55 protein-coding genes (2 of these 55 only partly in view) are annotated in these 56,736 nt (G+C 52.1%); 36 read left to right on the top strand and 19 right to left on the bottom strand.

Annotation, left to right across the window (positions count from 1 at the left end):
• The 4 genes from dprA to aroE all read left to right on the top strand — a co-directional run.
• Positions 1–1,001, top strand: partial view of a DNA-processing protein DprA gene (gene dprA, locus V6U78_RS06795; protein ID WP_405338743.1) — the 3' portion only. It extends 184 nt beyond the left edge of the window; the window shows 1,001 of its 1,185 coding nt (coding positions 185–1,185); its start codon lies beyond the left edge, outside the window; its stop codon occupies positions 999–1,001.
• A gap of 78 nt (positions 1,002–1,079) precedes the next feature.
• Positions 1,080–1,679 carry an L-threonylcarbamoyladenylate synthase gene (locus V6U78_RS06790; RefSeq protein ID WP_405338741.1) on the top strand — a complete coding sequence of 200 codons (600 nt, stop codon included), beginning with the start codon at positions 1,080–1,082 and terminating at the stop codon, positions 1,677–1,679.
• A 62-nt stretch (positions 1,680–1,741) separates the two neighbouring features.
• Positions 1,742–2,653 (top strand): oxygen-dependent coproporphyrinogen oxidase, encoded by a 912-nt coding sequence (gene hemF / locus V6U78_RS06785; protein WP_405338739.1) that lies wholly within the window; start codon positions 1,742–1,744, stop codon positions 2,651–2,653.
• Positions 2,654–2,665: 12 nt separating this feature from the next.
• Complete coding sequence (aroE, locus tag V6U78_RS06780) at positions 2,666–3,493, top strand: shikimate dehydrogenase (RefSeq protein WP_405338737.1); 828 nt, start codon at positions 2,666–2,668, stop codon at positions 3,491–3,493.
• Between the two features lie 40 nt (positions 3,494–3,533).
• Here the strand turns inward: aroE and V6U78_RS06775 are convergent, their stop codons facing one another.
• Genes V6U78_RS06775 through V6U78_RS06765 form a run of 3 tightly spaced genes read right to left on the bottom strand, consistent with a single transcriptional unit; the run spans position 3,534 to position 5,797 of the window.
• On the bottom strand, positions 3,534–3,923 hold the full coding sequence (locus tag V6U78_RS06775; protein ID WP_405338735.1) for a CBS domain-containing protein: 390 nt from the start codon (positions 3,921–3,923) through the stop codon (positions 3,534–3,536).
• A gap of 33 nt (positions 3,924–3,956) precedes the next feature.
• The gene (locus V6U78_RS06770) at positions 3,957–4,307 is read right to left on the bottom strand and encodes a transcriptional regulator (RefSeq protein WP_405338733.1); all 351 of its coding nucleotides are present in this window, start codon (positions 4,305–4,307) and stop codon (positions 3,957–3,959) included.
• Entirely contained in the window at positions 4,304–5,797 is a 1,494-nt protein-coding gene (locus tag V6U78_RS06765; protein ID WP_405338731.1) for a DUF1538 domain-containing protein, read from the bottom strand. The genes V6U78_RS06770 and V6U78_RS06765 overlap by 4 nt, the downstream gene beginning before the upstream one ends.
• A gap of 121 nt (positions 5,798–5,918) precedes the next feature.
• On the opposite strand from V6U78_RS06765, the gene bamE reads away from it, so the two are divergent.
• Complete coding sequence (gene bamE / locus V6U78_RS06760; protein WP_405338729.1) at positions 5,919–6,251, top strand: outer membrane protein assembly factor BamE domain-containing protein; 333 nt, start codon at positions 5,919–5,921, stop codon at positions 6,249–6,251.
• 17 nt (positions 6,252–6,268) lie between these two features.
• Entirely contained in the window at positions 6,269–6,514 is a 246-nt protein-coding gene (locus V6U78_RS06755) for a DUF1653 domain-containing protein (protein WP_405338726.1), read from the top strand.
• Positions 6,515–6,522: 8 nt separating this feature from the next.
• Here V6U78_RS06755 and V6U78_RS06750 read toward each other — a convergent pair whose 3' ends face one another.
• Entirely contained in the window at positions 6,523–6,900 is a 378-nt protein-coding gene (locus V6U78_RS06750) for a YqcC family protein (protein WP_405338724.1), read from the bottom strand.
• 139 nt (positions 6,901–7,039) lie between these two features.
• Between V6U78_RS06750 and kdpF the strand changes: the two genes are divergently transcribed.
• The 6 genes from kdpF (at position 7,040) to V6U78_RS06720 (ending at position 14,950) form a co-directional block, all read left to right on the top strand.
• The gene (gene kdpF, locus V6U78_RS06745; protein WP_405338722.1) at positions 7,040–7,135 is read left to right on the top strand and encodes a K(+)-transporting ATPase subunit F; all 96 of its coding nucleotides are present in this window, start codon (positions 7,040–7,042) and stop codon (positions 7,133–7,135) included.
• Between the two features lie 79 nt (positions 7,136–7,214).
• On the top strand, positions 7,215–8,918 hold the full coding sequence (gene kdpA / locus V6U78_RS06740) for a potassium-transporting ATPase subunit KdpA (protein WP_405338720.1): 1,704 nt from the start codon (positions 7,215–7,217) through the stop codon (positions 8,916–8,918).
• Positions 8,919–8,929: 11 nt separating this feature from the next.
• Positions 8,930–10,954 (top strand): potassium-transporting ATPase subunit KdpB, encoded by a 2,025-nt coding sequence (gene kdpB / locus V6U78_RS06735; RefSeq protein WP_405338718.1) that lies wholly within the window; start codon positions 8,930–8,932, stop codon positions 10,952–10,954.
• Between the two features lie 10 nt (positions 10,955–10,964).
• Positions 10,965–11,561, top strand: coding sequence for a potassium-transporting ATPase subunit KdpC (gene kdpC / locus V6U78_RS06730; protein WP_405338716.1), 597 nt, complete (start codon positions 10,965–10,967; stop codon positions 11,559–11,561).
• Position 11,562: 1 nt separating this feature from the next.
• Entirely contained in the window at positions 11,563–14,226 is a 2,664-nt protein-coding gene (locus tag V6U78_RS06725) for an ATP-binding protein (protein ID WP_405338714.1), read from the top strand.
• A 31-nt stretch (positions 14,227–14,257) separates the two neighbouring features.
• Complete coding sequence (locus V6U78_RS06720) at positions 14,258–14,950, top strand: response regulator (RefSeq protein ID WP_405338712.1); 693 nt, start codon at positions 14,258–14,260, stop codon at positions 14,948–14,950.
• 9 nt (positions 14,951–14,959) lie between these two features.
• Here V6U78_RS06720 and V6U78_RS06715 read toward each other — a convergent pair whose 3' ends face one another.
• Genes V6U78_RS06715 through V6U78_RS06700 form a run of 4 tightly spaced genes read right to left on the bottom strand, consistent with a single transcriptional unit; the run spans position 14,960 to position 17,328 of the window.
• A complete protein-coding gene (locus tag V6U78_RS06715; protein WP_405338710.1) occupies positions 14,960–15,358 on the bottom strand; it encodes a CBS domain-containing protein in 399 nt (132 codons plus the stop codon).
• A gap of 12 nt (positions 15,359–15,370) precedes the next feature.
• Positions 15,371–15,721, bottom strand: coding sequence for a P-II family nitrogen regulator (locus tag V6U78_RS06710; protein ID WP_405338708.1), 351 nt, complete (start codon positions 15,719–15,721; stop codon positions 15,371–15,373).
• Between the two features lie 37 nt (positions 15,722–15,758).
• Positions 15,759–16,535: a DUF1538 family protein gene (locus V6U78_RS06705; RefSeq protein WP_405338706.1), complete on the bottom strand. Its 777-nt coding sequence runs from the start codon at positions 16,533–16,535 to the stop codon at positions 15,759–15,761.
• Positions 16,536–16,584: 49 nt separating this feature from the next.
• Positions 16,585–17,328, bottom strand: coding sequence for a DUF1538 family protein (locus V6U78_RS06700; RefSeq protein WP_405338704.1), 744 nt, complete (start codon positions 17,326–17,328; stop codon positions 16,585–16,587).
• A gap of 207 nt (positions 17,329–17,535) precedes the next feature.
• On the opposite strand from V6U78_RS06700, the gene flgB reads away from it, so the two are divergent.
• From flgB to flgL, 11 genes are all read left to right on the top strand, one after another.
• Positions 17,536–18,003: a flagellar basal body rod protein FlgB gene (gene flgB, locus V6U78_RS06695; RefSeq protein ID WP_405338702.1), complete on the top strand. Its 468-nt coding sequence runs from the start codon at positions 17,536–17,538 to the stop codon at positions 18,001–18,003.
• Between the two features lie 22 nt (positions 18,004–18,025).
• On the top strand, positions 18,026–18,499 hold the full coding sequence (gene flgC, locus V6U78_RS06690; protein WP_405338700.1) for a flagellar basal body rod protein FlgC: 474 nt from the start codon (positions 18,026–18,028) through the stop codon (positions 18,497–18,499).
• Positions 18,500–18,567: 68 nt separating this feature from the next.
• Positions 18,568–19,257, top strand: a complete 690-nt coding sequence (locus V6U78_RS06685; protein ID WP_405338698.1) for a flagellar hook assembly protein FlgD — start codon at positions 18,568–18,570, stop codon at positions 19,255–19,257.
• Positions 19,258–19,281: 24 nt separating this feature from the next.
• Positions 19,282–20,925 carry a flagellar hook protein FlgE gene (locus tag V6U78_RS06680; RefSeq protein WP_405338696.1) on the top strand — a complete coding sequence of 548 codons (1,644 nt, stop codon included), beginning with the start codon at positions 19,282–19,284 and terminating at the stop codon, positions 20,923–20,925.
• Between the two features lie 130 nt (positions 20,926–21,055).
• Entirely contained in the window at positions 21,056–21,802 is a 747-nt protein-coding gene (locus tag V6U78_RS06675) for a flagellar basal body rod protein FlgF (RefSeq protein ID WP_405338694.1), read from the top strand.
• Positions 21,803–21,866: 64 nt separating this feature from the next.
• Positions 21,867–22,655, top strand: coding sequence for a flagellar basal-body rod protein FlgG (gene flgG / locus V6U78_RS06670; RefSeq protein WP_405338692.1), 789 nt, complete (start codon positions 21,867–21,869; stop codon positions 22,653–22,655).
• 58 nt (positions 22,656–22,713) lie between these two features.
• Positions 22,714–23,382, top strand: a complete 669-nt coding sequence (flgH, locus tag V6U78_RS06665; RefSeq protein ID WP_405338690.1) for a flagellar basal body L-ring protein FlgH — start codon at positions 22,714–22,716, stop codon at positions 23,380–23,382.
• A gap of 17 nt (positions 23,383–23,399) precedes the next feature.
• Positions 23,400–24,521: a flagellar basal body P-ring protein FlgI gene (locus V6U78_RS06660; RefSeq protein ID WP_405338688.1), complete on the top strand. Its 1,122-nt coding sequence runs from the start codon at positions 23,400–23,402 to the stop codon at positions 24,519–24,521.
• A 10-nt stretch (positions 24,522–24,531) separates the two neighbouring features.
• Entirely contained in the window at positions 24,532–25,695 is a 1,164-nt protein-coding gene (flgJ, locus tag V6U78_RS06655) for a flagellar assembly peptidoglycan hydrolase FlgJ (protein WP_405338686.1), read from the top strand.
• 86 nt (positions 25,696–25,781) lie between these two features.
• Positions 25,782–27,824: a flagellar hook-associated protein FlgK gene (gene flgK / locus V6U78_RS06650; RefSeq protein ID WP_405338684.1), complete on the top strand. Its 2,043-nt coding sequence runs from the start codon at positions 25,782–25,784 to the stop codon at positions 27,822–27,824.
• 5 nt (positions 27,825–27,829) lie between these two features.
• Positions 27,830–28,771, top strand: a complete 942-nt coding sequence (flgL, locus tag V6U78_RS06645; protein ID WP_405338682.1) for a flagellar hook-associated protein FlgL — start codon at positions 27,830–27,832, stop codon at positions 28,769–28,771.
• A 125-nt stretch (positions 28,772–28,896) separates the two neighbouring features.
• On the opposite strand, the gene V6U78_RS06640 is transcribed toward flgL, so the two are convergent.
• On the bottom strand, positions 28,897–29,166 hold the full coding sequence (locus V6U78_RS06640) for a hypothetical protein (RefSeq protein ID WP_405338680.1): 270 nt from the start codon (positions 29,164–29,166) through the stop codon (positions 28,897–28,899).
• A 105-nt stretch (positions 29,167–29,271) separates the two neighbouring features.
• Between V6U78_RS06640 and purE the strand changes: the two genes are divergently transcribed.
• From purE to V6U78_RS06620, 4 genes are all read left to right on the top strand, one after another.
• Positions 29,272–29,778, top strand: coding sequence for a 5-(carboxyamino)imidazole ribonucleotide mutase (purE, locus tag V6U78_RS06635; protein ID WP_405338678.1), 507 nt, complete (start codon positions 29,272–29,274; stop codon positions 29,776–29,778).
• A gap of 117 nt (positions 29,779–29,895) precedes the next feature.
• Complete coding sequence (locus V6U78_RS06630) at positions 29,896–31,041, top strand: 5-(carboxyamino)imidazole ribonucleotide synthase (RefSeq protein WP_405338676.1); 1,146 nt, start codon at positions 29,896–29,898, stop codon at positions 31,039–31,041.
• 173 nt (positions 31,042–31,214) lie between these two features.
• On the top strand, positions 31,215–31,691 hold the full coding sequence (locus tag V6U78_RS06625) for a Dps family protein (protein ID WP_405338780.1): 477 nt from the start codon (positions 31,215–31,217) through the stop codon (positions 31,689–31,691).
• Positions 31,691–32,212, top strand: coding sequence for a DUF501 domain-containing protein (locus V6U78_RS06620; RefSeq protein WP_405338674.1), 522 nt, complete (start codon positions 31,691–31,693; stop codon positions 32,210–32,212). The genes V6U78_RS06625 and V6U78_RS06620 overlap by 1 nt, the downstream gene beginning before the upstream one ends.
• A gap of 96 nt (positions 32,213–32,308) precedes the next feature.
• On the opposite strand, the gene V6U78_RS06615 is transcribed toward V6U78_RS06620, so the two are convergent.
• The gene (locus V6U78_RS06615) at positions 32,309–32,686 is read right to left on the bottom strand and encodes a hypothetical protein (RefSeq protein ID WP_405338672.1); all 378 of its coding nucleotides are present in this window, start codon (positions 32,684–32,686) and stop codon (positions 32,309–32,311) included.
• A gap of 366 nt (positions 32,687–33,052) precedes the next feature.
• Here V6U78_RS06615 and V6U78_RS06610 point away from each other — a divergent pair, with 366 nt between their 5' ends.
• On the top strand, positions 33,053–33,178 hold the full coding sequence (locus V6U78_RS06610; protein ID WP_405338670.1) for a hypothetical protein: 126 nt from the start codon (positions 33,053–33,055) through the stop codon (positions 33,176–33,178).
• 105 nt (positions 33,179–33,283) lie between these two features.
• Here the strand turns inward: V6U78_RS06610 and V6U78_RS06605 are convergent, their stop codons facing one another.
• Positions 33,284–34,234, bottom strand: a complete 951-nt coding sequence (locus V6U78_RS06605) for a LysR family transcriptional regulator (RefSeq protein ID WP_405338668.1) — start codon at positions 34,232–34,234, stop codon at positions 33,284–33,286.
• A gap of 244 nt (positions 34,235–34,478) precedes the next feature.
• Between V6U78_RS06605 and metE the strand changes: the two genes are divergently transcribed.
• Entirely contained in the window at positions 34,479–36,806 is a 2,328-nt protein-coding gene (gene metE / locus V6U78_RS06600) for a 5-methyltetrahydropteroyltriglutamate--homocysteine S-methyltransferase (protein WP_405338666.1), read from the top strand.
• 50 nt (positions 36,807–36,856) lie between these two features.
• On the opposite strand, the gene V6U78_RS06595 is transcribed toward metE, so the two are convergent.
• The 6 genes from V6U78_RS06595 to V6U78_RS06570 all read right to left on the bottom strand — a co-directional run bounded on the left by V6U78_RS06595 (position 36,857) and on the right by V6U78_RS06570 (position 46,614).
• Positions 36,857–39,253 (bottom strand): putative bifunctional diguanylate cyclase/phosphodiesterase, encoded by a 2,397-nt coding sequence (locus tag V6U78_RS06595; RefSeq protein ID WP_405338664.1) that lies wholly within the window; start codon positions 39,251–39,253, stop codon positions 36,857–36,859.
• A gap of 7 nt (positions 39,254–39,260) precedes the next feature.
• Positions 39,261–40,124 (bottom strand): sulfurtransferase, encoded by an 864-nt coding sequence (locus V6U78_RS06590; protein ID WP_405338662.1) that lies wholly within the window; start codon positions 40,122–40,124, stop codon positions 39,261–39,263.
• 149 nt (positions 40,125–40,273) lie between these two features.
• Positions 40,274–42,187 carry a methyl-accepting chemotaxis protein gene (locus V6U78_RS06585; RefSeq protein ID WP_405338660.1) on the bottom strand — a complete coding sequence of 638 codons (1,914 nt, stop codon included), beginning with the start codon at positions 42,185–42,187 and terminating at the stop codon, positions 40,274–40,276.
• Between the two features lie 211 nt (positions 42,188–42,398).
• On the bottom strand, positions 42,399–43,757 hold the full coding sequence (locus tag V6U78_RS06580) for a sigma-54-dependent transcriptional regulator (RefSeq protein WP_405338658.1): 1,359 nt from the start codon (positions 43,755–43,757) through the stop codon (positions 42,399–42,401).
• A 98-nt stretch (positions 43,758–43,855) separates the two neighbouring features.
• A complete protein-coding gene (locus V6U78_RS06575) occupies positions 43,856–45,847 on the bottom strand; it encodes an ATP-binding protein (RefSeq protein ID WP_405338656.1) in 1,992 nt (663 codons plus the stop codon).
• Positions 45,844–46,614, bottom strand: coding sequence for an FCD domain-containing protein (locus V6U78_RS06570; protein WP_405338654.1), 771 nt, complete (start codon positions 46,612–46,614; stop codon positions 45,844–45,846). Before V6U78_RS06570 ends, V6U78_RS06575 begins: the two co-directional genes overlap by 4 nt.
• A gap of 138 nt (positions 46,615–46,752) precedes the next feature.
• Between V6U78_RS06570 and ybaK the strand changes: the two genes are divergently transcribed.
• The 3 genes from ybaK (at position 46,753) to V6U78_RS06555 (ending at position 49,180) form a co-directional block, all read left to right on the top strand.
• Positions 46,753–47,226: a Cys-tRNA(Pro) deacylase gene (ybaK, locus tag V6U78_RS06565; RefSeq protein ID WP_405338652.1), complete on the top strand. Its 474-nt coding sequence runs from the start codon at positions 46,753–46,755 to the stop codon at positions 47,224–47,226.
• Positions 47,227–47,574: 348 nt separating this feature from the next.
• Entirely contained in the window at positions 47,575–48,246 is a 672-nt protein-coding gene (locus tag V6U78_RS06560) for a hypothetical protein (protein WP_405338650.1), read from the top strand.
• Positions 48,247–48,304: 58 nt separating this feature from the next.
• On the top strand, positions 48,305–49,180 hold the full coding sequence (locus tag V6U78_RS06555; RefSeq protein WP_405338648.1) for a hypothetical protein: 876 nt from the start codon (positions 48,305–48,307) through the stop codon (positions 49,178–49,180).
• A 71-nt stretch (positions 49,181–49,251) separates the two neighbouring features.
• On the opposite strand, the gene V6U78_RS06550 is transcribed toward V6U78_RS06555, so the two are convergent.
• Positions 49,252–50,499, bottom strand: coding sequence for a D-amino acid dehydrogenase (locus V6U78_RS06550; protein WP_405338646.1), 1,248 nt, complete (start codon positions 50,497–50,499; stop codon positions 49,252–49,254).
• A gap of 232 nt (positions 50,500–50,731) precedes the next feature.
• Positions 50,732–52,777, bottom strand: a complete 2,046-nt coding sequence (locus tag V6U78_RS06545) for a PhoX family protein (protein ID WP_405338644.1) — start codon at positions 52,775–52,777, stop codon at positions 50,732–50,734.
• 463 nt (positions 52,778–53,240) lie between these two features.
• On the opposite strand from V6U78_RS06545, the gene V6U78_RS06540 reads away from it, so the two are divergent.
• From V6U78_RS06540 to V6U78_RS06525, 4 genes are all read left to right on the top strand, one after another.
• On the top strand, positions 53,241–54,011 hold the full coding sequence (locus V6U78_RS06540) for a (Fe-S)-binding protein (RefSeq protein ID WP_405338642.1): 771 nt from the start codon (positions 53,241–53,243) through the stop codon (positions 54,009–54,011).
• Positions 54,008–55,450, top strand: coding sequence for a LutB/LldF family L-lactate oxidation iron-sulfur protein (locus tag V6U78_RS06535; protein ID WP_405338640.1), 1,443 nt, complete (start codon positions 54,008–54,010; stop codon positions 55,448–55,450). The genes V6U78_RS06540 and V6U78_RS06535 overlap by 4 nt, the downstream gene beginning before the upstream one ends.
• Positions 55,447–56,115: a LutC/YkgG family protein gene (locus tag V6U78_RS06530; protein WP_405338638.1), complete on the top strand. Its 669-nt coding sequence runs from the start codon at positions 55,447–55,449 to the stop codon at positions 56,113–56,115. Before V6U78_RS06535 ends, V6U78_RS06530 begins: the two co-directional genes overlap by 4 nt.
• Positions 56,116–56,222: 107 nt before the next feature.
• Positions 56,223–56,736, top strand: partial view of an L-lactate permease gene (locus V6U78_RS06525; RefSeq protein WP_405338636.1) — the 5' end (the start) only. The gene runs 1,181 nt beyond the window's last position; 514 of the gene's 1,695 nt are visible here — the first part of the coding sequence; the start codon lies at positions 56,223–56,225; its stop codon lies off the right edge, out of view.

Below are 56,736 nucleotides of genomic sequence, written 5' to 3'. Positions count from 1 at the left end.
TGGCGCTCGATCACCCTCAGCAGCATCCTCAAACTGCACACTATGCCGCTCAGCTGGAGTGGGCCGCACAGGCTGATCAAACGCTCCTGACTTACTGGGATCTGCCCCCGCATTTACAAGCTCTGCCTGATGCGCCTTGGCTCTTGTTTGTGCGCGGCTCAGTCGAGGCACTCTGGCAACCGGCTGTTGCCATCGTAGGAACACGCCAGCCGAGTGCTGAGGGAGAGCAACTGGCTTTTGCCTGGTCCTGCGCTCTGGCGCAACAAGGATTGAATATGATCAGCGGTTTAGCCAAGGGGATTGATGGGGCTGCCCATCGTGGTGCACTGTTGGCGCAGCAGCAAGGTGCAGCCAGTCAAACCCTCGCTGTACTCGCGCATGGATTGGATCAAGTCTATCCAGCACAGCATCAGGCGCTGGCCGCACAGATTGTGGCGGAGCAGGGAGCGTTAATCAGCGAATATGAACTCGGGACACCACCGCTGGCGCGCCACTTTCCGGCTCGCAATCGTTTGATCACCGGTCTTGCTCTGGGGTTGGTGGTGATAGAGGCACAACAAAAAAGTGGCTCTCTTGTGAGTGCGCGCTTGGCTTTAGAGCAAGGGCGAGAGGTGATGGCTGCCCCGGGCGCGCTGAGCAGTGAACGCTCCAGTGGCTGCCATCAATTGATTCGTCAGGGCGCGACACTGGTCACCGAACCCGCTGAAATTCTATTGCAGCTTGCCCCAGCGCTGACTGCGTTACTGGATTCGCCCGCAGAGCCTTCGCCTAGCTTGCCCCATCCCAAAGCGCCACCTGCCTTCGCCGCTCCAATCCAACCTGCCTCTCTCCATCCAGAGGAAGCGCAGGTCTATGCTGAGCTGCAAGCCCAGCCATTGCATCTAGAAACCTTGCAAGAGCGGCTTGCGCTGCCTGTCGGGCAGCTTTTAATGCTGCTGCAAAGTCTTGAATTACAAGGTTTGGCTGAGTCCTTGCACCAAGGATGGCGTCTTAAAACTTGAGTCCTTGCGCAGACTGGGGTAAGTTGCGCAGCGTTTCATTCCTTTGTTTAGCCTGTTATTTTATCTAGGTGCATCATCATGGCGCTTCAGCCTTCTTCTGAGTCAGCTTTTCAGCTTGATCAAGTGAATTACGCGGCGGTAGAGGACACTGCATCCATTCTGAGGCAAGGTGGCCTCATTGCCTATCCGACAGAAGCTGTGTGGGGATTAGGCTGTGATCCTTTTAATGCCCGAGCTGTGCAAAGGCTACTGCTGTTGAAGCAGCGTGATCCTGCAAAGGGCGTGATTTTGATTGCTTCTTCAATGGAGCAGCTCAAACCCTGGCTGACCCAGATCACGCCTCAGCAGCGCCAACAACTCGAAGCCAGCTGGCCTGGTCCAGTGACCTGGTTGGTTGAAGATCAGGGTTATACACCTGAGTTGATTCTTGGACGACATACCAGCGTGGCACTGCGAGTAACGGCACACCCTTGGGTGCGTGCATTGTGCGATGCCTTTGGCGGCCCGATCGTTTCGACCTCCGCTAATACCTCTGGTCAGCCGCCCTTGCAGTCGCGCGAGGATATTGAACAGGCTTTTGGCATGGATATCGATGCGCTGCTTGATGGTCCGCTGGGTGGCTTGAGCCGTCCAAGTCGTATCTGTGATCTGTCAACAGGCGAGATACTGCGTCCATAAAGTGCTGTTGCCTCAGCCCTTCCTGACTGGAAGCCCATAACCAGAAGAAAGAGGAGACGAGGGTGTCTCAAATTGATAAAGAAGCGGTGAAGCAGTATCTGTTGGCTCTCCAAGATCGTATTTGTGAGGCGCTCACTGAACTGGATGGTCAGGCCTTCAAAGAAGACTTATGGCAGCGTCCAGGCGGAGGCGGTGGCCGCACCAGGGTGCTGGAAGAAGGTGAGTTGATCGAAAAAGGTGGCGTCAACTTTTCACACGTTTTTGGTGATCAGCTTCCCCCTTCTGCCACGGCTGCGCGTCCAGAGCTGGCTGGCCGTTCTTTTGAGGCGATGGGCGTGTCGCTGGTGATTCATCCGCGTAACCCCTATGTGCCGACTTCGCATGCCAATGTTCGCTTTTTTATTGCTGAAAAACCCGGTGAAGCGCCTGTCTGGTGGTTTGGTGGCGGTTATGATCTGACACCCTACTATGGTTTTGAAGAAGATGTGGTGCATTGGCATCAGGTGGCTCAGCAGGCCTGTGCCCCCTTTGGTGATGAGATTTATCCGCATTTTAAAAAATGGTGTGATGATTACTTCTACCTCAAGCATCGTCAGGAAGCGCGTGGCGTTGGTGGCCTGTTCTTTGATGATTATCACCAACCGGATTTTGCGACCGCCTTTGCCTTGATGCAAAGTGTTGGTGATAGTTATCTGGATGCCTACCGCCCGATTGTTGAGCAGCGCCGCCATCTGGCTTATGGCGAACGTGAGCGTGAATTCCAAGCCTATCGCCGTGGTCGTTATGTGGAGTTTAACCTCGTTTGGGATCGAGGAACGCTGTTTGGCTTGCAAAGCGGAGGACGTACTGAGTCGATTTTGATGTCTCTGCCGCCACAAGTGCGCTGGGGCTATGATTGGCAGCCCGAGCCAGATTCGCCAGAAGCGCGTCTTTATACTGATTTCTTGCCTCCTCAAGATTGGTTGGCGCGTTAAGAGAGAAAAAAGATGGATCAATATGCCGTTTTTGGTCATCCGATAGCACACAGCCGCTCGCCTGAAATCCACGCCTGGTTTGCGGCGCAAACACATCAGGACTTGGAATACCGTGCCATTCTCGCGCCTCTAGATGATTTTGAAGGCTGTGCCCGTGCTTTCTTTGCCGCTGGTGGCTGTGGTGCCAATGTCACTGTGCCGTTTAAGCTCGATGCCTTGGTGTTTTGTGATCAGCTTTCACAGCGTGCGCGCTTGGCTGGTGCCGTGAATACCCTCTGGAAGGATGCGCAGGGCCAGATACATGGTGATAACACCGATGGTATTGGGCTGGTGCGCGATATCACTCAGCAACTGGGGGTAAGCTTGGCAGGAAAGAAGGTGCTGTTGCTTGGCGCTGGAGGTGCGGCGCGAGGTGCGATCGAACCCTTGCTGAAAGCGGGTGTGCGTCATTTGACGATCGCCAATCGTACCCTCAGCAAGGCCCAGCAATTGATCACCCTGTTTCATGGTGTCGAGAGCCCAGCAGGTCGGCAGGCCTGTTCATGGGAGGGTCTGGCAGGTGAGCAGTTTGATCTGGTAGTGAATGCCACTTCCGCCAGCTTGCAGGGCGAGTTACCACCGCTTCCGGAAGGCCTTTTGGGTCCTCAATCCATGGCTTACGATATGATGTATGCAGCGCAGCCCACGCCTTTTATGCGCTGGGCGCAGCAGCAAGGCGCAACACGCGTGGCCGATGGATTGGGAATGCTAATCGAGCAGGCAGCAGAAGCCTTCTTTTTATGGCGAGGTGTGCGGCCACCGACAGCGGAAATTAGATCGTTGCTGCGCCGTCAGTTATAGTTTTTGATGAAAGGGTGATGTCTCATCACCCTAATCGTGCTTATTCCACCTGTGCCAACAGCACATCCATCATGTCATCCATGGCAATAAAGCCCAGCAGCTCATTATCTCGTACAACCAGCAAGCGCTTGATGCGGTTTTGTGCCATCAGTGTTGCTACATGTTTGATGGCGAGGCTCTCACCGACAGTCATGGCTGGTTTGATACACACGTCATAGACGTTGAGCAGATCAATATCACCGCCTTCAGCGATCACAGTTTTTAAGATATTGGTATAGGTAATGAGGCCCCAAGCATCATGCTCATGCTGCTGCTCCACGACCAGAGATTTGATCTTGTGGCGCTTCATCAGGCTTAAGGCTTCGCGCAATTTGGCAAAAGGAGAAACAGTGATGACTTCGCGTACCATCACATCTTTAACAATCTTCATAGTCAGACTCCGTCTATGGCTTAAGCGGCCAGATCAAAATTCTTTTTTAATGTGTTCTTCAAATTTAGCCAGCTGACTGACATCGATGCCGCCCAGGTGCTCGAGTGGGAGAGTGAATACCAGCCCCTGCGAGTCCTCTTGCTGTGGCATTACCAGCTGTTGTAAGGCCTTGAGGATTTTGAGTGAGAGGCTTTTTTCCAGCACCATCACTAATAAACTCTGGCTGCCATCATAGCTCAGGCCGAAGAAGGTTTTCTTGGCTTCGTTGCTGATGCCACGACCTTGCAGCAGTGTGATGCCACCAGCGCCCAGTTCACGTGCGGTGTCGATGGCTGTTTGCTCCAAATCCTCAGGCAGGATGGCGACCAATACAGAAAACTTCATGATTGCACCTTTTGTAAGCGGTTATTCCATTCAATGAAAATGGCGTAAAGCATGACGGTAAGAATTGGAAAAATAGAGGCAAAAGCGATCAAGCCAAAGCCATCAATCAACACATTGCGTCCTTCAATATGAGTCGCCAGACCGATGCCTAGCGCTGTGACCAGCGGGACAGTCACTTCTGAGGTGGTGACGCCGCCAAGATCATAGGCCAGCGCCACAATATACTTGGGTGCCAGAAAAGTGAGCAGAATCACCAGTGCATAGCCACCCATAATGTAATAGTGCATTGAGCCACCGACGATAATGCGGTGCACGCCAATACTGATGCCGATCGCGACACCCAGAGCGACCAGTAGGCGGATGGTATTGCCATTCAGTCGGCCAGAAGCCGCCTCTTCAGCCTGCTTGCCTACTGCTAATAGAGCGGGTTCAGCCATGGTCGTCGCAAAGCCAATCATAAACGCAAATAAATAAATAAAGTGGAACTGGCCCAAGCCAATCAACTGTTCGGCCATATTGGTGCCGATCGGGAAAAGACCCAGCTTGAGCCCCACAACAAAGGCATAAAGGCCGAAGATCACCAGTAAAAAGCCGAAGATGATTTTGGGTGGATTCGATAGCGGTCGACGTAAAATCAGGTATTGAAAGAAAAGAATACTGAGAATAATCGGCAAGACATCGCGGAACATGCTTGCCAGATCCAGCAGCATCGCCAAGCCAGCATGGAGTTCCGGCGCGCTGTGATCAAGCAATAATGCTGTGGCTTCTGGGCTGGGTGCTTCACCGGCATACACCAAAATGCCGTAAATCTGCACACTGATCATCGGCACCATTACGGCCAAGGCAACAAGGCCAAAACCATCGCGCAGCGGGTTTCTGCCACGAATCGAGGCAGCCAGACCTATTCCCAAGGCTGCGATCAGCGGCACGGTAACAATATTGGTGGTCACACCGCCTGAATCATAGGCCAGTCCAACGATTTCCTCTGGCGCAAAATAGGTCACGATGACCACTATCAAATAGCCGCCAATCATCAGCCAGTGCAGCGGCAAGCCTATAATGGTTCGAAAGACGCCCAGCGCGACAACCAGACCTACGGAAGAGGCCACAATCAGGCGTAGCGTCAGGGCATCAATACGTCCTTCGCTAATTTCTTGTGCTTGCTGGGCCACGGCAATCAGCGCTGGTTCTGCGATGACGGCTGAAAAGCCGATGGCAAAGCCAAAGCTGATCAGTATTGGTGCTGAACCACGTTTGGCGAGTTGATTGGAGAGGCTTTTGCCAAGGGGAAAGATACTGAGTTCCAGACCTTGCAGAAAAAGGGCGACACCCACAGCCACAATCAGCAAGCCAAAAATCATGCTCAGGCTATCGTGAGGGACCTGACGCAGAATCAGTGCCTGAAAAAAAACGACAACGAGAATGATCGGGAGGAGGTTACGCAGAGCGTGTGTAAAAGCGTGATAAAAGTCCTTCAAATAAGCCTGCATCTATTCCTGCTCGATTAGGGGTGGTAACCAGATCCTACAGATCTTCAGTTGAGGCAGTGACACCGCGATGATAAGCTGATGAAGCTTAAAAGAACTTAACCATAGGGAACAAGGGGTTAAAATGAAAAAAACGATCGCTTTATTGCTATTGATGCTTTTTTTAACGGCTTGCGCTAGCGTGGGGCAGCCCTATCCAGAAGATAAGGTGGGCGAGCTGCGTATTGGTGAAACCACGCGCAGTGAAGTGCGTCAGCTGTTTGGTGATCCCTGGCGGACGGGTCTTGAAAGCGGCCAAGAAACCTGGACCTATGGCCACTACCGCTACAGTGTTTTTGCGGCTGAGCAAACCAGTGATCTGGTGGTGCGCTTTAATGAGCAAGGTCGTGTTGCTTCCTACACCTATAACCGCACGCTCGATAACGCAGACCCAGAAACGCGTGAATATGCGCCTTAATGGATGAGAGAGCGACTATGAGCCAGCCCGTCTTGCCCCTTGGGCGTTATCGTCATTACAAGGGCGGTGAGTATCAGGTGTTGCATCTTGCGCGTCATAGCGAAACAGAAGAATGGCTGGTGGTTTACCAGCCTTGCTATGGCGAGCGCGGGATTTGGGTACGCCCCTATGCCATGTTTACGGAAATCCTGCTGCTGGAGGGTAAGCGTCAAGCACGCTTTCAGTTGATCTCCACCAAGGATACATCGATGACTTCGGTCTGAAGACTCGTCTACGACTTGCCAGCCTCGCGCTGGCTTGCTTTCATTAAAGCCACTGAAGGAATCTTGTGCGCGGTTAGGAGTTGATCCAGAGCTTGGGTGACTTCAAGCACTGCCGCCAATCCCTCGCCTTGCATCTGCATTTCACATTGCGATGTGATATCACAAGCTTGAGGCAGCGTACCTCGCTGATCAATTAAAGCCTGCATGCGTGGAATAAAAACATAACGCAGCCATTGCGGCATGGTCATTTGATCAACACAGAAGGGTTCGTTGCTTTCAAAGGCTTCAGGGCTTGGCAAGAGAGCCGTTTGCCACAATCCCGCCGATTCCAACCTTATCTGTAACAGCTTGAGCAGAGCTTGGGCCCACTTTTCTTGTGCCTCCACAACAGACTCCTCAGATGTGATTTTGCTGATTTGAAGTCGAATTTTACACAAATTTTACACCTTCTTGATATTTCGCCTATCGAAATTTTATTCCTGAGTGGATCACACTGAGCGCGTCTATTAATGCGAGGTGATAGCGATGAACAGTGTATGGCTTTTAGCCAGTTTGGGATTAGCAAGCTTGATGTTAGCCATCTACTTGCTGGTTGCTTTGTTGAATCCAGAGAGGTTTTAAAAATGCTACTGATCGGTTTATTGGTGTTCATGATGGTCATGGGAGCCATTTGGACCATCCTCAGTTGGAGTGAAAAACTATGACAGAGATTTTTCTCACTTACAGTCTCGCCTTACTTTTGGCTTGGCCTTTAGGTCGTTATATAGCAGGTGTTTTTGCTGAAGGTCCTGGTCCTGGAGCCAAAGTCTTTATGCCGTTGGAAAACGGGCTTTATCGACTGATGGGCGTGAATGGTCATCAGAGTATGCACTGGTTGCACTATGCGAAGTCTCTCCTTCTTTTGCACCTCTTTCTTGGTGCCATGATTTTTCTCCTACTGATGTTCCAAGGTGTTTTGCCGCTGAACCCAGATTCAGCTCCAGGCATGAGCTGGGATTTAGCCTTACACACCACCGTTTCTTTTTTAACCAATACGAATCAGCAGCACTATTCAGGGCAAGCGCAGCTCTCTTTCTTAGCGCATACCCTCGGTATCGTCACTTTGCAGTTTGTGACGCCTGCAGCGGGTATGGCGGCTTTGTTTGCTATCTTGCGTGCACTTTTTGCAGGTGTAAAAAAGTCAGATCAGGATGAGTCAGGTGTTGGTAATTTTTATCGTGATCTGACGCGTGGCCTTGTTCGTGTTTTATTACCCTTGGCCTTGATCAGTGCATTGTTGCTGACCTGGCAAGGTGTCCCCGCGACTTGGCAGGGCGCTGCTCAGGTTCAGGTTGTTGATTCTTCAGTAGAAATGCAAGAGCAGCAGATTCCCCTTGGCCCTGTAGCCAGTATGGTCGCGATCAAACAGCTAGGGACGAATGGTGGTGGCTGGTATGGTCCCAACTCTTCTGTTCCTCTTGAGAACCCCACACCTTTATCGAATTTAATCCAAACCCTATCACTGGTTTTGATTCCTATTGCGCTTGTTTTTGCCTTAGGTCTGTTTAGCGGTCGCCAGCGTCTCACCTGGATGGTGTTGACGGTGATGCTCGGTCTTTCTGTCGCCTCAACCAGCCTAGCAGTCTATTCAGAGCTGCAGCCCAACCCTGCTATGGCTTCACTCAGCGATGGGCCTAACATGGAAGGTAAAGAAGTTCGTTTTGGTCCTTATGCCACCGCGCTTTGGGCGAGCTGGACTACGCAAACCTCGAATGGCTCAGTCAATGGGATGCACGACAGTCTGAACCCTCTCGGTGGTTTGGCAACCTTGATGAACATGTTCGTGAATGCGACTTTCGGTGGTATAGGGGTCGGCATGATCGGCTTCTTGGTGTTCACCCTTTTGGCCGCCTTCTTAGGGTCGCTGATGGTCGGGCGGCGTCCTACCTTGTTTGGAAAGGCCGTTGAAACGAGAGAGATTAAAATCCTTGCACTCATCCTACTCTTGCAACCGATCGTGATTCTTGGTTTAACCGCATTGACCTTTGCTTTACCCGGAGTCTCAGGTATCACCAATCCTGGTTTTCATGGGGTGAGTCAGGTTCTCTACGAATACACCTCGGCCTTTGCTAATAATGGTTCAGGCTTTGAAGGGCTGGATGATGATTCTGTCTGGTGGAATGTCACCTGTGTCATTGCACTCGCGTTTGGTCGCTTCTTGCCGATGCTCCTTCCGCTCGCACTGGCCTCTTCTTTGATGCAGAAAAAGTCCTTGGCGGCGAGTGACTCTAACCTCAATGTCGAAACCCCTATTTTTATTGTTTTTCTGATGGCTGTGATGTTGATGTTCGCCTTGTTGAGCTTCCTGCCAGTGCTGGTGCTGGGCCCCATCGCTGAACATCTCACGCTGATGCAAATCGGTTAATGGAGCAGATTATGAATCGTCATCAAGTAGAAAAAAATCCAGTGATGGGGCTCTCTTGGCAAGAGCTGATTAAAGGCAGTTTGCTGCGTTTGCATCCCGGCCACCTTTATCGTCAACCAGTGATGCTTGTGGTGGGTTTAGGGATAGTGATTTCGGCCTTGTTTAGCATGCAGCATTTACTGCAAGGACAAAGCTGGGGTTTAGAGTTCAGTATCACCCTGATCCTGCTTTTTACGTTGCTATTTGCTAATGCCGCTGAAACCCTGGCAGAGGCCCGAGGAAAGGCGCAGGCTTCGAGTCTCAAAGCGGCTCGTGATGACCTCAAGGCTTTACGTCAGACACCTCAGGGTGCTTTAGAGTATGTTGCAGCCAGTCAGCTGCGCCGTGGTGATGTGATTCAAGTGAAGGCGCAGGAAATTATTCCTGCTGATGGTGAAATCATTCAAGGCGCGGCCACGATAAATGAATCTGCGATCACCGGTGAATCCGCACCTGTCATTCGCGAAGCGGGTACAGATAATTCAGGGGTCAGTGCAGGCACCAAGGTGCTGACAAACAGTATTTTGGTGCGAGTGAGCCATGACCCTGGATCGAGCTTGCTTGATCGCATGATTGCCCTGGTCGAAGGTGCGCAGCGCCAAAAAACACCCAATGAGCTGGCGCTCTCTGTATTGATCTCCGCACTCACGCTGATCTTCCTGCTGGTGGTTGTGTCTTTGATGCCTATAGGTCATTACCTAGGTATTAGCCTTTCGATTCCTGTTTTGGTTGCTCTTTTAGTGTGCTTGATTCCCACAACGATTGGCGCACTGCTGCCAGCGATTGGGATTGCGGGTATGGATCGCGCTTTAAAAGCCAATTTGATTGCCAAATCAGGTAAGGCTGTTGAGATCGCTGGCTCGGTGGATGTGCTGCTACTCGATAAAACTGGCACGATCACACTGGGTGATCGCCATGCCAATGAAATGCTGCCACTCGGTGTGAGTAAGCAGGTTTTTTATGAGGCGGCTTATCTTTCTTCTTTGGCCGATCCAACGCCAGAAGGCAAATCGATTGTTGAGTTTATCGAGCAGGAAGGCGTGCGTATTGAGGCGACCCAAGAAGCACAATTTATCGAATTTAGCGCTGAAACGCGGATGTCGGGTGTTGATTTAGCGGATGGGCGCTCGATTCGTAAAGGTGCAGTCGATGCTGTTTCTCGCTGGGTCAAAAAGCAAGGTGGTCATTTACCTTCATTTATGGAGGAAGAAGTCGAACGTATAGCACGTTCGGGTGCTACGCCGCTTGCGGTCGCGATTGATGATCAGCTTGTGGGGGTGATTGCTCTTGCGGACATTATTAAATCCGGTATTCAGGAGCGCTTTGCTAAGCTTCGTCTGCTGGGTATTAAAACCATCATGGTGACAGGGGATAACCCCTTGACAGCGGCTGCCATCGCAGCAGAAGCCGGGGTCGATGATTTTATCGCTGAAGCCACGCCAGAGAAAAAACTACAGGTGATTCGTGATCATCAGCAACAAGGTCAACTGGTTGCAATGGTTGGCGATGGCACCAATGATGCACCAGCCTTAGCGCAGGCAGATCTTGGTTTGGCGATGAACTCAGGGACGCAGGCAGCCCGTGAGGCAGGCAATCTGGTCGATTTAGATTCCAATCCAGGTAAGTTGCTTGATGTGGTTGAGATAGGTAAACAGCTGCTAGTCACTCGGGGTGCCTTGACCACCTTCTCGCTGACCAATGATGTCGCCAAGTACTTTGTTCTCTTGCCTGCACTTTTTGCAGCGAGTTTTCCCGCCTTGGCTGGGCTGGATATTTTAAATCTCTCTAGCCCAGAGAATGCCATTCTGGCCGCAGTCATTTTTAATGCACTGATTATTCCCGCTTTAGTGCCTTTGGCCTTAAAAGGCGTGCGTGTGAAAGCATTAAAGACAGATCAGCTGTTCCGTAATAATCTGATTTATTTTGGTTTAGGTGGTTTAATTCTGCCTTTTATCGCGATTAAGTGCATTGATCTTATACTCGCAGCTGTTATTTGAGGGCTAAAAAATGAACTCACATTTATCTTCTTCGACTTCTTTGACTCAGCAGGCTCTGATGAGCCTGCGTACAGCGCTGGTGATGGTGCTACTGCTGGGTGGTCTTTATACGGCTGTAGCGACCCAGGTAGGAGGATGGCTTTTTCCTAAGCAGGCACAGGGGAGCCTGATCTTGCAGGATGGCCATGTGATTGGCTCCGCTTTGGTTGCGCAACCCTTTCAGGCTGAGCATTATTTCTCCAGTCGTCCATCTGCAGCGGATTACAATCCTTTTGATGTTGGTGGGTCCAATCTTGCGCCCTCCAACCCTGAACTGGCTGAGTTAGCTTCTGCTCGGTGGGCCGCTTTATCCGTGTCTAATCAAGTGGTTCCCGCTGATCTACTGACGGCTTCAGGTTCGGGTATTGATCCTCATCTTAGCCCTGAAGCCTTGATCTTGCAGGCACCGCGTGTCGCAGCTGCTCGAAGCCTCGATCTAGAGCACCTCATTGAATTGATTAACACGCATCAAGAAGCACCAACTTGGGGTGTGCTTGGTCAAGCTAGAGTCAATGTCCTGCGGCTTAATCTCGCACTCGATCAACTTGTCGCTCAAGAGAGGGAATAGAATGCGAGATTATGACGCTGAGCGCCCTGATCCTGATTCTTTGCTTGAATCAGTCCAAAAGGCGGCTTTAGGTCAGCTACGCATCTTCTTAGGCGCTGCACCTGGCGTAGGCAAGACCTACGCCATGCTACAAGCTGCACATGAAGCGCAAGCTGAAGGACGCGATGTGGTGATCGGTGTTGCAGAGAGCCATGATCGAGTGGAAACCCTGCGTCTCTGTGCTGGCTTGGAGCAGCTGCCTTTAAAAACCGTACACTATGCTGAAAATCAGTTTCAGGAGTTTGATCTTGAGCGTGCGCTTGAGCGTGCGCCAGAGATACTGCTGCTTGATGAAATGGCACATAGAAACTGTCCGGGCAGCTTACATCAGCGGCGTTATCAAGATATCCAAATGCTCCTCGATCAAGGCATCGAAGTGTGGACAGCAGTAAATATTCAGCATTTGGAAAGCTTGTCTGATGTGATTATGACGATCACAGGCATCCGCATGAAAGAAACAGTGCCCGATGCACTTTTTGACCGTGCGAATGATCTAGTACTGATTGACCTTCCGCCTAATGCGTTGATTCAACGTTTAGAGCAAGGAAAGATCTATATGCCCGAACAAGCGCAAGCCGCACTGGAGGGCTACTTCAATAGCGCCAACTTAAGTGCATTGCGCGAGCTGGCTATTCAGCAGGTCGCGGAAAGAGCAGATCAGGATGTGATCCATCTGATGCGAGAACAAGGTCAGCTGGGCCCTTGGCCAGTTCGTATGCGTCTTTTGGCTCTATTGCGTGGAGAAGCCCAAGATCTGGCTTTAATTCGGGCAGCGCGCAGAATGGCGGAGCGTCGGCAAGTTCCTTGGGAAGTGGTATTTGTTGAAGACTTACATACCAGTGAACAGCAACGTATAGAGGTCAGCCAGGCTTATCGCCTCGCAGAGCAGCTAGGAGGACAGGTTCAGCAGCTGCATGGACCAGATCGTGTGGAGAGCTTCCTTAGCTATGCGCGCAAGGTCAATGCCAGCACTCTATTGATAGGTCGTGAAGGTTCACGCTGGTTCAAATGGCGCTCAACCGCCTATCAGCTACTTGATCAAGCCAAAGGTTTTGAACTCATTTTTACAGCGGATGAAGCTGAGCCAACAGAAAAAAAGATTACCAAAGAGGTAACGCGCTGGTGGGGTTATTTCCACGCTTTCGCTGCAGTTGTGCTTGCAACGGGCCTTTCTTTTGGCTTAGTCGGCTGGTTGCCGCTGGCCAATATGTCTTTGGTTTACCTATCGACAGTGCTTTGGGTTGGGGTGAAAACGGGAGTGAAGCCAGCACTGTTTGCCGCCTTAGTGAGCTTTGCTGCATATAATTTCTTCTTTACTATTCCGCGCTTTACCTTCGCGATGGAGCATCCAGAAGAGTTGCTCACTGTCGTGTTCTTCTTCTTTGTTGCACTGATGGGTGGCCATCTTGCGGCTCAGCTGCGTCATCAGCTCTTGGCTTTACAGCGCATTAATGATCATGCTCGTCTTTTGCTGGACTTTAATCGCTCCTTGGCAGTCAGTGCAGATAAAGAAGCTCTTGGTGAGCAAGCCAGACAAGGTGTTATGAAAATGATCGGTGTACGGACAGGGTGGGTCACGCGTTCGCAAGATGGGCATCTCAAGTTTGTCATGGCGGCAGATGATTCTTTTGATGATGATCCGCGTTTGATCGGTGCACTGAACTGGGCATTCGAATCTTGCCAGCCCTGTGGTGCAGGAACACCAACGCTGAATGCTTTACCTTGGCGTTGTCAGCCGGTCATGATTGAAGAAAAAGTCGCGGGTGTTCTCTTATTAGAGTGGTCGCAAAAAGGTGGAGAACAAGCGACTGAAAGCTTGTTAGAAACCCTGGTCCACTATACGAGTCAAGCCCTCGAACGTGCACAGTTGAGTCATTCCTTGGAAGCTTCGCGTGTGGCTGAAGAAACTGAGCGTTTACGCTCGGCTCTTTTGTCTTCTATTTCACATGATCTTCGTACCCCGCTCACCGCAATGATAGGTTCGGCCACTACCCTGATGACGATGCGCCAGGATTTGAGTGAAGAAGATCAAGATCTACTACTCAGTGCGGTCTTGTCGGAAGGCCAAAGGCTCAATAGCTATATACAAAATCTGCTCGATATGACTCGCCTAGGTCATGGTGGGCTCAAAATTGAGCGTGACTGGGTGGCGGTGGATGAGTTATTAGCTGCGGCACTGAGGCGTGTTGAAACCTCCTCATCTCACCTCAAACTCACTTGTCGTATCGAGCCTTGCTTGCCTCTGTTGCATGTTCATCCAGCCCTGATTGAGCAGGCTTTGGTGAACGTGCTTGAAAATGCCGCAAAGTTTTCGCCAGAGCAAGGTGAAGTACGCGTTGAGGCACGGCAAGAGCATGGGATGATTCGGATCGATGTCACTGATCAAGGGCCAGGCATCCCTGTTGAACACCGTGAGCGTGTTTTTGATATGTTCTTCACTGGTGAGGGTAATGATCGGGGGCCTTATGGCAGCGGCTTAGGTCTTGCCATTTGTCATGGTATGATCAGTGCCCACTTTGGAAAGATAGAGGCAACATCTGGCCCACAAGGGCGCGGTGCTTGCATTCGCCTATGGTTGCCAGTTACTGAGTTAGAAGAGAGCGAGTCCGCGGATGCCAACGCCTAGATTGCTGGTCTATCGATACTGAGATAAAAAAATGCCGCGCATTTTGATTATTGATGATGAAAAACAAATTCGCTTGTTTCTCAGAGTGAGTTTAAAGGCACAAGGCTATGAGGTGATTGAAGCGGCAACGGCTGAAGAAGGCCTTGCCGCTTTAGCACTTCATACCCCAGATTTGCTGATTCTCGATTTAGGTTTGCCTGATCAAGATGGACAGGAGGCATTAAAGGCACTGCGTGAGTGGAGCCAAGTGCCAGTGATTGTTTTATCTGTTAGAAGCGACGAAGCAGGTAAGGTCAGAGCCTTAGATGCAGGTGCCAATGATTATGTGACCAAACCCTTCGGTATTCAGGAGTTATTGGCGCGTATTCGTAATTTAACGCGGCCACTTCATGCCTCTGCAGGAGAAGCCGTGACCAAGCTGCAAGTGGGCGCTCTGCAGCTCGACCCGCTGGCGCATCAGGTCAACCTGGCAGGACAAAATATCAAGCTCACACCCAAGGAATTTGCTGTATTAAAAAGCCTGATGACTCACCCAGGTCGGGTCTTTACCCAGACTTTTTTATTGCGTGAACACTGGGGGCCAACGCATACCGAAGACAGTCAGTATCTGCGTGTTCTGATTGGTCGATTGAGATCCAAGCTGGGTGATGACCCAACCCAGCCCAGTCTGATTGCAACTGAGCCAGGTGTCGGCTATCGGCTTCTTATTCAAGATGAGATCTAGAGCCTGTTCTTAAGCTAAACCTTTCAGCACCAGCTCTTCATAGCTGACAAATCCTAAGACTTCATCCGCACTGTCAATAACAGGTGCCATAGCTAAACCAAAGCGATGAAAGAGCTGCGCGCAATAGCGAACCTGCATATCCGGCTTCACGCTTAAGACAGGTTTAGACATAATCTCATACACATTGACTCGCTCAGGTGCCTTATTGGCAGCGAGTACCTTCTTGGCGATATCAGAGAGCAGTACGAGACCATATTCATCATCTTGGCTGCGCTTTTTGATGATCAGCAGCTGAGCATTCTGAGTCTTCATCAGCTGTAGTGCATCGGCAACGGTGGTCAGGCCATCAATCATAATACAGCCGCTATGCATAACATCTCTGACGCGAACGAGGGACATATTGCTCATAAAGAACCTTCCTTATTGGTGAGATTTAAAGCTTTCTTCAAGTGTTGCGATCTGATGTTTGACACCCACCGCATCCTCAACATCAATTTGCAGTGCGATACCCGTTCCAGGGGAGTCATCAAACTCACCGACTTCGGCTAGGGTTTCTAAAATCTGGCGGCAACGATGCTCCTCAACTAAAAAAAGCAACACATCGCGTGCAGAAGTAATCTCCAGACCAAAAATACCGCGTGTTTTTTTCAGGCCTTCACCGCGTGCATTATTGATGATGGTGGCCCCTGTCGCCCCTGCCGCACGCGCGGCATCCAATAGCGCGTCTGTTTTATCATCATCAGCAAAGGCCAAAATTAACTTAAAGCGCATCATCGACTCCTATGGACTATTTGTTGCCGTGGATCATCTATTCTTGTGAAAGTGCAGCTGATTGTGCTTTGCGCCTCTCTTTCCATGCAGCAATTTGCGCATAGCCCATCACCGTAATAATTGGGAAGAGGCAGGCCAAGGCAATCATACCAAAGCCATCCATGATCGGGCTGCGACCGGGTATCGCACTGGCTAAGCCTAGGCCCAGCGCAGCAATAATGGGCACGGTAATGGTCGAAGTGGTCACCCCGCCTGAATCAAAAGCCAGGGGAATAATGCTTTTGGGTGAGCGCAGCGTCTGAATAATCACCAGAATGTAAGCGCCGAGCACAAACCAGTGTAACGGGTAGCCCATCACGATGCGCCAGGTGCCCAGGGTAATGCCAAAAGCCATGCCCAGTGCAACGGCAAGGCGCAGCATCAGTGGGTTGATGGTGCCGCCGGAGATTTCGCCAGCTTTCAGCGAGACGGCAATCAAAGAAGGTTCAGCAATCGTGGTGCTGGCACCAATGGTGAAGGCGAAGAGGTAAACCCAGTAGTAGTCTGTCCAGTGGCGCTGCGCCCCTTCCAGCAGGGTGGGGAGGAAGGCCTCTGAAGAAAGCTGCTCAGCCATTAAACCACCCATTGGAAACAGCGCTTGCTCAAGACCGAGCAGAAAAAAGCTCAGCCCGAAAAGCACCATCACAAAGCCAATCAGCACTTGACTCAGGCGCTTGATCTTTTTGCGAATCACCAGATATTGAAAGCCAAAAATAATGGCCGCAATTGGCAAAATATCGAGCAGCGTGGCCGCGAGTATCTCAACGAGGGGCATGGTTTTTCCTCACAGGGTAGGGCCTCAATAGCAGCATGACTTCTCCTTGTTAAACGCCCAGTAAGCCAAACAGCAGCACAAAGATGATTGGCATCACCGAGGCAAAGGCGATCAAGCCAAAACCATCCAGCATCGGGTTGCGTCCCTTGATGGCTGTGGCGAGACCCACGCCAAGCGCGGTCACCAGCGGTACGGTAATGGTCGATGTCGTGACCCCGCCTGAATCATAAGCGATCCCAATGATCTCGGTGGGTGCGATAAGGGTCAGCAGCAGCACCAGAACATAGCCGCCAATAATCATCAGATGTAAAGGCCAGCCTTTAAGGATGCGTATCACGCCGACCACCACCGCCGTGCCAACAGAGGCGGCCACCACCATGCGCAGTTGAAAGGCAAAGGCTTGCTGAGCTTCGGCTGTATTGGCGATCAAGCCACCTTCAGCGACCACTTCGCCCGCCTTGGCAGCAACGGCAATTAAGGCTGGCTCCGCGACGGTGGAACCAAAGCCGAGTGCAAAAGAGAAGAGCAGTAGCCAAAAGGCGGAACCCTTGCGTGCAAAGGCTTGTGCTAAGCCCTCACCAACAGGAAACAGACCCAGCTGTAAGCCTTGAATAAATAAGGCCAAGCCAATCACCACAAAAAATAAGCCGCTGAGCAGGTCAAAAAGATGAACATGATCAGGCAGGGGTTGCTGAATCACCACCAGTTGAAAAAAGCCGATGACCAGTACAACGGGCAAGAGATCACGCAGGCTATCGCGTAGTTGACGTAAAAAAGAGAAAACAAAGGCCATACAGTTCCTTGTGATATCAGGCGGTGAGGCAGAAGTCTTGCCGATACAAACGGCCGAGAAGCCAATATTAGCAAAATTTGCTTGAAGGAGGGGTAAAAATGAGCGGCAGCCTTTTGCCGCTAGACGCCTGATCAGCAATGGTGAGATCAGATGAAAAACACCTTTATTTTCTAATTCTTTGTTTATAAAGGATAAAGTTGTGGTGGCATGAATTTTGTATGTAGAGCGCTATATGCCTGCCCAGTGGCAGCGTCGCAGAACGGAGAAGTGCAGATGGCCATCAACTTTAATAATGCTCTTGGTATTCATGCAGAAGCGCTGAATGTGCGTAGTCGTCGCTCAGAGATCCTAGCGAATAATCTGGCGAACAGCGATACGCCGGGCTTTAAAGCGCGAGATCTGGATTTTCAAGGTATTTTGCGCGGTGAATACGAGAGTCGCCAGCGTATGGAGTTGAATCGCACTTCGGCGCGCCATATCCCAGCTGAGGCGATCATCGAAGATAGTTCGCTCCAGTACCGCATTCCACATCAGCCCGCCATTGATGGCAACACAGTTGAAACCAATATCGAGCAGGCCGAGTTTGCCCGCAACGCGATGGACTTTCAGAGCAGCTTTACCTTTTTGAATAGTCGTTTCAGTGGCCTGTCTAAAGCTCTGCGTGATCAAGGCTAAGCCCAGCGAATAGGAGAGCAACATGTCTTTAAATCGAATTTTTGATATCGCTGGAACTGGGATGAACGCGCAAAGTGTGCGTTTGAATACCACGGCTTCTAACCTAGCGAACGCGCAGAGTGTGAGTTCTTCTATCGAAGACACCTATCGCGCGCGCAAGCCCGTCTTTGCTCCTATTTTAGAGCGTTATCGCCAAGGGATTACTGATCAACAGGGTTTTCAGAATCCAGTGACCAGCTTTAATCCACGCGATGTGGCGGGTCAGGGTGTCAATGTGCTGGGTATCGTTGAGAGTAATCAAGAGCTGCAAATGCGTTACGAGCCAAACCATCCAATGGCCAACGAAGAAGGCTATGTCTTCTATCCAAACGTCAATGTTGTTGAAGAGATGACCGACATGATGGCGGCTTCACGCTCCTTCCAGACGAATGTGGAAGTCATGAACACCACCAAGCAGATGATGCAGCGTGTGTTAACGCTCGGTCAGAACGCCTAATTCGGGCAGCCCTTTTTTCGTCTGAGCGGCAAAGCCTTGCCGCCAGTCAACAAGTTAAGGTGAAAGAGATGTCATTAGAAGCCACTCCCCTCTATCAATCCTTGCAAGCGGATAACGAGCGTCGTGCCGCCGCGAATCGCGCTCAAGGTAGCAATGAGTTGGGCAAAGACGAGTTTATGCGCCTGCTGGTGACTCAGCTGGAAAACCAGGATCCGCTGGAGCCAACAGACAACACCGAATTTATTGCTCAGTTGGCACAGTTCTCCTCTCTTGAGGGGATCACCAACCTGAATAAAACCGTTGAGCAATTTGCGGTCAGCCTGCAATCCACTCAGGCTTTGCAAGCTTCTACGCTGGTGGGTCGTCAGGTGCAGGTGCTGACCAACTTCACCGAGCTAAAAGAAGGTGATTCAGTGAAAGGCACCATTGAGCTTTCGGCAAGCTCGCCCGATGTGTTTGTTGCCGTTTACTCCGGTGATGGTGAATACATCGGTGATATCTCTTTAGGTGGTCGTGAGGCAGGTGATATTGCTTTTGAATGGGATGGTCTTGACACCGAAGGTGAGCCCTTCCCTTCAGGTGTTTATCAGTTCCGTGCTTTTGCTTCGATTGATGGTCAGCACGAGGCGGTCGATCTTTACCTGGGCCGCAGTGTCACCAGTGTGGCGCTGAATGCTGGTGAGCGGGGCGAGATCATGCTGAATATCAGTGGAATGGATCAAGCTGTTCCGCTACGCAACGTTAAAGTCGTTAACTAATTTCTGGCAGGGGAGAGCTAAGTCATGAGTTTTAATATCGGTTTATCAGGTCTGCGTGCGGCGCAGATGGATTTAAGTGTAACAGGCAACAATATTGCCAACGCCAGCACGGTGGGCTTTAAGCAATCGCGCGCTGAATTTGGTGATGTTTATAGTGCCTCGATTCTGGGTACAGGTAAGCATTCGACAGGTTCAGGTGTATTGGTTGAGCGTGTTTCTCAGCAGCACACCCAAGGGAATATCAACTATACCGATCGCGCATTAGATATGGCGATTGAAGGTAATGGTTACTTTATTCTTTCTAATAATGGGCAGACAGAATATACGCGTGCTGGTTATTTTAATTTGGATAAAGATGGTTATATCATCAATAATACAGGGAAGCGTTTGCAAGGCTATACCGCTGATGATCAAGGCAATGTGCAGGGTGTAATGGGTGATATGCGCATTAGTCAAACCAATATTGAGCCTAAGGCCACGGGTCGTTTGGACTTAGAATTTAATTTTGATTCGCGTAAAGAAAACCTAGGCACCTTAACGACAATACCTTTGAATGGTGTTGCTAATGATGTGATTTTAAATATAGATGGTGTGGGTACTACGTTAAACGTAGATGCTAATGGTGTGGTAACGCCTGAAACTGTGGTTATTGATGGCCAGGGTTATGATGTGGTGGGTACGGCGCCAAATATTGTTTTGAAGGCCCAAATTATAGGGTCTATTTCTCCTGGTGTTGCTTTGGAACTTGCTGGTAACCCTATAGATCCCGATGATTTTCAAGTTGGATCTTTTAGCTTTAATCCAAATGATCGTACGACCTACTCTGATCAAAATCCTACTAAGGTATATGACAGTTTAGGCATTGAGCATGTGGTGAGTCAGTACTTTGTTAAAGTTGAACCGAGCAACTCTGCTGAAGGAAATGCTTGGGCTATGATTATGGCCTTTGATGGAAAATTTGTTGATGGGAATGGCAATGCAGTTGAGTTTCCTGTAGGAAGCGGTGAATATTTGACTGCAGCCAACTTCAATGATTGGGTAACTGGAGGTGGGGATCCTACTACTCTGGTTCAGAAAACGCTGACCTTTAATACCCAGGGTGCTTTTTCTGGGTTTAATGACGGGAATGTCAATACAGTGCCACCTGCGAATTCACCTGGATCTTTCAACTTGAGTGTTCCTACGGAGTATCTGGCTGGCGCTTGGATGGGACCTACCCCAAATGCAAATAGCTTTACTTACAACCTACGTGGCACCACACAATATGGTGCGGCCTTCTCTGCTCAGTCACAAAGCCAAGATGGTTATACCACTGGGCGTCTTGCGGGGCTTGAAGTTGGCGCCGATGGCAGTATCTTTGGTCGTTATACCAATGGTCAGAATAAGGTTGTGGGTCAAGTGCCAATAGCGACCTTTACTAACCCAGAAGGTTTGCGTCCAAATGGCTCGACGGCTTGGTTAGAAAGTCCTGACTCAGGGATTCCGACCATTAACGTGGCTGGTACGGGTATTACGGGTACGATTGCCGGTGGTGCCTTGGAAGATTCTAACGTCGATCTGGCTGAAGAGCTGGTGAAGATGATTATTGGTCAGCGTAACTATCAGGCCAATGCCAAGACGATCCAGACGCAAGATACGATTACTCAGACGATTATCAATCTGCGTTAATTTTTGTATGCTGGCCCAAAAAGCGCGCTTCGGTGCGCTTTTTTTGTTTCTATTGATTGCTGTGTATTGCCTTGCAGGAGTTTGGCACAGGCCTTGCAAAGACTTGTCTATTCAGCTTGCGGAGACTGACATGGATAAAGCCCTTTTTATTGCGATGACCGGCGCTAAGCACAATATGCTGGCACAAACGGCACGCTCCAATAACCTTGCCAACGTGAACACAACAGGCTTTCGTGCTGATTTTGAGCAAGCCCGCGCCATGCCTGTTTTTGGTCAGCATCACCCTAGCCGTGTTTATGCCCTCACCGAGCGTCCTGCTACCGATATACAGGCGGGCAGCTATGAGTATACTGGGCGCAACCTTGATATTGCGGTGCGCGGTGAAGGCTGGATCGCGGTACAGGCCCCTGATGGCACCGAAGCCTATACTCGCCGTGGCGATCTGAATATTGATCCCAATGGTGTGCTACGTACAGGCAATGGCTTGCCGATTATCGGCAATGGCGGGCCGATCGTCTTGCCGCAAGGCCAGCATATTCATATCAACGCCGATGGTGGTATTGCATTGGGTAACCAAGCGGGTGGTGCTGATGTCGAGATTGTGGATCAAATCAAGCTGGTCAGTGCCCAAGAGCAGGGCGTCGTTATGGAGAAGGGTTTGGACGGTCTGATGCGCCCAATGGGTATTGATGTGCCGCTTGAGTTGGCAGAGCAAGTCCAGCTGGAATCTGGCGCACTGGAAACCAGTAATGTGAATGCAGTCAGCGAGTTAACTAGTCTTTTGGCCTTATCACGCCAGTATGAAATGAATGTGAAGATGATGAAATCGGTTGATGATACCAGCGCGAGCGTCAACAGCTTGCTGCGCATGGGCTAATTCAGCATCGAATGATTTTTTAAGCCTGGGAACAGGCAAGTCGAATTGAAGTCAGGAGAAGACAATGCATCCAGCTTTATGGACAGGTCGTACAGGCTTACAAGCCATGGACACCAAACTCTCTACTATTTCTAACAACCTCGCCAACGTCAATACGGTGGGTTTTAAGCGTAATCGTGCGGTGTTTGAAGATCTGCTTTATCAAGCACAGCGTTTACCAGGTGCTCAAAATGGTGATAACACCACGCTGCCTACTGGCTTGCAGCTAGGTACAGGTGTGCGCGTGGTGGCCACTCAGCGCCAGTTTACTGAAGGCAGCCTTGAAGTGACGAACCAGCCGCTGGATATCGCGATCAATGGCCGTGGTTTCTTCCGCCTGCAAATGCCAGATGGTGAAGTCAGCTATACGCGCAATGGTCAATTCCACCTCGATGCAGATGGACGCATCGTGAACTCGAATGGCTTCCCGCTGGAGCCAGAGATCGTCCTGCCACAAAATACCAACTCGATCACCATCGGTCGTGATGGTGTGGTGACGATTACCCAAGCGGGTGAAAATAATAACCCACAAGAAATCGGTCAGGTTGAGCTGGTCGATTTTATCAATCCTGCTGGTTTGCTGGCTCTGGGTAACAATGTCTTTGCTGAAACGGCAGGCTCTGGTGCGCCGATTGATGGCGTTGGTGGAGAAAATGGCTTTGGTAGCGTAGAGCAGAGCATGCTGGAGCTGTCTAACGTCAGTGCTGTTGAAGAGCTGGTGGATATGATTACGACCCAGCGCGCCTATGAAATGAATACTAAGGTTGTTTCAGCGGCTGATGATATGCTGCGCAATCTGACCCAAACCCTGTAAGCGCGTACTGAAGTCCTGGTTGGATAGGCAGCAAGAAATAAATAAAGAGGAACTGGACATGTGTAATGCATTACGGCTTGTGGTGATCGCCAGCCTGGCGCTCTTAGCCGCCTGTGGTGGCCGGCCGGTGGTTGAGCCTGATGATCCCCATTATGCACCGGTGCAGCCAAGCCAGATGGAGCCACCGCCCGCCACGCGTGGCTCTCTGTATCATGCCAATCACTCTCCCACCTTGTTTGGTGATCGCAAGGCCTATCGTGTTGGTGATGTGATTACGGTGCAGCTTGAAGAACGCACCCGTGCGAGTAATTCGTCCAGCACAGATCTTAACCGCTCCACCAGTGTCAATGTTGCTACACCAGTGATTGCAGGGCGTGAACGTTTAAATGTGGGGGCGAACCTGAGTTCAGATCGAGACTTCTCGGGTGAGGCTTCTTCTGATCAAAGTAATAGCCTGTTAGGCAGTATTACGGTAACGGTGCATGAGGTTTACCCCAACGGCAATATGCTGGTGCGCGGCGAAAAGTGGATGAATTTGAACCAAGGTTCAGAGTATGTGCGCGTCTCTGGCATTGTGCGTCCAGAAGATATTCGCCCTAATAATACTGTGTCCTCAACCCAATTAGCCGATGCGCGTTTAACCTATAGCAGCACAGGTGAACTCGCCAATGCAAATCGCCAAGGTTGGCTCACCCGTTTTCTGAATAGTGGCTGGTGGCCGCTTTAAGCTGGAGCTGAATCTGCATGCGATTACAACAAGGTTTCTTCTCTCTAGCATTCGCACTGAGTCTGCTGATTTCCAGCTGGACGCAGGCATGGGCTAATGAGCCCATGAGTCGTCTTAAGGATCTCACCAGTGTCGAAGGTGTGCGGGCTAACCAGTTGATTGGTTATGGTTTGGTAGTGGGTCTTGATGGGACAGGCGATAACGCGCCCTTCACCAATCAAACCTTCGCCAATATGATGAATCAGTTTGGTATTACCTTGCCGCCAGGGGTCAATCCACGTTCACAAAATGTGGCGGCCGTCACGGTCAACGCAGAACTGCCAGCCTTTGCCAAGCCAGGGCAAAGTATTGATATTACGGTGTCTTCGATCGGCAATGCCGATAGCCTACGCGGTGGTACGCTATTGATGACCCCACTACGTGGCGCAGATGGGCAGGTCTATGCTGTCGCGCAAGGCAGTCTTGTGGTTGGCGGCTTTGGTGCAGGTGGTGCAGATGGGTCGCGGGTCACGGTGAATGTGCCTAGCGTGGGTCGTATTCCCAATGGTGCGATTGTTGAGCGTGAGGTGGCACACCATTTTTCAGATGGCGATACGCTGACTTTCAATCTGCATAATCCAGATTTCACAACTGCGCGCCGAATTGAAGAAACCATTAATGAGCTGATGGGCGCGGGTATTGCGCAAGCCTTAGATCCAGTTTCCATTCGTGTGCGTGCGCCTCGTGATCCTAGCCAGCGCGTTGGTTTTCTTTCTGTGTTGGAAAATCTGGAGGTGGCCCCTGCTGCTGCCTCGGCCCGTGTGATTATTAACTCGCGTACTGGCACGATCATTATCGGCCAAAATGTGCGCGTTGCCCCAGCCGCCGTGACGCATGGGAGTTTGACTGTGACGATTGCTGAGCAGCCGCAAGTGGTGCAGCCAGAGGCCTTCGCGAATGGTGAAGCCATGGTGCAAGAAAACACGGAAATCACCATCGACCAAGAAAACAATCCGATGTTCCGCTTTGATGCTGGCGTCACCCTTGATGAAATCGTGCGTGCCGTGAATCAAGTTGGCGCGGCCCCAGGTGATCTGATGGCGATCCTTGAAGCACTGAAGCAGGCAGGTGCTTTAAACGCCCAGTTGATCGTGATTTAAGGAGAGCAGCATGATCGGTGATTCCAGCGGTAGCTACACCCGAGCTCAAGCCTCGTATCACGATTTTCAGGGCTTGCGTGATCTGCAGCGTGGTGCGATAGAAAATGATCCTGAAGCGCTGCGCGAAGTCGCTCGTCAGTTTGAAGCGCTGTTTATCCAAATGATTTTGCAAAGCTCGCGTGAGGCGAATGAAACGCTGGCGGGTGAAAATCGCCTGCTGCATTCGCAGGAAATGGGCTTTTTTGAAGGCATGCTTGATGAGCAGTTTTCCTTAGCCATCAGTCAAGGCGGTAACGGAGAGGGCCTGGGCTTAGCGCAAATGCTGGTCAATCAACTCTCGCGTGAGCGCCCAGAGCCAGGTGAGCCCGTACCGGATCATGTTCGGCGCAGTGCACAGCAGCTGTCAGATGAGTTGGTGCAGCAGCTCGCTGATCGCCGTCTCAATTTTACTCAAGTGCGCGCGCCCTTGGCGGAAGCGGCCAACCCCGAGCAGACACCGGCTGCCATCGCGGCGCAGCGTGAGGCCAGCGAGCGTACCGCGCAGGCGCTGCAAGCCGGTCGTCGTCCACCCTATGCCGCTGCTAGCGAGTCAGTGGGGCGTCAGCCATTAGAAATCAGTGGTTTGCCTGTGCGCGAAGACAAGCGCACCTATTTTGCCAGCCCAGAAGACTTTGTTCGCCACCTCTATCCAATTGCCGAGCAGGCGGCGGCGCGCTTGGGTGTTGATCCGCGTTTTATGCTGGCCCAGTCTGCACTCGAAACCGGTTGGGGTCGCCATATGATTGCGCGTGCCGATGGCAGCAACAGCTTTAATCTCTTTGGGATTAAGGCAGATCGACGCTGGTCTGGTGAAGCGGCGGAGGTACCGACACTCGAATATCGCAATGGTCGGCCGCAACAAGAGCGCTGGGCTTTTCGTGCTTATGATTCTTTTGAGCAATCCATGGAAGATTATGTAGATTTTCTGCTCGCCAATCCACGCTATCAGTCCGCATTAGAGCAAACCGATAATCCACGTGCCTTTGCGCGCGGCTTGCAGCAGGCGGGTTATGCCACTGATCCACGCTATGCGTACAAGATCGTCAATATTATGGAAGGCAGCACACTGAACCAGGCTCTTGAACGTCTGGAGCAGGACAGCGCAGCGCCAATCAGCCCAAGGCCTGCAGATTGAATTGATAGGCTGTAGAAAAGCACTGGCGTGCCGATAACGATTTCATTGTTGGGTCAATGACCCAGAAAGCATTCAGGGGAAGAGCAATGGCAGACTTACTTAGTCTTGGTCTCAGTGGCCTAAGAACCAGCCGCAACAATCTCAGCGTGACCGGTCACAATATCGGTAACATTGATACACCTGGCTATTCACGCCAACGCGCTGTGCAGGTGACCAATAATCCGATGGGTACAGGTGCGGGTTATTTTGGTACAGGCGCACGGACTCAGACGGTCGAGCGTATTGTGGATCAGTTTACTGTGACGCAGGTGCGTATGGACACCAGTCGCTATATGGATCAGCAGACGTTCCTGCGCCAAGCCAGTGAACTGGATGGCCTTTTGGCGAATGAAACCTCCTCCTTAGGCACAGGCATGAATAACTTTTTTGATGCCATGCAGAGCCTCTCGAATGATCCGCTTTCTCAACCCGCGCGCGAGCTGGTCTATAGCCAGACTGACAGCGTGAGTCAGCGCTTTAAAACATCGCAGGCTCGCCTGGATGATCAGAATAACAATATCAATGCTCAGTTGCGGACACACACGGCCAAGGTAAACGAGCTGGCGCAGGGTATTGCCGAGCTGAATAAGCAAATACAGGTTTATGAAGGTTCACGCAATCAGCCACCGAATGATTTGTTTGATCGCCGTGATGAGATGCTGCGTGAGCTGAGTGAATATGTTGATGTACAGGCCGTTGAGCAGGATGGCAACACCATCAACGTGATGATTGGTGAAGGCATTCCGCTGATTGTCGGCGATTCTGCTAGTCGTCTTGAAGCCGTGCCTGGCACCAATGACAAGAGTCGCTATGAAGTGAATCTAATCGATTCACGCGGCGCCAAGATGAATATCACCAACAGCATTACTGGTGGTCAGATGGGCGGTGTCATCCGCTATCGTCGTGATACCTTGGACCCTGCCTTGGCCGAAATGGGCCGGATTGCTATCGTCTTTGCTGGCGAGATGAATAATCAACACAGCCAGGGGATAGATCGTGATGGCAACCAAGGTGGAGATCTGTTTCACGATATTAATCGGTCCCAGTCGCAGAAAGATCGCATCCCCGGTATTCAGCGTGAAGCACCAGCTGGTGTGTGGATTGACCCGAATGGTCTGAATAAACTACCAGCAAAAGAGTTTACGCTCCGCCAGCAAGGCAGTAATTTTATTTTGCAAGATGCACAAACTGGGCAGAATATGACGCCGCCAGGTGGGCCCTTCACAACTATAGCCGACCTGAATGATGCCCTGCAGGATACCTATGGTTTTCGCTTAACCAATGGTCAGAGCCCTGATCCTGCTGATCCTGCAGCGAACAATTTAGATGTTGATGCTGTAGCAGGAATCAATGATCTTCTCAAAGGCGGCCTGCTGATTTCACCAACGCGTCTTGGTGCGTCCCAACTGGAACGTTCTCCAGATCTGACCGATACCAATAAGTTAGCGATGTCAGGTATTGGTGCTTTTGAGAATAATGCGGGCACCGCTCGTGTTAGTTATGCCAATTTAGCCGATCAGAAACTATCGGATTTTAACGGTGTTGATCTCACCGGCGCTGAACTGACATTCGACGGCACTGCCACTCCCACTACCTTTACTTTAAAGGATAAAACTGGAGTGGAAGTCGTTGGTACTGCTAATGGTGGTGGTACCTACATTTTTTCAGTTGGCACAGCACCAGAAGTGGACTTAGTCCTCAAGGTTGACGCGAGCTTAGCTAAGAATGGAGATAAGTGGGTGCTCGAAGGCTCTGCCGGTGGCAGTAATGGCGCGGCTTTGGCGCAGATGCAATCAGCCAAACTGATCAATCGCGGTGAAGATGGACGCGGTGGTACAACGCTGGGCGAAACCTACTCGATTCTAGTTGAAAAAGTGGGGATTCAAACTTCTGAAGCGCGCACAGCCAGCGATGTCGCCCGTGCAACCCTCAATCAAAGTATCGCCATGCGTGAGTCTGCATCGGGTGTCAATATGGACGAAGAGGCCGCGAATTTGATCCGCTTTCAGATGTCCTATCAGGCTGCCAGTCAGGTAATTTCAACCGCGCAGAGATTATTCGACACACTGATTAACAGTGTCGGGAGGTAAGTAAAATGATCCGTCTTTCCACCAATCAGATGTACAACAACAGCATGAATGGCGTGATGCAAAGCTATCAGCGCTTTAGCCATGTGAATAACCAGATGAGTTCTGGGAAACGTGTGCTGACACCTGCGGATGATCCTGTGGCGGCCGCACAAACATTAAACACACGTAATCGCATGGCTGTTGTGCAGCAGTACAATCGCAACGTTGATTTTGCTGATAAAAACCTCAGCTTAACTGAATCAACCCTGGACCAGACTGAATTTGCACTGATGCAGATGAAAGACCTCGCGATTCAGCTGGGGAGTGATCAGTGGAGCGATGATCAGGTGCGCTCTAGTGGCTTAGAAGCCAAAGAAACGCTGAATCATATGCAGGGGCTGGTCAACACGCGTAATGAAAGTGGCGAATATATCTTTGCTGGTAGCCAAGCAGATCAAAAAGCCTATGATGGTAACACCTTTGTTGGTGACCGTATCGAGCGTGAAGCTCAGGTGGCGGATGATACCTTTATTCGTATGCTAACGTCGGGCGACCGTGCTTTTGAAGATTTGGAAGGGTTGGAACCAAGCGATCAATTTGGAGATGGTAATCCATATCCGAATAATATGCTTGGTGTACTGCAATATTTCGTCGATGCCACTGGTAATGGCAATCCACCTGAGGATGTTGATAAAGAAGCGATTCGTGCTTCTATCGATAATATCGATATTGCCTTTGAGCAGGTGTCCAAAACGCGGGCACAGATCGGGGCGCGTCAGAATACCTTGGATGCGGTCAAAAGCAGTAACGAAGAATTTGAGTTGTTTGCCAAGAAGAGTATTTCAGATCTTGAAGATCTTGATTATGCCGAGGCCTATGTGCGTCTTGAGACTTCGTTGCTGAGCTATCAGGCGGGAATGCAGATTACAGGACGTATCTCTGGTTTAAGCTTGTTTAACTATATTTAGAGCAATTGAGCCGTAGTTCAATTGATGCAGTGTTCAAAAACTGCTTTGCTCTTTGGCCCACTTATATCAGTGGGCCTTTTGTTTTTTGTGGCACTGTCCTTTTCTTTCTTGCTGCACCTTGCCAGTTATTGATCCATCTTGCCGCGATAGAGCCCAATAATGGATAGCAGCAGCCCTAAACAAGAAAGCCAGAGGCAGCTTTTAACCAGCAAGGGGTGGCGCTCGGCAAAGGGCACAAAAAAGCCAGTCTGATCAAAAAGACACTCTCCTAACAGATAATCAAAACTGCCGCCTTCTACAATACAAGCGCTGACCTGGCTGTATTCCACACCCCAAAAGCCCATTAACACCAGCAGCGGTAACACTAGTAGAGCGAGCCCTAGTTGCACAAGCATTGTCTTCCACCTTTGTCATTATGCTAAGAGGGAGCCATATTAGCACTTTTCCCTGATGCCTTTTAAGGGTATCCTCAGCGGTTTTCATGCGAGGAGCCTTAGCTTATGACTGCATCTGCTCTTGCGCCGCAGGTTGGCGTGATTATGGGGTCGAAATCCGATTGGCCGACAATGGAACATGCTGCAGCGCTGCTCGATGAGCTGGGTGTGGCCTATGAGGTCAAGGTGGTTTCTGCGCACCGAACGCCAGATTTGTTGTTTGACTATGCCAAAAGCGCGCAACAGCGTGGTTTGCAGGTGATTATTGCTGGCGCTGGTGGTGCCGCTCATCTGCCCGGTATGGCGGCTTCACAAACCTGCCTGCCGGTGCTCGGCGTGCCGGTTGAATCCAAGGCCTTGAAGGGTATGGATTCTTTGCTTTCGATTGTACAGATGCCAGGCGGCATTCCGGTGGCGACCTTGGCGATTGGCACGGCTGGCGCTAAAAATGCAGGGATTTTGGCAGCACAAATCGTTGCGTTGCAAGATCAGCAGGTGGCGGAGCGTCTGGCGGCGTTTCGTGCTCAGCAAACACAGCAGGTTTTGGATCACCCAGATCCACGAGAAGGTTAGTCCCTGAGCGAAGCATGATTTAATCAACGAGCCAGCAGGTGAACTGATGATCAGCGAAGGCATGATCACTGAAACACCACTCTGGCTTAGCGTGTTTAATAAAGGTAGAGACTGAAGATGAAACTAGGCGTTCTTGGCGCGGGCCAACTAGGACAGATGTTGGCCTTAGCAGGCTATCCCTTAGGACAGAGGTTTGTTTTTTTGGATACCACTGGGACGCCCAGTGCCGAAATTGGTACGACCTTGATTGACCCTCAAGGGGCTCAGTTGGCGGACTTTTTGGTTCAGGTTGATCGCGTGACCTATGAGTTTGAGCACCTCCCTGTTGCACTGGTAGAAGAGATCGAGCGTCATAAACCCGTTTATCCTTCGAGTCGTGCCTTGCGTGTTTGTCAGCATCGCGGTTTAGAAAAATCTCTCTTCTCACGCTTATCCATCCCCACTCCTGAGTATCGTTTGGTGAATTCAGCCGCTGAGCTTCAAGCTGCGATTCAGGATTTAAGTCTGGCAGGTCAAAAGCGTGTGGTGATTAAAACCACCACCGAGGGCTATGATGGCAAGGGACAAGCGGTCACCGATCAGGCGGATCAAGCCGAGTCGATTTGGCAGCAGCTGGGTGAGCGTGAGCTGATCGTGGAAGCCTTTGTCGATTTTGTGCGTGAATTGTCGATCATTGCTGTTCGGGGGCAGCAGGGCGAAGTGGCCTTCTATCCTATGGCTGAGAACCACCATCACCAGGGCATCCTGCGCTATTCGATAGCCCCCTTACCCAATCTGACCGCAGAGATTCAGCAGCAGGCTGAGCAGTATATCCAAGCGCTATTGCAAGAGCTGGATTATGTCGGTGTGCTGACGCTTGAGCTTTTTCAGCAGGCCGATGGTCAGCTCTGGGCCAATGAAATGGCCCCGCGTGTGCATAATTCAGGACACTGGACGCAAAACGGAGCGGCCACCAGCCAGTTTGAAAATCACTGCCGCGCCGTGGCAGGCTTGCCCCTCGGTTCGACCCAGGCTCTGCAGCCGACTTGTATGATCAATATCATTGGTCAAGCCCCTGATGTGCAGCAGGTTCTCAGCCAGCCAGGTGTGCATCTGCACCTCTATGGCAAAGAAGAACGTGCTGGTCGCAAGCTTGGGCATCTTAATCTTGTTGCGCCAAGCCTAGATGCTCTGCTTCAGCAGGTCGAGGCGCTGATTCCTGACTTACCCGGTGCGCCTCCCATAGCGATGAGTTTTCATGCTGGCGCTATCAGCGCTAGTTGAGATCACCCAGCTTGGCGATCTGCTTAACCTAGTGATGCTCTGAAATAGTTTTTTAGCTGGTTTTTTTTGAAGTTCCATTGGCAAAGTTAATGGCATGGATCAACAAAAAGCCTTAGCCAGTATTGAGGAATTCCGTTAGGATGAAGTCATTACTTGAAGGAAACATGGAGGAAGTGATGAGCACGAATCGTATTGGTTTAGATGTGGCTAAATCTCAGCTCTTGTCAGAGAAGCTCAATAATCTGCTGGCCAACTACCAGATTCTTTACATGAATGTGCGTGGCTACCACTGGAACATTCAAGGACCGTCTTTCTTTGAGCTGCATGTCAAATTTGAAGAGCAGTACAATGATCTGCTGCTGAAGGTAGACGAACTGGCAGAGCGCATTCTGACCTTAGGTCACCGTCCTTTGCATGCGTTTAGTGATTACCTTGAGCAAAGTGAAATCAAGGAACACAAACAGGCTTGTCAGGCTCAGGTGTGCGTCGAGGGTCTGTTGGCCGGCTATAAACTGCTGCTGGAAAAACAACGTGATCTGATGAACCTAGCCGGTGAAGCAGGTGATGAAGGCACCGCAGCCTTAATGAATGACTATATCGCTCAGCAAGAAAAAACGGTTTGGATGTTGAGCGCTTACTTGGCGAACTAATGTTTTTACGAGTCCAACTCGCTCCCACTGAGGAGCATTTGCAACAGATCACGGCCGATATCGGCCGTGTTCCGCGTGGCGTTCAGGCCGTGATGGCCACTGATCGTCACGGTCATCCTCTTGCGGTTCAAGTCGCGTCATTAATTGATGATCACCCCTTTCCAACCCTGTATTGGCTGACCAGTCGACATCTTGCGAAAGAAATTTCTCATCTTGAAGCGGCTGGCGTCATTAAGCAGCTGGAAGCACGCCTGCAAGACGACCCTGCTTTGATGGAAGCCTATCGCTTAAGCCATCAAGATTATGTGACCCGCCGTTGGGCGGCGATGACGCCCGCTGAGCAGCAGCGTATCGATGCGCTTGGCTATCGCGATGTTTTTGAAAAGCGCGGTGTTGGTGGCATAGAAAACTGGCAGCAGGTGCGTTGCCTGCATACACAATATGCACACCACCTAGCAGGTTATAACGTGATTGGAGAGCTGCTCGATCAGGAGTATGGCATTGCGGCGACCCTGCCTTAACGGGATGAGTCATGATGGCCCTAAGAAAAACCGCGCCTGATGGAGCGGTTTTTTTATGCGGCCTGCTGCTTGGCGATGATCAGATCAGGCCGTGCTTTAAGCGTAGTGACTATAGCTGAGCTTCATATTTTGACGCTCATTGAGATAACGCCAGATAAATTCCTGGTCCTCGTGACGGGTGTGGCTGAGTGTCATTTCGATACCATAGAGGGTGCCACAGGAGAGCAGGACTACACTGCTCACTTGTCCCTGTAATTGCAGTTGCTGGCGCTGGCCGTTATGAATAGCTTGTACGATCAGTCGAATGCTCTGCCGTGCACGCAGTTTCTTCTCACACTGAAAGCGTACGTCTTTCAACCCTAGGCTCTGGGTATAGGCCCAGAAGAGTTGGGGCCTAGGGGCATCGCTCAGCGCGACTTTGGCTTTCCAATAGGTGGGTAATCTTTCTGGTACGACCAGTTCAGCGCTTTTCATGTTGATGGAGACTCCCTGTAATCTATGCCTCTTTGGTGAGGGCTGGCCTCTGTTGCTGGTTGGACACTAGCTTAACAGTTTGGTTGAGTCAGGTGAATGCTCAAGCCGGATGGTGAGTGTGGGCTGAGCAGGAAATGCAGATCAAGCGAGTGCCAAGGGCAGGAAATCCATCAATTTATGATCTGGGTTAAGGTTCAGGCTGTCAAGCTACCTAAAATATAAGCTAAACTTCAACGCGTGCTGGCGAAGCTGGTTTTACTGACTGTGCTTGTTGCAAGAAGCGTCAACAAGAGGCGACACACAAGAGCAATGGATAAGTAAAACTGGCCGAATTTGTGGATATCATCGAACCCTGGGGAGACATCTATGTACTTGGATAAATATGTGATTGCAAGCCTGGTGCTTGTTGCCGTGATGGTGGTGGCAAGTGTATGGAGCATTAAAAAGCTGAAGTCTGTGATGGCAGAAGATCAGGCGAAGGCAGATAAGTAAGCCTGAGTCCTGCCTTGCTTGAACGCCAGCTCATGAGCTGGCTTTTTTGTGCCTGATGCTCAAAAGCCAGTCTACCAAAGACAGGCGATCCAGACGAAACAGGCGTCAGCTTTGTAGCGCTGTGGTGGGTTTTTCTTCTTCATTGACGGCCTTGACGCCTTCTAGGACTTGCGCCGATAAGCGACGAGCGGTGCGAATAAAGTCCTGAATATACTCAAAATCCTGCTGATGTTCTCGGTGGGCAGCATAGAGGGTGCCCCAGGTGCCTTGCGCGCCGAGACGTCGTGCCGCGACATAGTTACGATCTAAATACTCGGTCATTGCCCAATTAGGCAGCGCACACACCCCGCGATGGCTGGCCACCAGCTGCATCATCAAGACCGTCAGCTCGGCGGTGCGGATCCCTGCTGGTTCTATCCCTGCTGGCTCCAGAAAATGCACAAACACATCCAATAGATGCCGCTCCACTGGGTAGGTAATCAGGGTTTCTGTAGCCAGATCCTCGGCATCGATCCAGTTTTTACCCACTAAGGGATGATCCTTGGCGAGGGCGAGCAGACTCTCGTAGCGAAACAAGGGCGCATACACCAGCCCCTCTATTGGGCGGGGGTCAGCGGTGATCACCAGATCTAGTTCTTGGCGCTTCAAGGCGGCGAGCGGGGCAAAATGGTGGCCGCTAGGAATATCCACCTCGACATCCGGCCAGAGGGTACGAAACTGATCCAGCGTTGGCATCAGCCATTGATAGCAGCTGTGGCATTCGATGGCGAGGTGCAGGCGTCCGGCCTTGCCCAAGGCGAGGCGTTGCAGATCTCCCAAGGCAGCCTCGGTGCGTGGCAGGATTTCATCCGCCAGTTTGAGGAGGCGTTGACCGGCGGGTGTAAATTGCAGCGGCTTGGATTTTCGCAAGAACAGCTCGGTGTCCAGGAGGTGTTCCAGGGCTTTGAGTTGATGTGATAGTGCAGATTGGGTCAGGTGCAGGCGCTCTGCTGCATCGACTAGGCTGCCGCAGGCTCTGAGCGCACTGAGGGTTTTCAAATGCCGCAGTTCAATCATGAAAGAAGTTCACTTTAAAGCTGAATGGGATGCAAGAGAGGTTATTTTGCGCTAGAGGCTTCAGCAGAGGCAAGGTGTTTTTCAGATCATTATGAGATTTGCTCATTATTAATCTGAGTTGCTTGAGTTTGATTCATTGTTGGCTTTACTAGAGACTGAGTCTCAAGCCTGAGATATGAAGATCGCAGGGCAATCACTGCCATGAAGACGCAGTTATCTTACTTCTGTTGAGGAGCAGCACAGCATGTCTTACACCGTCCATACTTTGGGTTATCCGCGCATTGGTGCGCAGCGTGAATTGAAAAAAGCTGTTGAAGCCTACTGGGCCGGACAGATCAACCAAACTGAGTTAGAGCAGCAGGCTCAAGCGCTGCGTGCACGTCACTGGCAAGAGCAACAACAAGCAGGATTAGATTTTGTCACAGTGGGCGATTTTGCCTTTTACGATCAGGTCCTGAATCTGAGCCAATTGCTGGGTGTGATTCCAGCGCGCTTTCAAGATGCGCCTGCTGAAGAGCTGGATACCTATTTTCGCATGGCGCGTGGTCGTGCCCCAACAGGTCAGCCTGCGGCAGCCTGTGAGATGACCAAGTGGTTTGATACCAACTATCACTATATCGTGCCTGAGTTCGACCCCGCACAAAGCTTTACCCTGGCACCTCAGCGCCTGCTAGGAGAAGTCGCTGAAGCCCAAGCGCTGGGCCATCGTGTGAAGGTTACTCTGGTGGGCCCCTTGACCTATTTGTGGCAGGGTAAGGTGATTGCACAAGGCAAAACACTGGCGGAGGCAGATCGTCTCGCGCTGTTGCCTGATCTGATTGCGGCTTATGGCAAGCTGTTGCAAGCCCTTGCTGAGCAGCAGGTTGAATGGGTGCAATTAGATGAACCGATTCTGGCGCTTGATCTGCCGCAGGCATGGAAGCAAGCCTTTGAGACCAGCTATCACCAGCTGCAAAGCCTGCCGATTAAGAAACTGCTCGCCGTGTATTTTGGCAGTTTGCAGGATAACCTGGGTTTAGCAGTCGGTTTGCCAGTCGATGGTTTGCATGTCGATCTGGTGCGTGCTGAGCAAGAACTGCCCGCCATTTTGGATCGCCTGCCCAGCTATAAGGTGCTCTCGGCGGGTGTCGTGGATGGCCGTAATATCTGGAAAACGGATCTGGCTGCGCGCCAAAGCCTATTGCACACCGCCGCTGAACGTCTTGGTGAGCGTCTGTGGATCGCACCTTCTTGTTCTTTACTGCATGTGCCGCATGATCTGGCGCAGGAAGACCAGCTGGATGCCGAGCTGAAAAACTGGCTGGCCTTTGCCCGCCAGAAGCTGGATGAAGTCACGCTGCTGGCGGCGGCAGTGGCGGGTCAGCTGAATGCTGAACAGCGTCAACAGTGGGCGGCCAATCAGGCTGCGCTGGCTTCGCGTCAAGCCTCAACGCGTATTCATAAGGCTCAGGTGCAGGAGCGTTTAGCCGCGGTGGATGCGGCCATGTATCAGCGGACTTCACCCTATGTGCTGCGTGCCAAGGCACAAAAACAGGCGCTGAACCTGCCTCTCTATCCAACAACGACCATTGGCTCCTTCCCGCAGACGCCAGAAATTCGTCAAGCACGACGTGATTTTAAAGCCGGCACACTGAGCGAGGCCGATTACATCAGCGCGATGAAGCAGGAAATCGCCTACTGCGTACAGCAGCAAGAAGCCTTGGATATCGATGTACTGGTGCATGGTGAGGCTGAGCGCAACGACATGGTGGAATACTTTGGTGAACAGCTGGCAGGCTATGCCTTTACCCGTTTTGGCTGGGTACAAAGCTATGGTTCACGTTGTGTGAAGCCGCCAGTGATCTATGGTGATGTTGAACGCCCACAAGCGATGACCGTTGAGTGGAGTCGCTATGCACAGAGCCTGACTGCGCGTCCAATGAAGGGCATGTTGACAGGTCCAGTGACCTGCTTGCAGTGGGCTTTTGTGCGCGATGATCAACCTCGTGAGCAGACTTGCCGCCAGATTGCCTTGGCGCTGCGTGATGAAGTGCGTGATCTAGAGGCCGCTGGCATCAATGTGATTCAGATTGATGAGCCGGCTTTCCGTGAAGGTCTGCCCTTGCGTCAGGCTGACTGGCCCGCTTACTTGCGTTGGGCTGTGGATAGCTTCCGTTTGTCAGCGGCTGTAGCGCAGGATGTGACACAGATTCACACTCACATGTGCTACTCCGAGTTTAATGACATTATTGAAGCCATTGCCGATCTGGATGCCGATGTGATTACCATCGAGACTTCACGTTCGAATATGGAATTGCTGGATGCCTTTGAGCGCTTTGACTACCCGAACGAAATCGGTCCAGGTGTTTATGATATCCACAGCCCCAATATTCCTTCAGTTGAGTGGATGGTGGATCTGATGGCGAAAGCGGCAGCCAAGATTCCGGCCGAGCGCCTCTGGGTGAACCCTGATTGCGGCCTTAAAACACGCCGCTGGGAAGAAGTGACGCCCGCACTGGAGGCTCTGGTGCAAGCCGCCAAGCAGCTACGAGCGCGGGTGGATCAACCTGAAGCTGAAGAAGTCAGCGCTTAACTGAAAAGAAGCCAGCGACAACACCGCGCCCTGATGGGTGCGGTGTTTTTTTATGGCTTTGAAGGTGTGAGCGGATGGATATGGTGCTGATAAAGAAGTTGGCGCTGCAGAGGTCGACTGAAGAAGTAGCCCTGAAAATGGCGGCAACCGAGTTCTTGCAGCAAATCTCGCTGCTCTTGGGTTTCAACGCCCTCAGCCAAAATATCCAGACAAAAGGCTTCACCCAAGGACACGACACTCTTCACTATCGCGGCATCAAACGAGTCTTTTTTGAGGTGGCGTACAAAGGTTTGGTCAATTTTAATCTGATTGATGGGCAGAGAGCGTAGATAGCTGAGTGAAGAATAGCCAGTACCAAAGTCATCCAAGGAAAGGCTGATCCCCATAGCTTTGAGTCCTTGCATTTTCGCGATGGTTGCATCGAGATCTTGAACCAAAACGGCCTCAGTGAGTTCGAGTTTGAGTTTCTTCGGATCGGCTTGAGTGGCTTGCAAACACTGGCTGACTTGATCCACAAAATCATCCTGCTGAAACTGCAAGGCACTGACATTCACAGCCAGCATCCAGGTGGCACAAGCTGGCTGCTGCTGCCAAAGCGCCAACTCAGTACAGCCTTGGTGGAGCACCCAGTTGCCCAGGGGCAAAATCAGCCGTGAGCGCTCAGCAACGGGAATGAACTCTGCCGGTGAGATCAGCCCTTTTTGTGGATGCCGCCAGCGTAATAAGGCTTCAGCACCTGTAATCTCCCCCTGATCATTGCACTGTATTTGATAATGGAGTTCAAATTGCTGCTCTTGCAATGCTTGAACCATCTCCTGCTGCATTTCTAAATAAGCATGGACGAGATGCTGGGCTTGGGCATCAAAGAAGCAGGGGTGGTGCTCCTGTGATAGCTTGGCCTGCTGGAGTGCAATTTCAGCCTGTTTAATGAGTTCGCTGGCATCTTGCTGTTGGTCTTGTAGCAAAACGATGCCGACACGAACAGTTGAGTGAACTTGTCTGGTTTCCAATTGGTAAGGGGCTTGTAGAAAATCTTGTAGCTGTACAGCCTTTTCTTTGGCCAGCAGTGTTGCGGATTCGAGTGTGGGGCCCAGTTGTTCCTGTAAGGTCAGAAACAGATCATCCCCAAGACGCCCAATACGTGCCTCCTCGCCCCAGAAGTGACGTAAGCGTCTGGCCATCTGTTTAAGCAGCTGATCACCTATGTCATATCCATAGCTTTCATTGATCAGCTTGAAATTGCTCAGATCAAAACACAGCAGGGCAGCAAAGTCGCACTGTTCAGTCGGCTGATTTAAAAAGTCATCCAGTCTTTGTGTCATCAAGCGGCGATTGGCCAAGCCGGTGAGTGGGTCATAGAATCCAAGGTATTCGGCTTCTGCCTGAGCTGCCTTGAGCGCGCTCAGATCCACAAAACTGCCGACATAATAAGCCACCTCGCCCTGCTGATTCAGCACAGCCTGAATGGTCAGACGCTCTGGATACACCTGCCCATTTTTATGGCGGTTCCAGACTTCGCCTTCCCAGCGCTGCCTTGCCTGCAAGGTTTGCCACATCTTTTGATAAAAGTCCTTGGCATGGTGGCCTGAACGCAAGAGCGCGGGCGTGGCACCACTGACCTCCTCAAAGCGATAACCAGTGATGGCGGTAAAGGCTTGATTCACTCGCAGTATTTTTTGATCCGCATCCGTAATCATCATGCCGGATGGGGTTTCAAAAGCGACTGCAGCGACTCTTAAATCTTCATGCGCGGCCTGAATACGATCCAGCATGCGATTGATTTCATGATAGAGGCGCCCAAACTCATTGTTTTCTAACCATTGAGGGCGCTCTTTTGCACGTGTTAGATCCTGAGTCTGCTCAAAAAAATGCACCAGTCGTAAAATTGGTGTCGTGAAGTAGGCCGCAAACAAGCTGGCCAGAAGATAAGAAAACAGCAGCATGCCCAAGGCGATGCCACTCAGGATGGGCGCATCCTTCAATAAGCGCTCCTGCAGGCTCGGCTTATGGAAACTGAGCCAGGCTTCTCCAAGGGGGCGCTGTCCAAAGGCAAGAGGTTGATAAAAACTCAGTCGATTGCTGGCCTCCACAGAGGTGGTCTGCGGCCGACTGGCAGGAGGCAGCGCTGGAGTTGAGTCGTTGGCGAGATATTGGAATAAGGGGCGTTGCTGGCGATCATAAATAATCGCCGCCTGCAGCAGTGTAAAGGAGCTGAGTTTGATATGAATATCGGTAGCGACGCGTACATCGTCTTGCAAAATCAGGCGTGCAAAGTCTTCGCTCAGTAGCTGGGCCAAAATACTCGCCTGCTGCCGAGTTTGCTGCTCCTGCGTCCACAGTGTCCAGCTCAGAAAAGTGCCGTAGCCAAGCAAACCCGTGGTGAAGGTCACCAGTAGAATCAGTAGGCTCAGGCGCTTTTGGATGGATCTTTGCCAGACAGTCTGCATGATCAGCCTAGTGTGGAGGTTGGCGCGATGGGTTGACCTTGGGCAGGCTCAGATCATTGCCCCACTCAGACCAGGAACCCTCATAAACAGCGACCTGATAGCCTAAGGCTTGCAACACCACATAATTGACTGCTGCTTGGGCGGAGCCAGTGCAGTAAAGAATAATGTTTTGATCCTTCGGCAGGCCTTCATAAACGCTGGCCATGCTGCTCAGATCACGCAGTCGATAAATACCTTCGACTTCTTCACGATTTTGCGTCCAGGGGAAATGCTGCGCGGTGGGGATATGCCCAGCACGCCGTGCGCCACCTGATTCTAGACCCAGGTAGTGGGCCTCAGTGCGTCCATCCAGAATGGGTTGATAGCCGATCGCAGCCAGAACACTGAGCTTAGTGGCCAGGCGTCGTTCATCAATACGTGGAATAAACTGGCGTGCTGTTGGCGGTTGCGGCTCTTGGCTGATAGGAAGCAGGCCTGGCTCCCAGTGGCCCCAAGCCGTATCGAGGAAATAGACTTGCTGATGCCCAAGAAACTCCAGTATCCAATAAAGCCGCGCTGCCCAGATAAAGTCTTGATTGCCCACCACCAGCACTGGGCGCTGATGATCAATACCGACAGCACCCAGCAGACCTTGGAGCTCACTTAATGGCGGCAATAAGAAGTGTTCAGCGAACAGGCTCATTGGCGGCAGGTTGGCGGAACCATGAATATGACCGGCAAGAAACTCTTCTGGTTCACGCACATCAATGACGAGCAGGTTGTCATGACCGAGTTGGTTTTTGAGCCAGGCTGGATCAACAATTGTCGCCTGCACAGCGCAGGTCCAACCAAGCAGTAACACCAATAAAAGGCAGGCAAGTCTTGTGTTCATCCGTGTTGGCCCCTCAAAGAAGTAGGGCTTTGACTATAAGCGAACTTTTGAGAATTGATATGATGTAGATAGGGTTTTATTCTTTTTGTATGTGGTTTGGAAGGAGGCAGTCACACCCAGCGGCCTGAGGGTGTGACTGCAGTGCTTGTTTAAACCTTAAAGCGTCCAACGCGTTCTTGGAGATCGCTGGCCAGCTGTGCCAGTTCGTCACTGGCGGTGGCGATATGATGAGAGCCGCTAGAAAGCAGCTCAATACCAGCATGAATGCGTGCCAAGGTTTGGTTCACATCGTCGGCTGTTGCTGATTGTTCCTCGGTGGCGCTGGCAATCTGGTTATTCATATCGTTGATGAGCTGAATCGCTTGCGAGATGGTTTTCAGCTTCTGTGCGGCTTCTTGTGCCCAGTCTACGACTTCGTTGGCCTTATGATAGCCACGATTCATCACCTGAGTGGCTTGCTGTGACACCTTCTGCAAACGCTCAATCATATTGCCGATTTCTTCGGTGGAGGCTTGAGTGCGTGTTGCGAGATTGCGTACTTCATCGGCTACCACCGCAAAGCCGCGTCCTTGTTCACCCGCGCGGGCGGCCTCGATCGCTGCATTCAATGCGAGCAGATTTGTCTGCTCGGCGATGCCACAAATCACATCGAGGACCTGACTAATGGCATCAGTATCTTTTTGCAGCTGTTGAATCACTTCAGCGGCCTGTTGGACTTCATTGGCCAGTAGCCCCACTTCATCGGCTGTTTTATCTACCACCCGCTCCCCTTCTTGTGCGGATAGATTAGAGATCTGCGCTGAGTCAGCCGCCTGAGCTGCATTACCAGCAACCTGCATCACGGCGGCGGCCATCTGCGTCATGGCGGCTGCGGCTTGATCGGTTTCATGCTGTTGCAACTCAACCTGCTGATTGGCTTCACGACTGGAGGCAGCCAGTTCTTCTGCGGCGGCGCCAAGCTGAATCGAGGCTTGCTGCACCTGCTGCACCAGTGTGTGGATACCACCAACAAAGTGGTTAAAGCTGCGGGCTAGATCACCGAGCTCATCGTAACGGCTCTCATCTAAGCGTTGCGTTAAATCACCATCTCCGGCGGCAATTTGATCCAGTGCTGCGCGCGTGGTGGTGATGGGGGCAATCAGCATGCGCGCGGTGATAACGACCAGGCCAAGTAGCAGGGCCAGAGTCAGGGCAAAGGCGAGCAGCAACGAAAAGCGCAGGTTCAATGCGGTGGCCATGACTTCATCATAAGGAAGCGCGACCGCCAGTGACCAGCCGGGTGTTTGTGCGACAGGCGTATAGGCCACAATCGAGACTTGCTGTCCATCGAGAGCAACCTCACCTACGCCCTGCTGACCTGCCACCATTCTTTGTGCCAGTTCACGATAGGCTGGATAGGTCGCCTCTTGGGCATTGTCAGTCATACGTCGTGCTGCTTCAGGGTGGGCAATATAGACACCGCGTGAATCCAGTAGCCAAGCCGTGGATTGCGCGCTAGATACACTATCAACCAGCTGCGTCAGGGTGTCGAGGGTCACTGTTGCGGCAAGCAATCCCTTCACTTGTCCAGAAGCATCCGTGACCACCTGTGCCAAAACCACGATGGCATTGCCTGAACTACCGGAATAGAGAGGGTCACTCACCAAACTGGTGGCTGTTTGTTGCACCACCAGCTGTTGAAAGTAGCCACGGTTCGCGCGACTGGCGATCAGGCCATGATGGTGATGGGCTTCGCCTTCGAGATCAACAAAGAACAGCACCTCAAATTCACGGCTCATGTGCTGGCCATACTGCTGTACAAAATCAAAAATCTCGTTCGTGCTGCCATTTTTAAGCGTGGCGGTATTGGCGAGGGTTTGAATGACCGTCATTTTGGAATCCACCCAAGCGCTGACCAGTTGCGCATGGCTCGTGGCATTGAGATTGGCGCTTTCTTCGCCGAGTAGTGTCACCTGTTGGCTCACCTGGCGGATCACGATAAACGCGACCAGCAATAAGCAGAGCGCAAGGGGAAGACCAAAAGTGAGCAAAAGCCGGGGGCCCATCTTGAGTTTTTTGAGCATGATCACAGTGCCTTGGATTGATTCAATGAAATAGGAAGCCTGCCTGAAAAAAGTTCAGCACAGCCTCGGTCTCGTCACAGACTAGTTTAAATGAAGTTGGGCTGATGGACTTTTAATTAATGACTTAACAAGTGACTTGAGTCAGAAACCGGGATCCATCCCTTCTTTTATGTTCTGCATACAATAAATGCTGCGCTGCATAATAAGATTTTTATAAATAATCTACCCTAGATAAACCGTGTTTTTTGAGCTTGTCATAGAGGGTTTTGCGCGGAATATTCAGCTCTTCGAGTGCATTTTTAATCGAGCCACGATGCCGAGTCAGGGCTTGTTGAATCAGGCTTTTTTCAAAAAAATCGACCTGTTCAGGCAGGCTTAAGGCGGGCTGGCTGGCATGGCCTGAAAGAAGAGCTTCAATCGCATAGTCATAGCTGGCACCAATCAGCACATAGCGTTCAGCCAGATTACGCAGCTCGCGCACATTGCCCGGCCAGTCATGACTCATCAGGACCGAGAGCTGCTCTGATTTAAGACTTGGTGCATCCAGCCCTGTCCGCGCGCTGGCGACACTGGCAAAGTGTTGAAAGAGCAGTGGAATATCATCACGCCGATCACGTAAGGGGGGGATTTCCAGCGTGACCACATTCAGGCGGTAGTAGAGATCTTCACGAAAATCACCGGCTTCTGCAGCAGCCTTGAGATCCGTTTTGGTGGCGGCGAGGATACGTATATCCAGTTCAACAGGGTGATTCGAGCCCAGGCGTTCGAGCTGGCGCTCTTGCAGCACACGCAGGAGTTTAACCTGCAGATTCAGCGGCATGGATTCGATCTCATCCAAAAATACCGTACCGCCGTGGGCATGCTCAAACTTACCGATACGGCGCTTATGGGCTCCGGTGAAGGCTCCAGGTTCATGGCCAAACAGCTCAGATTCAATCAGGCTCTCGGGTACGGCACCACAGTTGATCGCCACAAAGGGTTGTGCTGCACGCGGACTCAGATCATGAATATAGCGTGCGAGGCGGTCTTTACCCGCCCCTGTTTCACCCCAGAGCAGCAGATCTGTCTCGATTTTGGCCAGCTGGTGGGCCATTTCCAAGAGACGAATCATCACCGGCGCGCGGGAGAGAAGTCGCGGTCCAGGGACAGATTGCAATGCCAGTTCTTCTTTTAAATGACGGTTCTCAAGTACCAAACGGCGCTTATCCCAAGCGCGGCTGACCACATCCAGCAAGACTTCATGGTGAAAGGGCTTTTCGAGAAAGTCATAGGCCCCTTGACGCATGGCACTGACAGCGGTGGAGATATCACCATGCCCAGTCATCAGAATCACGGGCAGCTCAGCATCCAGCGCCTTCACCTTTTGCAAAAAGCCCATGCCATCTAGGTCTGGCATGCGAATATCGCAGAGGATGATCCCTGCCCAGCCTGGATGGAGTGCAGCCAGCGCTTCTTGAGCGCGTGCAAAGCAGGTGACCTGATGCCCCGCCAGCAGCAAGGTTTGCTGAAGGCTCAAGCGCAGGTGGGGCTCATCATCAATGATAAAAATAGTCCAGTCGGCAGTGTGCATGGTGTTGATCCTTGCGTACGAGGACGCCCTATCTTGTTGTTGTTATCGCGGTGGCAAGCATCGGCTCTAGGCTGAGTCGTGGCTCTCTTCGCATCTCCCTAGACACTGGGCTCGCTGCTGTGGCTTCGTGCTTGCTGTGGCGGAGTTCCTGATGCTGAACGGTTGCGCGTCGATGGCGAAAGAGGCGTGTCGGGATCACCATCAAAGCGCGGTAGCGTCAGGGTGAAGACCGCGCCACTGGGTTGGCCTTGGCCGCTGAGTTGCCCATGCCAGTGATTGGCCGCACTCAATTGGCCCTGCAAGGCTTGTGCGAGGCGGCTTGAAATGGATAGCCCGAGGCCGAGGCCGGATTCTTTACGCGTATAAAAGGGCGTAAACAGATCATCGAGATGGGCAGGATCGATCCCGCCACCCTGATCCCAGACCTGCAAGACCACCTGTTGCCTGTTGGCCGCCCGCGCGCTGATTTTGATCCACGGCTGAGGCTGATCCTGCACAGCATGCAGAGCATTGGAGATCAGATTGACTAGGATTTGCTCCACGCTGACCATATCGGCCCAGGCGAGCAGCTCGGCTTCTGGGAGATCTTGTTCAAGATGGATCTTGCCCTGGGCCAGTGGCGTCGCATAAAGGCGTAAAGCATAGCGACAGGCAGCCTGAAGTGAAACGCAGCTTAGCTTTTGCTCGCTTTGGCGTGAGAAGACACGCAGTTGGGCGCTGATCTCGGCCATGCGATCTGTCAGCTCAAGAATAATGGCGAGGTTGTCCTGCGCTGTCTCAAGCTGACCGCGTTCAATCAGCGTGACAGCGTTTTGGCTGTAACTGCGCAGTGCGCTGAGCGGCTGATTGATCTCGTGGTTGATACTGGCCGCCATCTCGCCGAGCAGGGCCAGCTTGGCGGCTTGAATCAACTCTTTTTGGGCACTTCTGAGCTGCGCTTCAGTTTTTTGATGACGCTGAATTTCTTGGAGCAGCCGTTGATTGCTCGCTGAAAGATCAGCCGTGCGCTCATGAACACGCTGCTCTAGCTGGCTATGGGCCTTCTGTAGCTGACGGTGCGCCTGCTGCTGCCACAAGCGTTTTTCTTGTTGTGCATGGCGGCGCTGATCAATAAACAAGGCCAGCAGAATCAGGGCCAGAAAGATCAGGCCCGTCAGCAGGCCAGAGAGCAGCACTCGCCGATAGAGGGGCGTGAGATCCTTGATAATGTGCACTGTCCAGTCTAGCTCTGGTAGGGCGTAGCGCATCATCAGGTAGTCGCGCTCTTCTTCTCTGGAGAGACTCAGGCGCACCCGACGGCTCTGCTCATCAAATTCAGCCAGGTACTCAATGGCCAGCGGACGCAGCTGGCGACCGGCATATTGCAAGGAGTGCTGGATATGCTGGCGGCGCTGCTGCTCCAGAGGTTGCAGGGTGAGCAGTCGCCATTCAGGGCGCGAACTAATAAAAATCACGCCATCCTCATCGGTCACCAGAAGCTCACCAAGGGGGTCACGCCAGGGCTCTTCAATCGCATGGATTTCGATTTTGACCACCAGTACGCCAATCGGTGTATCGGCATCGAACACAGGGTAAGAGAAGTAATAGCCCCGTGCACCTGAGGTTGTTCCCAGTCCAAAAAATCGCCCTTGCTGGCCCTGCATGGCCTGCTGGAAATAGGGGCGGAAGGCAAAGTTTTGTCCGATAAAGCTATCTGGCCGCCACCAGTTGCTGGCCGCGAGTGTCCAGCCTTGTGCATCCATCAGATAGATATCTGAAGCCTCGCTGATTGCCCGAAAGCGATCCAAGCGTTGATTAAGCTGCTGCCAGTTCTCTGCGGCATTGGGTGCCAGGAGCAGAGGACGCAGGTCTTCCTTTTCAGTGAGCAGCTGCGCCAGATACTCATACTGGGCCAGCTTGCCGCGCAGCCCCGTGACATGCAGCAGCAGTTCATTATGTGTCTGCTCCTGCAGCTGTTGTAACTCCTTATTCCAGACGCTTTGTGTTATTGGCCATAAGCTCAGCGCAAGCAACAAGGCCAGCAGGAGCAGCAGAAGGGGTTGACGCCGAGCAGTGGGCAGAGAAGAGGAGAGGTGAGTACTCTGGTTCATGATGACGTCGAGGCCACCTGAACACGGCGCAGTGCTCGTTGAACGCGGGTTTTTTGTTTAGAGAGCTCCAGTAGCCCGTCTTCAACATACACCAGATGACTATGGGATTTGGCTTGAGCTTTTTCGGGATCGCCTTCGAGTATGGCATCAAGCAGTGCTTTATGCTGCTGGTAGAGCAGCTCTCGTGAGTCGGGTCGTGCAAAAAGGCTCGAGAGGTTATCAACGATGCTTTTTTCGAGCAGATTAAAAAGACCGCGCATGCTATGCAGCAGGACCACATTGTGCGCAGCTTCGGCGATGGCCAGATGAAAAGCGGCATCGGCCTCGGCCTCCTTGACGGGATCAAGCGCTGCATAGGTGGCGGTGAGTTCTTCAAAACGCTGTTGGAGCAGCTGCTGATCAGCTGGCGTTGAGCGCAAGGCCGCATAGTAGGCGGATAATCCCTCTAAGGCATGACGAAACTCAAGCAAATCATAGTGGAATTCATCATGCTGGCCGAGTAGCTGCATCAGCGGATCAGAAAAAGAAGTGCCGACCTGCTCGCTGACATAGGTGCCCCCGCCCTGACGGCTCACCAGTAGTCCACGCGCAGCCAGCTTTTGTATCGCTTCACGCAAGGATGGACGAGACACCCCAAACTGGGCTGCCATTTCGCGCTCTGGTGGTAGCTTCTGTCCTGGCTTGAAGCTGCCTTCTAGAATCATGCTTTCGAGCTGTTGCATAATGACATCCGACAGGCGTCGGGTGGCAACACGGGTATACGCCATCTTGTCTCTGATCTCCAAGAATTCCCTAAGCTGCCAATACTAGACATATTGGTCAGACCAGTAAAGCCACTGGCCTCGGGATCTGGCGCTGAAGTGCGTGGCGCTTTCGTTGAACCTCCTATTGATTGAGCTTTTTCTATGACTCCAGCCGTTCTTGATGCACAACGTCAGCGTATCGACTTTCACCTGCATGAATATCAGCATGATCCTCAGGCGGCCTCCTACGGCCTGGAAGCCGCTGAAAAAATGGGGGTGCCTGCAGCCAGGGTGTTTAAAACGCTTGTGGTTCAGCTCAATAGCGGGCAACTGGTGGTGGCTCTGGTGCCAGTGATGCAGCAGCTGAACCTGAAGTTGCTGGCACAGGCGGCAGGCGCCAAGAAGGCCAGTCTTGCCCCAGCCGCTTTGGTAGAAAAGACCACTGGCTATGTGCTGGGTGGCGTCAGCCCTTTGGGACAGAAGAAAAAACTGCCAACCTGGGTGGATCTTTCGGCCTTGGATGACAAGCCGATTTATGTCAGTGCTGGGCGGCGAGGCTTAGAGATACAGCTGGCGGTAGAGGATCTGCTACGGCTAACACAAGGGCAAACAGCGCACCTCACGCTCGCCTCCTAAGGACTTGATTCAGGCATCTGGGGGGGTAAGACATCCTGCTGCACGCCTTATTGGCTGTACGTTTGGGGCAGATGTTTCTGTTTGTGCTGACCCGAATCAGCTTCTTTACAAACACTGACTGAAAGATGTTTAAAAAAAGCAACAAAGGCTTTTATCTGCTTGAGAAAAGCTGCTTTAATAAACTTAATTTCAAACGCATGCTTGAACCTAGTGGATGCACTGAATTCGCACCATTTAAGTGCAAATAAAGCATAAGTTGAGCGGATTGGGTCTGAATGCGCCGATCGCTTTGACTGGGTTCTTCAAGCTGTGTCATGAGCAGGTCAGCGGTTTGTTGAGGAGGTCTTGATGTCTATCCAACTTCACTATACACCCGAGGGTGTGGGACCGCTGCAGAGCGTCACTTTGTTGATGAAAAAGCCAGGTGGTCAGCTGGTTCAAGCGCCGATGCAAGAAGTGGACGGTGTCTGGGCCTTGAGCCGCTCCTTCCCTGAGGGTGAGTATCACTATGCCTTTCTGATTGATCAGCAGCTGCGTTTAAATGATCCACAAGCCAATGTTTATGCGCCAGATGATCAAGAAAAGATCTGGTCTGTCTTGTTGGTGAATGCAGAAGGGCAGCGTTTATATAACAACCAAGAATATAAAGTGCACTTAGAAGACTATCGTTTAAGTGCCCATCTTGACCGTCCTGCTCCAGATTTCATCAAGAAAAAGTTTCATTTAGGTGTGGACCAGCAGGTGGTCGCGCATTGGTTGTTTACTGAGGTTCAGGGGTTGCATAGCGTCACTGTGGCTTGGAGTGCGCCGGATGGGCAGCTGGTCCAGTGGGGCGAGCAGTATCTGGTCGAAAATGAGCACAACACACCAATTGAATTGGCCTTTGCCTGTGATTTAACGCCGCCGCAGCGTCGGCAGCAAGCGGGCGCATGGAGTCTGCGCTTGTATATTGATGGGGCGTTTGTATTGGAAGATGAATTCACCATCAGCCGTGATACCACCTACTCCAAGTTTGGTTAGGTGGAGCTTAGGCACCTCAGCTTGAGTTTGAGGTGCATCAGGATCAGGAGAAGTCATCATGATCAGTATTAATAGTCAAGTTTTGGCCGATGTTGCCCGTCCTGCTTCCTTAGGGGCCGGCCGTTTACAAGCTGAGCAAGAAGGTGTGCAAGCACCCCGTGTTGCGACTCAGGAAGTCGATGCCGCTCCTGTGATCAGCCAGCAGGCGGTCAGTGCGCCTCAGGCTGCAGAAGAAGCCAAGGCCGAAGAAAAGCGCTCTAAAGGCAATGGCTTTTTATCGCGCTTTGCCAATCGCGTGCAGGAAGGTTTTTCTGCCGTGAAGGAGAAGGTGAATCAAGGTATCAGCGTCGCGCAGGGTGTCGTCGATCGCGTGAAGCAGGCAGGTGCCAGCATCGCGAATGAAGTACGCCAAGGCGTTGAGCGGATCAAAGAGCCAGTTGCTGAGCTGTCGAACCGTCTGGGTCAGTTGAAAGACACTGCTGTGGCGATGAAAGACAGCGCAGTGAGCTTGGTCAAGCTGGGCGTTTCCACTGCGGTGAGCGTGGGTGAAGGCGTGCTGAAAGCTGGCGCTTCTATTGCCGCTGGTGTGGCCTCAGTCGGTCAGGCATTCAGCTCAGGCAAGACTTTTGGAGAACGGGCTTACCATTTGAGTGAAGGCGTTTCCAAGTTGGCTGGCGCGATCGATCCTCTGAAGAACAGCTGGAACCAAATCGGTGCTGCGCGTGAAGAAGGTCGGGTTCATCTGGGTGCACTGAAAGACAACTGGGCTGTTGCGCAAGGCCAAATGGCAGGCGTGAAAGAGCAGTTTCAATCCGTGAAAGCGGAAGCCGCCATGACTTGGCAGGCTGTCCGCCAAGAAGGCGCACAAGCCAGCTCGGATATCAGTGCTCTGCTGCGCCCTGAGGGTGCCGCTGGTCTTCAGCAGCTTGCCTAGTCTTCTAGCGAATACCTGCAGGTTGAACAACAAACCCCGCCCAGTGCGGGGTTTTTTTAAGGCGCTGAAACTCAGTGAGAAGAAACCAGCCCGTGGCCTGTGCGTGTCGAAATAAGCTGATCCGCCAGCAGTTCGGCTGTCGCTGGGGCGAGGGTCCAGCCAAGATGTCCGTGGCCGGTATTGTAGAAAATACGCGGATGGCGACCAGCACCAATGCGCGGCAGCATATTGGGGAGCATGGGTCTTAGCCCAGCCCAAGGAATGACCTCTTCGGTACTCACGTGAGGGAAGCAGCGTCTGACCCAGTCCACCAAAGGCTGAATGCGATCTGCGCGAATATCCAGATTCTGTCCATTGAATTCGGCAGTGCCGGCAACGCGTAAACGCCCAGGCCCGAGACGACTCGAAACCAGCTTGGCCTCTTCATCCAGCAGGCTCACCCAAGGTGCTTGGTTTTGGCTGTGGGTTTCCTTCAGAGGCAGGGTGATCGCATAGCCTTTGACCGGATAGATATTCAGCCGATCACCGACCTGAGCCGCCAGTTGACGGCTGGCCACACCGGCGCAGATCACCAGTTGATCATGCTGACGGGTCAGCACTTCTCCCTCGCCCTGACGCAGTGTTAGCTGCACGCCTTGTTCTTGTGGATGAATCTTCAGCAGCTGGTGTTGATAGGCTATTTCGACACCCTGGCGTTCGCAGGCGGCAGCTAAGCCTTTGGTGAATAAATGAATATCTCCTGTTGCATCGCTAGGCGTGAAGTAGCCGCCATAAAAATGCCCCTCTAGATGCGGCTCTATCTCACGCATTTCTTGTGGTCCTACCGCTCGGCGCTCTAAACCACCTTGTGCCAAAAGTTGCGAAATGCGCCCAGCGGCGGTAAAGCTTTGTGCATCACGGTAGATATGCAGGATGCCACGGCGTTCTAAATCAAAATCGATCTGCTCTGCTGCGGCCCAGGCATACAGATGCTCACGCGCGGCTATGGCGAGCTGGGTGGTGTGGATGGTGTTGACATCATGTTGAGGAATCGCGGCCAGAAACTCGCTGAACCAGCTGAGTTTATGCCAGGTCGGTAGTGGATTGACCAACAAAGGCGCATTCTTTTTCAGCATCCAGCGCAGGCCCTTGATGACCGTAGGCAGGGCATTCCAGACTTCAGCGTTGGAGGCAGAAAGCTGACCACCATTGGCATAGGAGGTTTCCATCGCAGCATAGCGTTGGGGGTCATAGAGGGTGACTGCGAGGCCCCTTTTCATCAGTGCGTAGGCAGTTGTGACGCCGGTAATCCCCGCGCCGATCACGGCGATACTGTTCATCCTCTTCTCCTTGTTCGTTCTTGGGTACTTGGGTAAAAGGTACGCGCTGTACGCTGCACAAAAGTATAGGTGGATTTGTGTAGTGAATAAGACTGAACGGTATCTCTTTGGCGGGATGATTTGCTTAACTTTGTTTGATCTGTAGTTTTATCAACTAAATTTTCCTGCTGCAGCGCATTAAAAAACCCGCTCCGAGGAGCGGGTTCTGATCTTGGCGAGATCGCTAGACAGCTTAGCTGCCGACGATACGGCCATCTTCACGACTGATCACCAGCGTGCCTGAACGCGGGTAGATGGCAGCAGTGGAAGGCCAATGGCTGTTGATCTGACCGGCTGCAAATTCAGCGGCGCTGGTGGTGGCCCCTGGATGCTGCACATTCACAAAGAGGGTCTTTTGATCCGGTGTGCTGCAGACGCCGGTGATTTCCTGACCAATTGGCCCAACCAGGAAGCGCTTCAGCACCAGATTCACAGGATCACAAGCCAGCATCTGGTTGTTGCCGAACTCGGCCCACTTGCCAGTGTTGACCACGCTCTCGCTCATATCGGTTTGAATCCACAGACGGCCTTGGCGATCAAACCACAGGCCATCAGGGCTATTGAAGATCTGCTCCTGATTGAGAGGTGCACCGGCAAACTGCGAATCACCCTCTGGACCGGCCATAATGAACAGATCCCATTCAAAGCGCGTGGCTTGTGCTGTACCTGCCTCACGCCAGCGGATGATTTGCCCCCAGTCGTTGGCGGCGCGTGGGTTGGCAGGATGCAGCTGGTCTTCAGTACGACGTGAGTTGTTGGTCAGCGTGAAGTAAACCTCGCCAGTTTGCGGATGCACAGCACCCCATTCTGGGCGGTCCATCTTGGTCGCACCAACAAAGTCAGCCGCTAAACGGGTGTTGACCAGTACATCCGCTTGACTATGGAAGCCGTTCTCTGCGCTCAAGCCGCCCATGCCAAAGACCAGAGGCAGCCACTCACCTGAGCCGTCTTCATTAAAGCGCGCGACATAGAGGGTGCCGTGATCCAGCAGATGGCCGCCTGCTGTTGCCTGATGATAGGGCTGAGCACTGACAAACTTATAGATATATTCAAAGCGGGCATCATCACCTGAGTAGCAGACGATGGGCTGGCCCTCGACTGGTGGCTGGAAGACCACACCTTCATGAGCAAAACGGCCTAAGGCGGTACGCTTGATGGGCGTAGACTGAGGATTAAAAGGATCGATCTCAACGACCCAGCCAAAGGTGTTGGGCTCATTGCGGAAATCCTCTGTCGCCTGCGCGGCTTGAGGCGTTGCGTTAAAGCGCTGATACAGATCTGAGGCTTGGTCGGCCTTCTCCCATGCATAGCGGCTGGTGCCCTCACGTGTTACGCCATAACGGCGCTGTTCACGCGGCTGGGTGGCGGTGTTGATAAAGTAGCCCGCCCAGTTTTCTTCACAAGTCAGGTAGGTGTTCCAAGGCGTCACACCGTGAGCGCAGTTGTTCAGCGTGCCGCGTGTGCGCGTTCCTTCTGGGCTAAAGCGCGTTTTGATTAAATCTGAGCCGCGTACTGGGCCGCTGATTTGCATCTCGGTGGTGCCGGTAATGCGACGATTACGCGGATCAGCCACCACCTGCCATTCTCCATTGGCCTGCTTGCGAATACGCACCACGCTGACGCCGTGGGCATGCATTTCTTTCAGCACTTCATCGGCTGGACGCTGACCGTTAAATAAGGGCACCGCATTGCGGTTCAGTGATTGACCGCGCGCTGAGGCATGCATAAAGCGGGGCTCAACATACTCATGGTTCATCACCAGCAGGCCATCTTCTGAACTGCCTTCATAGGGCGATTGGCCCTCGATGGGATAGAAGTGCATGCCATCGTGATGGCTGCCCATTTGCTGCGCTTGATCGGCACCGGTGTTGGTCAGTGGATCAAAGGCAGGCATCCGGCCACTGATCGGCTCGCCCCAAGGCACAAGAACCTGATGACGATAGCCCGCTGGCAGAGTGACTTCATCGCGTGCATGGACGGCAATCGCATCAAAACCAACCAGCTGTGGGCCACTGGCGACACCTCGTGATGAACCTGCAGCGAGGGCCGGTGAAGAAGATAAGAGCGAGTGACCAAAAAAACCAAATAACGCAGCGCTCAGGCTGCCCTGGAGCAGACTGCGACGATCGAGGCGCTTATCCAAAATATCGGCAAAGTGGGCATTGTTGGAGGTATTGCTGAGAGGCTCATCACCCTCTCCGCGATCAATGATGTTGACTTCTTGTGTTGGACGAGTCATGGCGCACCTTTTTGATAGTGATGTCTTTTTTGAGCGATCTTGCCTGTGCGGCATATCAGTGGTCGCAGGCAAGATCATCAGCTTGATTAACCTGGGGCAGCCTAAAGAAGTGAAATGAAAAAATAGCGACATCGATGTGGCAGAAAAGTGAAAAACGTATTTTCTTGTATTGAGAAAGCCTCTCATTAAGAAGGTCAGACCAATATTTGATTTTGGATGCCAGACAAGTGCTTAGTCTGGTGGGGCGTGATCAGCATGATTTTATCTATGCGTGCAGGTTTATTAGACATAAGTCGGATCATTGCACTGGATGTTTGACAGTAAAAAACGCAATGCCTAGCATTACTTCTATTCGGTGTAAATTGGTATGACCAATTTCCCAGATTAAAGTCACGTCAGCAGCGAGATGCTGGCCTCACACTAGCCTTCTGGTCTGAGGTGGGCCATCGAGCAGAGGTAGAGCATGAGCGATCCTGTCAAAATTTATCCAGCACGGCCGACCAAGGTGTATTTTTATGCCACCTGTTTGGTGGATCTTTTTTTCCCCGATGCGGGCTTGGCTGGTGTGCAGCTTTTAGAGCGTGAAGGCATTCAAGTGCTCTTTCCGCAAAACCAGACCTGCTGCGGTCAACCTGCCTATTCTTCTGGTTTTAATGATCAAGCGCGTGAGGTGATTCTGCCGCAGCTCGATTTGTTTCCTGAAGACTATCCCATTGTTGTGCCCTCAGGTTCTTGCGCCGGCATGATGCGCCAACACTATCCTGAACTTTTTGCCGGAACGCCCCAAGCGGCACAAGCTGAAGCTTTAGCAGCCCGCACTTGGGAGTTGACTGATTTTCTGCTGCAGGTCTGTCAGATCAAACTGCAGGATCGAGGACAGCCGATCAAAGTCGCCATGCATACCTCCTGTTCTGCCCGTCGTGAAATGGGAATTGCCGCCGTGGGGCCGGCTTTACTAGGGCAGCTGGCGCAAGTGGAACTGGTTGAGCAGGCGCGTCCTGCTGAGTGCTGTGGTTTTGGCGGCACCTTTGCCTTGCGTCATGAGGAGATCTCCGGCGCGATGGTGAAGGATAAAGCGGAGGCACTGGTAGCGGCAGGCGCGGAGCAGTTTGTGACCACTGACTGTGGCTGCATGATGAACATTGCTGGCTATGCCGCGAAACAAAAGCTCCCCCTTCAAGGCCAGCATATCGTCAGCTTCTTGTGGGAAAGAACCCAAGGAGAGGCGTCATGAGCGCGCAGCAGCCGGTTGAGCAGTTCCATCCGCGCGCCCGTACCGCTTTAGAGAATCCGCAGATTCGGGCGAATTTTCGTCAGGCGATGGATGGTCTGATGGCTAAGCGTCAGGCGGCTTTTGCTGACTGGGAGCTGGAAAAACTGCGTGATCTGGGTGCCGCGATACGTCTGCGGGCATTGTCGCGCTTGCCCGAACTCTTGGAGCAGCTCGAAGCCAAGCTCACCGCGCAAGGCATTCAAGTCCACTGGGCGCAAACAGGGGAAGAAGCCTGCACCATCATTCGTGATATCTGTCAGGCGCGTGATGCCAAGAAGGTGATCAAGGGCAAATCGATGGTGTCTGAGGAAATGGAACTCAACCACTTTCTTGAAGCCGCAGGCATCGAAGCCCTGGAGTCGGATTTGGGCGAATATATCGTTCAACTGGCAGAAGAAACCCCCTCCCACATCATCATGCCTGCGATCCATAAAAACACGGATCAGATCTCTGAGTTGATGCATGCCAAAACCGGCACTCAGCGTTCGCATGATGTGGATTATCTGACAGCCAGCGCCCGCCAGCAGCTGCGTGAGAAGTTTATGCAGGCCGATGTAGGCATTTCAGGTGTCAATTTTGCTATTGCTGAAACTGGCACCCTGTGTTTGGTGGAAAACGAAGGTAATGGTCGTCTGACCACCAGTGCTCCGGCCTGTCATATCGCTGTCACGGGCATTGAAAAGGTGCTGGAGAAGCTTGAAGACGTCACGCCTTTGCTGGCGCTGCTCACCCGCTCTGCCACCGGCCAGCATATTACCACCTACTTTAATATGATCTCTGCGCCGCGTCAGGCGGGTGAGCGAGATGGCCCTGAAGAAGTGCATCTGGTGCTGGTCGATTCGGGACGTTCGAGCATCTATCAGGATCAAGAGCTGCTTGATACGCTGCGTTGTATTCGCTGCGGGGCCTGCATGAATCACTGTCCTGTGTACACCAAGATAGGCGGCCATGCCTATGGCACAACCTATCCTGGTCCGATTGGCAAGATTCTGATGCCGCATCTGCTGGGTCTTGAAGCCACGCGCGATCTGCCCTCGGCTTCGACCCTGTGCGGTGCCTGTGGCGAAGTCTGCCCAGTGAAAATCCCGATTCCAAAATTGCTCCAACGCCTGCGCCAAGAAGCGGTGGATGGAGATCAAACCCGCCCAGCCAAGGTCGCTGGACATGGTGTGAAACGGCGCTGGAAAGAACTCCTTGCTTGGCGACTCTGGGCCTATGCTCATGCCCATCCTCAGCTCTATCGTTTTGGGGGGCGGATGATGAGCCGCCTGCGCCATTGGTTGCCGCAGAGCTTGGGGGGGTGGACACGTTATCGTACCGCACCACAGCCTGCACCCAAGACACTGCATCAGTTGATGCAGGCGCGTTCTCCAGCCGCCACCAAGGAGCCTCAAGCATGAGTCAAGCCCGTGACCAGATTTTGCAGCGTTTACGCGCTGGGCGTCCCGCTGATTTTGAGGTGCCACCCAGCGATTTTTCTGTGGTGCGCACACGCGATTGGTCTGATGCCGAAAAGCGAGACCTTTTTCAGCGCAAGATGGAATCCGTTCATACCGAGGTCCATCGTGTCCGAGACACCGATTGGGTGCCCACCTTGTTGCGTCTTTTGGCAGAAAAAAATCTGCCTAACCTCTGGGTCAGTGAGCACAAGGCACCGGGCCAGACCTTGAAGGCCCAATGGCACGCCGATTTGCCGTCGCTGCTCCATGACAATCGCCCCATCGAAGAATGGAAAACCCAGCTGTTTGAGCAGGTCAGCGCGTCGCTCACCACCTGTCGTGGCGCGATTGCTGAAACAGGGTCACTGATTCTGTGGCCAGATCAGCATGAGCCACGCCTGCTCAGTCTGGTGCCGCCCGTGCACTTTGTGCTGCTTTCAGCAGAGCATATTTATTCTACTTTTGATGAGGCCATCCGTGCGCAGCAGTGGGTCAGCACTGGCTTGCCAACCAATGCCTTGCTGATTTCTGGCCCTTCTAAAACCGCCGATATTGAACAAACCCTGGCCTATGGTGTGCATGGCCCGCGAGAACTGATCGTGTTGCTCATCGAAGCCGATTCATAAAGAAGTTAATCAATAAGAGGGCGCAAGCCCCAACCCAAGCCTGGGCTCTTTGCTGAGTGCAGGCTGCTGTCAATAACGACAATAATAGAAACGATAGGAAGCCCCTCATGTCTGAAACTCTGTTGTCCTTACTGGCCTTCGCGCCTTTAATCCTCGCCGGTGTGCTGCTGGTGGGGTTGAACTGGCCTGCACGCTTGGCGATGCCGGTTGTCTTTCTGGTGACGGCCGCGATCGGCCTTTTTGCCTGGGAAATGTCGCTGACGCGCGTAGTGGCTTCGAGTCTGCAAGGCTTGATTCTCACCGGCGGTATTCTGTGGATTATCTTTGGTGCCATCCTGCTGCTGAATACCTTGAAGCACTCAGGGGCGATCACCGCGATTCGGGGCGGTTTTTCCAATATCTCGCCCGACCGCCGTGTGCAGGCTGTGATCGTGGCTTGGCTTTTTGGCTGCTTTATTGAAGGCGCTTCAGGTTTTGGCACGCCAGCCGCAGTGGCCGCGCCATTACTGGTTGCGCTGGGCTTTCCGGCCCTGGGTGCGGTGATGATCGGGATGATGATCCAATCGACGCCTGTCTCCTTTGGTGCGGTGGGAACGCCGATCGTGGTCGGTGTGACTGCGG

Origin of the sequence: Marinospirillum alkalitolerans (genome assembly GCF_045055655.1) — a bacterium.
GTDB lineage: Bacteria > Pseudomonadota > Gammaproteobacteria > Pseudomonadales > Halomonadaceae > Marinospirillum > Marinospirillum alkalitolerans.
This window is presented reverse-complemented; position numbering and strand designations above follow the sequence as displayed.

Excerpts from the sequence above, each read along its gene's own strand:
- V6U78_RS06630 (WP_405338676.1), top strand. The coding sequence starts at position 29,896 with ATGAAACTAGGCGTTCTTGGCGCGGGCCAACTAGGACAGATGTTGGCC.
- V6U78_RS06770 (WP_405338733.1), bottom strand. The coding sequence starts at position 4,307 with ATGAAGTTTTCTGTATTGGTCGCCATCCTGCCTGAGGATTTGGAGCAA.
- V6U78_RS06765 (WP_405338731.1), bottom strand. The coding sequence starts at position 5,797 with ATGCAGGCTTATTTGAAGGACTTTTATCACGCTTTTACACACGCTCTG.
- V6U78_RS06555 (WP_405338648.1), top strand. The coding sequence starts at position 48,305 with ATGATCAGTATTAATAGTCAAGTTTTGGCCGATGTTGCCCGTCCTGCT.
- V6U78_RS06675 (WP_405338694.1), top strand. The coding sequence starts at position 21,056 with ATGGATAAAGCCCTTTTTATTGCGATGACCGGCGCTAAGCACAATATG.
- V6U78_RS06585 (WP_405338660.1), bottom strand. The coding sequence starts at position 42,187 with ATGCTCAAAAAACTCAAGATGGGCCCCCGGCTTTTGCTCACTTTTGGT.
- V6U78_RS06580 (WP_405338658.1), bottom strand. The coding sequence starts at position 43,757 with ATGCACACTGCCGACTGGACTATTTTTATCATTGATGATGAGCCCCAC.
- V6U78_RS06595 (WP_405338664.1), bottom strand. The coding sequence starts at position 39,253 with ATGCAGACTGTCTGGCAAAGATCCATCCAAAAGCGCCTGAGCCTACTG.
- V6U78_RS06545 (WP_405338644.1), bottom strand. The coding sequence starts at position 52,777 with ATGACTCGTCCAACACAAGAAGTCAACATCATTGATCGCGGAGAGGGT.
- V6U78_RS06590 (WP_405338662.1), bottom strand. The coding sequence starts at position 40,124 with ATGAACACAAGACTTGCCTGCCTTTTATTGGTGTTACTGCTTGGTTGG.
- flgK (WP_405338684.1), top strand. The coding sequence starts at position 25,782 with ATGGCAGACTTACTTAGTCTTGGTCTCAGTGGCCTAAGAACCAGCCGC.
- V6U78_RS06685 (WP_405338698.1), top strand. The coding sequence starts at position 18,568 with ATGTCATTAGAAGCCACTCCCCTCTATCAATCCTTGCAAGCGGATAAC.
- bamE (WP_405338729.1), top strand. The coding sequence starts at position 5,919 with ATGAAAAAAACGATCGCTTTATTGCTATTGATGCTTTTTTTAACGGCT.
- flgJ (WP_405338686.1), top strand. The coding sequence starts at position 24,532 with ATGATCGGTGATTCCAGCGGTAGCTACACCCGAGCTCAAGCCTCGTAT.
- V6U78_RS06605 (WP_405338668.1), bottom strand. The coding sequence starts at position 34,234 with ATGATTGAACTGCGGCATTTGAAAACCCTCAGTGCGCTCAGAGCCTGC.
- V6U78_RS06575 (WP_405338656.1), bottom strand. The coding sequence starts at position 45,847 with ATGAACCAGAGTACTCACCTCTCCTCTTCTCTGCCCACTGCTCGGCGT.
- ybaK (WP_405338652.1), top strand. The coding sequence starts at position 46,753 with ATGACTCCAGCCGTTCTTGATGCACAACGTCAGCGTATCGACTTTCAC.
- V6U78_RS06775 (WP_405338735.1), bottom strand. The coding sequence starts at position 3,923 with ATGAAGATTGTTAAAGATGTGATGGTACGCGAAGTCATCACTGTTTCT.
- metE (WP_405338666.1), top strand. The coding sequence starts at position 34,479 with ATGTCTTACACCGTCCATACTTTGGGTTATCCGCGCATTGGTGCGCAG.
- V6U78_RS06640 (WP_405338680.1), bottom strand. The coding sequence starts at position 29,166 with ATGCTTGTGCAACTAGGGCTCGCTCTACTAGTGTTACCGCTGCTGGTG.
- flgB (WP_405338702.1), top strand. The coding sequence starts at position 17,536 with ATGAATTTTGTATGTAGAGCGCTATATGCCTGCCCAGTGGCAGCGTCG.
- V6U78_RS06705 (WP_405338706.1), bottom strand. The coding sequence starts at position 16,535 with ATGCCCCTCGTTGAGATACTCGCGGCCACGCTGCTCGATATTTTGCCA.
- V6U78_RS06680 (WP_405338696.1), top strand. The coding sequence starts at position 19,282 with ATGAGTTTTAATATCGGTTTATCAGGTCTGCGTGCGGCGCAGATGGAT.
- kdpA (WP_405338720.1), top strand. The coding sequence starts at position 7,215 with ATGACAGAGATTTTTCTCACTTACAGTCTCGCCTTACTTTTGGCTTGG.
- V6U78_RS06725 (WP_405338714.1), top strand. The coding sequence starts at position 11,563 with ATGCGAGATTATGACGCTGAGCGCCCTGATCCTGATTCTTTGCTTGAA.
- kdpB (WP_405338718.1), top strand. The coding sequence starts at position 8,930 with ATGAATCGTCATCAAGTAGAAAAAAATCCAGTGATGGGGCTCTCTTGG.
- V6U78_RS06710 (WP_405338708.1), bottom strand. The coding sequence starts at position 15,721 with ATGCGCTTTAAGTTAATTTTGGCCTTTGCTGATGATGATAAAACAGAC.
- V6U78_RS06610 (WP_405338670.1), top strand. The coding sequence starts at position 33,053 with ATGTACTTGGATAAATATGTGATTGCAAGCCTGGTGCTTGTTGCCGTG.
- flgL (WP_405338682.1), top strand. The coding sequence starts at position 27,830 with ATGATCCGTCTTTCCACCAATCAGATGTACAACAACAGCATGAATGGC.
- V6U78_RS06715 (WP_405338710.1), bottom strand. The coding sequence starts at position 15,358 with ATGAGCAATATGTCCCTCGTTCGCGTCAGAGATGTTATGCATAGCGGC.
- V6U78_RS06620 (WP_405338674.1), top strand. The coding sequence starts at position 31,691 with ATGTTTTTACGAGTCCAACTCGCTCCCACTGAGGAGCATTTGCAACAG.
- V6U78_RS06570 (WP_405338654.1), bottom strand. The coding sequence starts at position 46,614 with ATGGCGTATACCCGTGTTGCCACCCGACGCCTGTCGGATGTCATTATG.
- V6U78_RS06550 (WP_405338646.1), bottom strand. The coding sequence starts at position 50,499 with ATGAACAGTATCGCCGTGATCGGCGCGGGGATTACCGGCGTCACAACT.
- V6U78_RS06660 (WP_405338688.1), top strand. The coding sequence starts at position 23,400 with ATGCGATTACAACAAGGTTTCTTCTCTCTAGCATTCGCACTGAGTCTG.
- V6U78_RS06700 (WP_405338704.1), bottom strand. The coding sequence starts at position 17,328 with ATGGCCTTTGTTTTCTCTTTTTTACGTCAACTACGCGATAGCCTGCGT.
- flgC (WP_405338700.1), top strand. The coding sequence starts at position 18,026 with ATGTCTTTAAATCGAATTTTTGATATCGCTGGAACTGGGATGAACGCG.
- purE (WP_405338678.1), top strand. The coding sequence starts at position 29,272 with ATGACTGCATCTGCTCTTGCGCCGCAGGTTGGCGTGATTATGGGGTCG.
- kdpC (WP_405338716.1), top strand. The coding sequence starts at position 10,965 with ATGAACTCACATTTATCTTCTTCGACTTCTTTGACTCAGCAGGCTCTG.
- V6U78_RS06540 (WP_405338642.1), top strand. The coding sequence starts at position 53,241 with ATGAGCGATCCTGTCAAAATTTATCCAGCACGGCCGACCAAGGTGTAT.
- V6U78_RS06530 (WP_405338638.1), top strand. The coding sequence starts at position 55,447 with ATGAGTCAAGCCCGTGACCAGATTTTGCAGCGTTTACGCGCTGGGCGT.
- V6U78_RS06560 (WP_405338650.1), top strand. The coding sequence starts at position 47,575 with ATGTCTATCCAACTTCACTATACACCCGAGGGTGTGGGACCGCTGCAG.
- flgH (WP_405338690.1), top strand. The coding sequence starts at position 22,714 with ATGTGTAATGCATTACGGCTTGTGGTGATCGCCAGCCTGGCGCTCTTA.
- kdpF (WP_405338722.1), top strand. The coding sequence starts at position 7,040 with ATGAACAGTGTATGGCTTTTAGCCAGTTTGGGATTAGCAAGCTTGATG.
- V6U78_RS06790 (WP_405338741.1), top strand. The coding sequence starts at position 1,080 with ATGGCGCTTCAGCCTTCTTCTGAGTCAGCTTTTCAGCTTGATCAAGTG.
- aroE (WP_405338737.1), top strand. The coding sequence starts at position 2,666 with ATGGATCAATATGCCGTTTTTGGTCATCCGATAGCACACAGCCGCTCG.
- V6U78_RS06615 (WP_405338672.1), bottom strand. The coding sequence starts at position 32,686 with ATGAAAAGCGCTGAACTGGTCGTACCAGAAAGATTACCCACCTATTGG.
- V6U78_RS06535 (WP_405338640.1), top strand. The coding sequence starts at position 54,008 with ATGAGCGCGCAGCAGCCGGTTGAGCAGTTCCATCCGCGCGCCCGTACC.
- V6U78_RS06720 (WP_405338712.1), top strand. The coding sequence starts at position 14,258 with ATGCCGCGCATTTTGATTATTGATGATGAAAAACAAATTCGCTTGTTT.
- V6U78_RS06755 (WP_405338726.1), top strand. The coding sequence starts at position 6,269 with ATGAGCCAGCCCGTCTTGCCCCTTGGGCGTTATCGTCATTACAAGGGC.
- flgG (WP_405338692.1), top strand. The coding sequence starts at position 21,867 with ATGCATCCAGCTTTATGGACAGGTCGTACAGGCTTACAAGCCATGGAC.